Source organism: Embleya sp. NPDC020886 (assembly GCF_044333915.1).
GTDB lineage: Bacteria > Actinomycetota > Actinomycetes > Streptomycetales > Streptomycetaceae > Embleya.
Genome location: NZ_JBIRRX010000003.1, coordinates 864521 through 922035, shown reverse-complemented (window position 1 = coordinate 922035; position 57515 = coordinate 864521). Strand labels below are relative to the sequence as shown.

Sequence of the window (57515 nt, the reverse complement as noted above, 5' to 3'; positions counted from 1 at the left end):
ACCAGGAACGCGATCCGGTAGCCGTCGGTGAGCGCCACGATGTGCGTGGTGCCTCGGGCGGCCTCGGTCCGGGACGCGGCCAGCGTGCCCAGCACGGCCAGTCCCAGCGCACCGCCGATCTGGCGCGTGGTGTTGACCAGTCCGCCGGCCAGTCCGCCGTCCTTGGCCGGGACCCCGGCCACGGCGGCGCCGGTCAACTGCACGAACGCCGCGCCGAGGCCCAGGCCGACCACGACGGTCGGGCCGAGGATGTCGCCGGTGAAGCTGCCGTCGGCGGAGATCTGCGACAACCACAGCAGCCCGGCAGCGAGCAGGGTCATGCCGGCCGTGAGCGTGGGCGTCGCCCCGATCCGGCGGGCCAGCCTCGGGGCGATCGCCGCGCCGATCATGTTCGCGACGGCCAGCGGCAGTTGGGTGACCCCGGCGCGCAGCGGGCTGTCGCCGAGGACCTGTTGCTGGTAGAGCGGAAGGAAGAAGAACAGGCCGACCCAGACGCCGCCCAGCAGCGCCATCACCACATTGGCCGGGGCGACCGCGCCGACCCGGACCAGTCGGGGCGGCAACAGCGGTCGGGGGTGGCGCAGTTCCAGTACGGCGAAGAGCACGAGCAGGACGACGGCCACGGCGATCGACGCCAGGACCCATGTGTCGGTCCATCCGGAACGGCCCGCGGTGGTCAGGCCGTACACCAGGGCGACCAGCCCGAGGGTGACGGCCAGGGCGCCGCCGATGTCGAGGGAGCGCAGGCCGTCGCCCGTCGTGGCGGAGTCGGGCAGTACGCGCAGGCCGACCGCCAGGACGGCCGCGGCGGCGAGGGCGCTCGCGAAGAACACCGCGCGCCACCCGAGCCCTTCGGTGAGCACACCGCCGAGCAGGACGCCCGCGGCGCCGCCCGCGCCGGATACCGCGCCCCACACGCCGAGCGCCTTCCCCCGCGCGGGGCCGGGTGGGAAGACCTGCATGACCAGGGACAGCGCGGCCGGCGCGACGGCCGCGGCGCCGACGCCCTGTGCCGCGCGGGCGGCGATGAGCACACCGCCGCCTGTGGCGATCCCCGCGGCGGCCGAGGCCGCCGTGAAGATCACGAGTCCCGCGTTGAGCACCCGGCGGCGGCCGAGCAGGTCGGCCACCCGCCCGCCGAGCAGGAGCAGCGCGCCGAAGGCCAGGCCGTAGGCGTTGATGACCCAGGCCATCCCGGTGCCGGACAGCCCGACCCCGTCTCTGACCTGCGGCAATGCCACGTTGACGATCGAGGTGCTGAGCACGACGACGAATTGGGCACAGGCCAGTACGGCAAGGATCGGCCCGGATCGGGCGACGTGCGGAGCAGCCGCCGCGGCGGTGGGCGCGCCCGCGGGGCGGCGGCGGGGACCGGACATGGGAGCCTCCTGGACATTGTCGATTGTGAGTGATTGATCAATCATTCTTTGGGTCGAAAAAAGAGCCCTCCGCGGGCAGCGCGCGTTCAGTCGCACCGCCCCTCGGCGCGCGCCTTGAGGTTGTGGAGCCAGTGGTCCAGGGAGGCGTCCAGCGCGCCCTGCAGGAACTCCCGGTTCGCCTCGACCGGTTCGCCGGCCCAGGACTCCTCGGTGTGCACCACGACGCCGTTCTCGGTCTTGGCGAACGTCCACACGTGGACCGCGGTGATGCCCTGCGCGGGGCCGCCCCACACGATCCGCTCCTTGGGCTGCACCTGCTTGACGGTCGACGTGATGCCTTCCAGGCCCTCGGTCGACCAGACCCACGACGAGCCCGGACGCAGCGCTCCCGGCGTGCGCTTGACCACCGAGGAAACGCCCGGCTGCCAGGACGGCCGGCCCTCGACGTCGGTCTGGATGCGCCATACCCGGTCCAGTGGCGCGTGGATGACGATCTCGTCACGGGTGATGACCGGCGCCGACTCGTCGACGCCGATGGGTGCCATACCGGCGCCCATGGCCAACGGCCGGGCGGTGAGGCCGGCGGTGACGGCTGCGAACATGACGGTTCCTCCTGGGTTGCTTCGGTCGCCGATCCGATCGCCGACCATGACTGGTTGATCACTCACTCTTCGATCCGAAAGCAGCCGGGAGCGACACGACGCGGTGCATCGGGTCGCCCTCGGAACTTCCGGGGATGGCGCGGGATGCGCGGGAGTCCGCGACTCAGTGGTGCCGGATGCCCGTCGTGAGCGTCCGGGCCCACGGGCCGTCCGCCTCGTGCGCGCCGATGGCGGACACCAGGTGACACAACGCGCCCCGGGCGAAGAACTCCTGGACCTGCGCGTCGGTGCCGCCCGAGGCACCGCGCACATACTCGACGAGCCGTGCGTATCCGGTCCGCACCACATCGCGGATCACCACCTCGGACGCGGCGGCGGCCTGGGCGTGGATCTGCACCATCAGCAGGTCGTTGTCGCTGATCAGGCGGGCGTACTCGTCCCCCATCGCAGCCAGTACGACCTCCGCCGAACTGCTCTCGGCACCTGCGGCACCGCGCTCCAGACTCTCCCGAATCCGCGCGAAGCAGTGCTCGACCACCGCGGCGAACAGGCTTTCCTTGTTGGGGAAGAGCCGGAACACGTACGCCTGCGAAATGCCGGCGGCCTTGCCCACCTCTGCGGTCGTGGTGCCGAAGTAGCCCCGGGCCGCGAAGGCGCCGATCGCGGTGCGCAGCACCGTTCCTCGGCGTTCCTCCGCGGTGGAGAGCGTCCTTCGTTGTTCCGTCTTCATGTGAGTACTCAATCACTCACTCTTTCGAGGTGTCAAGCGGAGCCGGGCATCGAACAGGTGACCTGCGGTGCTTTTGCGAACGGTTTCGCAGGCGTCCGAGGATCGTTTTCCAGGGGGGTGGCTGAGCCTCGGTTCGTGTGGCGTCCCGTGCGGGGGTGCTCGTCGTGGCCGAGGACGGTGGTGCCATGTCCTCATGCCCTGCCCCTGAGCCCGGCCGCGTCCTGGGATGTCGATGCCGGCCGGTGCGTCCACCCGGACCGCCTGTCCGTCGCCCGGACTGATGCTTCACGCCTCGACGCAGGCAGCGCATACATGCCCACCTTTCGAGGCGCTCGACCCGAGCACGCGGTTCCTCACGTGTCGGGCGAATTTCGGCTTATTGGAGCCGATCACCATGACCGCAAGAGGGGAAAGCGCCCGGGATTCCGCCCCCCTGTGCCGCAACGGCAACAACGGCAACAACGGCTCAACCCGAGCCCACAACTCGTCCGAGACCAACCACAGCGGCGCCTTCCCCACACCCACCGCAACGCCCCGCCGAACCCGGCGACACGCCCCAAGCCGCCGAATCGGCCCTTTGTGGCAACTCCTCTAAATCTGCCGCGCCAAATTCAGCCGAAGCGCCAAAGATGCCCAGGGCATCGGCTGGTCTACTGATCGGAATACGAAACGCACGTGCCACGAGGGCGCACCTTCGAGGACGTGGACACGCCGGTCACCGGCGTGAGGGAGGCCCAGTATGTCGTGGAGATCCGCATCAGGTTGTCGCAGGTTTCACCCCCGAGTCTCTTTCGCGCGAGTCGCCACCGCGTCTCTGGCAGCGATAGCTCTAGCAGCGTTCCTTACCAGCATGTTTACCGCCTCCTCCGCCGTTTCCGGTCATCGATCAGGGACCGATTCGGTTGCATCCGGACCCAGCAGCGCGGGTTCGCGGGGCGCGGGCGGAAAGCTCACTATCGGGGCCGTTGGCGAGGTCGACACGCTTAATCCCTTGACATACATCCTGTCCAACTCGTACGCCCTGATACCGTACCTGTTCGAGGCACTGACCTCGCCCTCTCACGATTCCCTCGCCGAACAGGGACCGGGGCTCGCCGAATCGTGGAATGTCGCGGCCGACGGCCTTACCGTCACGTACCACATGCGGCCTGGTCTCAAATGGAGCGACGGGAAACCGCTCACCGCAGCCGACGCAGCATATACGCTCGGCCGCGTGCTCGAGGGTGGGCAGGGGAACAGTACATGGGGAAATTATCTCGACAACGTGAAAACCGTGAACGCCCCGGATGACATCACCGTCGAGCTGAGCCTTGGCGCGCCGAGCGCGACGCTGCCCAAAATGCCGATCCCTATACTCCCGAAACACATCCTTGAGCATTATCCCGACGAGAAGCTCGACCAGTATCCTCTCGGTCCGAAAAGCTTGGTGACATCCGGGCCCTACCGACTCCTCGAGGGAGGGGCGGGCAGCTCGTTGTACCGCTTCGAAGCGTGGCCCGGTAGCTGGCGTGGGCTCAGTCCGGTCGCGTACGTCGACTGGCGGTTCTTCAAAGCACAGGACACGATCATGCAGGCGATTCGAAAGGGGGAGATCGACTATACACCGAGCGTGAACGCGCTACAGGTTCGAAAGCTCAAGAGTCGGCAGCACATGTACGCCGGCCAATTCCCGCTCCTCGGCAACTTCGTCGAAGTGGGTTTCAATTCGGGCTCTTCCGACCTCAAGACAGGCCGGCCGCTCGGTGATCCGAACCCTGCGGTTCTCGATCCCAAGTTCCGTTTCGCGTTGTCCACCGCCTTCGATCCGGCGGAGCTTTCGCGCAAGGCGTTCAAAGGAGGTCTGTCACCTCTGAGGACGATCGTCCCCGACGGCTTCCCGGACTTCCAGTGGAAGCCGCCGGCAGACGGCACGACGTACGATCCGAAACTCGCCGCCCGGAGGCTCGACGAGGCCGGCTACAAGCTGGACGCCCACGGCAGGCGCACCCTTCCGACCGGCCGCTCGGTACCACGGCTCCGGATCGCGGTCGACGCGTCGGACCAGTCGTCCCTTCTCGCCACTCGACTCGTCCGCGAGTGGATGCAGAATCTCGGATTCGACATCACGATCGACGCGATGACGGCCGACAAGCTGACCGACGAAATCCTCAGCGGGAATTACGACATGTTCTGGTGGGGCTGGGGCTTCAGTGACGACCCGGACGCGATGCTCGTCTACCTGACCTGCGACCAACGCTCGCTTCAGAGTGACAGCTGGTACTGCTCCAAGGAATACGACGATCTGTACACCGAACAGAAAAACGAACTGGACCACGACAAGCGCGTCGAGATCGTCAAGAAGATGCAGCAGATTCTCTACCACGATGCTCCCTACATCGTGATGGGACAGCCGATGGCGCAGCAGGCATATCGCAGCGATCGGTGGACGGGATGGACCTCCGCGTTTCAGCCCGGTGGTGACGTCATGGCCGACGTCACCAGTCTCTACGACCTGAGGCCGACCGATGGTGCCGCTCAGGACGTGAGTGCGGACCGAACGGCGCGAAGAACGGCCACAGTCGTCTACCGCAGCCTCGCAGCGCTGATTCTGGTCTTGCTACTCGGGCGATTCGCAGTAGCGCGATGGCGCCGAGCGACAGCGGAGGAGCGAGAATGACGTCGCCATCGATCTCTACCGCCACCCATGTCGACGGGCTGGTCGGACCAGGCTTTCCTCATCGACGTTCACGGCTCGCCGGCCGCTTCAGCCGCAGGTTCGTGCTGACGCAGTTCGCCGGTTCGGCTTGCGCGCTGATGTTCGTCATCGTCGTGAACTTCTTCCTGTTCCGGGTGATCAACCCCCATCCCGAACGGACCCTCGGCCGAGGAAAGGCTCGTACCGCAGAGGACCTGGAAGAGATCCGGCGCCGACTGGGACTCGACGAATCGCTCTGGATGCAGTTCGGAAAGTACCTGAAGCAGGTCTTCACGGGAGACTTCGGCGTTTCCTTCCAGTACTCCAAACCGGTCCCCGACCTCATCGGGGAGCGCGTATGGCCGACCCTCCTCCTCGTCCTGCCGGCGACGGTTCTCTCGATCTGGCTGGGCAGCCGGCTAGGCAGCCGTCAGGCGTGGAAGCACGGCGGGCGGTTCGACCGCTCGACATCGGCCTTCGCGACCGTCCTGTACTCCATGCCGGAATGGTGGCTCGGTCTGTTGCTGTTCATGGTGTTCGCCGCCAATCCGATCTTCGGCGTCTTCCCCATCGGCGGGCTCCATTCGCCCGGAGTCGCACCGATGAGCGTCGAGGGCGTCGCGGACACCATCTGGCACCTCGTCCTGCCGACGACGACGCTGACGGTCACATATCTCGCCGAATACTCGATGATCATGCGGTCGTCCATGCTCGACGTCATGGGAGAGGACTACCTGCTCACCGGGCGCGCCAAGGGGCTCTCCGACCGGCAGGTCCTGCACAGGCATGCACTCCCGAACGCTCGGTTGCCCATGACCACGCTCATCGCACTCAACCTGGCGTTCACCGTGGGTGGTGCGATCACCATCGAGACCGTCTTCTCCATCCCGGGGCTCGGACTGCTCACGAGCGAAGCCATGAGGATCCCCGATCTGCCGCTTCTGCAGGGGCTGTTCCTCCTTTTCTCAGCCGCGGTCGTGGTCGCCAACATGGTGGCGAACTTCATCTACGCACTCCAAGATCCGAGGGTGAAAGCATGACCACAGCACCCGCTCCCCCTCGACGGTCCAGCGCGAGAGCGCTCCGTTGGAAGCTCCGTCGCGAAGCCTGGGGTCGTACGTGGGCGAAGTTCCGCGCGAACCGGGCGGGCATGGTCGGACTCGCCGTGCTCCTGGTCTTCGCGGTCATCGCGGTCTTCGCGCCGCTGCTGGCCGACTCCCATGAGTTGCGCGTGAGTGCCGCGTCGGGTCCGATCCTGGCGCCGCCGAGCCAAAAGTATCCGCTCGGAACCGATGACAACGGACGTTCGATACTCACCCTGCTCATATTCGGGGCCCGTGTGCCGCTTCTGGTCGGCCTGATGGCCACGGTCATCTCGATGGTGATCGGCACGATCGTCGGCATGGCCTCGGGGATATCGGACGGGTGGGCAGGCACCGTCCTCTTCCGGCTCACCGAATGGTTCATCGTCATTCCATTCCTGCCCCTCGCCCTCGTCCTGGCGACCTTGCTGGGCGGCTCCTTGTTCTCGATCATCGTGGTGATCGGCATCACCGGCTGGCCCGCGACCGCGCTGGTGATCCGGGCGCAGACATTCTCGGTGCGCGAACGGCCGTTCATGGAACGAGCGCGGGTGCTCGGCGCGGGGCCCTGGCACCTCATGTCGAAACATGTGTTCCCCAACGTGCTGCCGCTCGTGTTCGCGAACACGACACTCACGGTCGCCGGGTCGGTTCTTGCCGAGACCACGCTGTCCTTCCTCGGCTTCGGCGACCCGACAGCGGTTTCCTGGGGCACGATGCTCAACGCGGCGTTCGGCACCGGCGCCGTGTCGCTGGGGGCATGGTGGGCGCTGCTCCCGCCCGGTATCTGCGTCATCGTGGTGGTACTCGCGTTCACGATGGCCGGCCAAGCGCTCGAGGACATCGTCAATCCGCGCCTCAAGGAGGGCCGATGACCCAACTGCTGAGGATCGAAGATCTCCGGGTCACGTACCGATCCGGTCGAGGAGACATCGCCGCCGTGCGCGGCGTTTCTCTCTCACTCGACCAAGGCCGCTCCCTTGGCATCGCCGGCGAATCGGGTTCGGGAAAGTCCACGGTGGCGAGCGCCGTGCTGCGGCTCCACCCCCGCAGGGCAGGCGTGGAGGGGCGGGTCGAGGTCTGCGGCAAGGACGTCAACTCCCTCACCTGGGGCGCGCTGCGCCGCATGCGCTGGTCGGATGCCGCGATCGTCTTTCAGGGAGCGATGAACTCGCTCAACCCCGTGCGGACGGTGGGCGAGCAGATCGCCGAACCCATTCTCGTCCACCGACCCGAGACGACGCGGCGTGCATGCGATCTCCGCGTGGCCGAACTGCTCGACATGGTGGGCCTCGCGGCGGAGCACACGTACAGCTACCCCCATCAGCTTTCGGGCGGACAGAAGCAGCGCATCATGATCGCCATGGCGCTCGCCTGCGACCCCAAGCTGCTGATCGCCGACGAAGCGACCACCGCGCTCGACGTGAAAGTGCAGGCCCAGATCCTGCGCCTGCTTCGAAACCTGGCGGTCGAGCTCGAACTCGGCTTGATGATGATCAGCCACGACCTCGCAGTCCTGTCGAGCGTGTGCGACGAAGTGGTCGTCATGCACGGCGGCCGCATCGTAGAGCAGGCTCCCGGTCCGAGGGTGTTCGCGCAGGCGAAGCATCCCTATACGCGGGCTCTCGCAGGCGCGTTCCCCACGATCGGCGACCCGGCGTCGAGGTATCGGCCCCAGGGGCTCGCGGACGATCCGGTCACCGTCGTCGACGACGTGGCCGAGCGTGAATTCGCCGCGCAGTGCACGTCTCTCGACGGCGACTGCCTCGTCCACAAGCCGGAGTTCGCCAGGTACGCACACGGGCTGAAAACCGGCTGCCTGCGCGCCGAGGATCTGGGCATCGCCCGTACGGAATCGACGGTGGCCCGATGAACCGCATCGTGCTGAGCGCGACCGATCTCCATGTCACGTTCCCCTCACTCCACGGTCGCAGCGAGGTCCGTGCCGTTGACGGCGTGAACCTCGAGGTCCGGGACGGCGAGATCCTGGCTCTGGTCGGTGCGTCGGGCTCCGGAAAGACGACGCTGAGCAGAGCGCTTCTCGGCCTCGAACGTCCCACGAGCGGAGAGGTGACCGCTCTCGGCAAGCGGCTTCCCACCGGTGGCGCCGCGCTGCGCGGCTACCGCCGCCGGGTCCAGCTCGTCATGCAGGACCCGTCGGGTGCGCTCAACCCGAAGCACTCCGTGTACGAGTCGGTGGCCGAGGGCATTCGGCTGCACCGGCTCGTCGCCGAGCACAACGCCCGCGGCGATGACGTCACCGAGGTCGATCTCGTGGCACGAGCACTCTCGAATGCCGGCCTGCGCCCGCCGGAGCAGTTCTTCCTGAGCTACCCTCACGAGCTTTCCGGCGGTCAGCGTCAACGCGTCCTCATCGCCGGCGCGCTCGCCGTCGAACCCGAGACCATCATCGCCGACGAGCCCGTCGCAAGCCTCGACGCGTCGCTCCGCGGAGAGATCCTCAGCCTCTTCCTCCGGTTGCGCGAACAGATGCGCCTCAGCGTCATGGTCGTCACGCACGATCTCGGCCTGGCCTGGAACATCGCCGATCGTGTCGCGGTGATGCGATCCGGCCGGCTGGTCGAGGTCGGAACGACCGAAGAAGTGCTGCTGAATCCGCAACACACCTACACGCGTGAGCTGCTGGCCGCGCTGCCAAGCGAGCAGCACCGAGCCGGCCATGAAGGAACGTGAAGGATGAAACCGACCATCCACTACGACGGACGTCCTCGGGCCGGTGCAGACGACGAAGCACCGTACGCCGACGCATTGCTTCGTCATGCCGCCCGCAGGCCGGTGTCGTTCATGGTGCCCGGCCATGGTGCCACCGGCGACGGTTTCGCCGCAGGGCAGGCGGAGTTCGCCGGGGAACGGGCGCTGGCCATCGATGTCACACAGCTGCTCGACGGCATCGACCTCGGAAGAGACTCCCCGCGCGAGCGTGCCCATCAGCTGGCCGCCAGGGCATGGGGCGCCCGGCGGACCTGGTTCCTCACGAGTGGGTCCTCGCAGGGCAACCGGCTCGCGGCACTCGCGGTGAGTCAGCTGGGTGACGGGATCGTCATTCAGCGCAGCGCGCACTCGAGTGTCGTGGACGGCGTCATCCTCGCCGGGTTGCGTCCGGCCTACGCCCTGCCCGGCGTGGACGTACGCAACGGCATCGCCCACGGTGTCACGCCGGCGTCCATCGCGAAGGCGATCGCCGACCATCCCGGGCCGGTGACAGCGGTCTACATCGTGAGCCCGAGCTATTTCGGGGCGGTCGCCGACGTGCCGACCATCGCCCGGTTGGTCCACGACGCGGGCGCCGTGCTCATCGTCGACTGCGCCTGGGGAGCCCACTTCGGGTTCCACCCGGACCTGCCCCCCTCCCCCGTGCGGCAGGGGGCCGACATCGTCGTCATGAGTACGCACAAGATGACGTCGTCCCTGCACCAGAGCGCGATGCTGCACCTCGGCGACACCGATCTCGCCGACACTCTGGAGCCCGCTCTCGAACGGGCCTATCGAATGACGACCTCCACGAGTGAGAGTTCACTGCTGATCGGATCGATCGATGTCGCCCGTCGCGACCTTCAACGGGGCGGGCCGCACGTCGACGACGCGCTGCGTGCCCTGGGAGCGGCGCGTGACCGCATTCGGGCGGAGCAAGGAATCTCGTTGATCGAGGACACCTTTTTCTCCCACCCGGACATCGTCGACCATGATCCCCTGCGCATGCCGATCGACGTCAGCGGGATCTGCGCGGATGCGCACGCCCTGCGGCTCACGTTGGCGCGCGACTTCGGCGTATGGGTGGAGATGGCGACGCGCACGACGCTCGTCCCGCTCGTGGGGATCGGCAAGCGAACCTCGTTCGACCGACTCATCGACGCCGTCCTCGAAACCCGGGGAGACGCGGTGCCGAACGAGATCGGCGACCCGGCGGACCTGCCGTCGCCCGGGAGAACACAGGTCTCTCCGCGTGACGCGTTCTACGCGCCGTCCGAGGTCGTCCCGCACACGGAGGCGGTGGGCCGGACGAGCGCTGACGCCCTATCCGCGTATCCTCCGGGAATCCCCAATATTCTGCCCGGTGAGGAAATCACTCGACCCGCCGTCGACTTCCTACTGCAGGTTGCCCGTTCACCGGGCGGGTACGTTCGAGGCGCCGTGGTTCCCGACGTGAGTCGCTTTCGCGTGATCAGGAAGCCGTAGCGGACATCGATTCTCGGGAATCGGACCGCAACGCCTCTTCGGTCACGCCCCGCGTCAGGAGGCCCGGACTCCGGAATGCGTGCGCAGCTGCAACCAGACGCTCAAGCACGAATCGGCATCCTCCAGGTCCACTCCTGTCAGTTCGGAGAAGCGGCGAAGCCGATACCGCAGCGTGTTGGGGTGTACCTGGAGTTCCTGCGCCGCCCGGCTCACCTCGAACCGTGCCTCGAACCACGCCGCCACGCTGTTGGCGATCTCCCGATTGCGGGCCGAGGCGGTGAAGATCCGGGCGATCTCCGTATCACGCAGCCAGGGAGTTCTCGTCAGCTCGGCTGCGACGTGTCGCAGAATCACGTCCACCCGGACGTCGCGCAGGGTTGCGGTAGGCCGGTCCGAGCGGACGACGAGCGCCTCCAGCACGTCGTCCGCCTCGGCGCGCAGATCCGTGAGCGGCCGCGTCGCGTCATGGTCGACGGCCACCGCGCCGAACAGCCGTCGCCGCGCTCGGCTTCCCGGGATGCCGGTGATCGACTCGGCCAGGGAGGACGCGGCAGAGCTCACCTGATCGTCAGCGAGGAGGACGTAGACAACCCCTCCGGACACCGTGATCGGGGCGCTGGGGCGCAGAGCGCTGATCTGGCGTGCGACATTCTGTGTGGCGCCGGCCGTCGCCGAGGATTCGGACCGGTCCGCCCCTGTGCCCCCGAATCCGAACGCGAGCAGCGCGCGAGGCACATCGTCCCGCAAACGGAGCCGCGTACGGGCACCGTCCGCGTTCCCCGTTCCGTCGATGAGCGACCGCAGAGCGTCGCCGCGGAGTTCGTGCTGGAGCTCGAAGGGGCTGCGCGCACGCAGCATGTGCAACGCCGCCAACTGAGCGCCCTGCCGCAGAGCGGCTTCGTCACGAGGGCTCATGCCGTTTTCGCCCTCGATCGCCCAAATCGTGCCGAGCGGAAGGTCGCCGGCCTTGACGGCCATCGCCGCACGCGCGAGTTCGTCACCGTTGCGCTCGAACCTGACCACGCCGTCGGACCGCAGGATGCGCCCGTACCGTTCCCGATCTCCCGGATCGTGCGGAGCGCTCCGGTCGAGGATGCCTTCGCTGCGCACCGCGTCGATACGCTGGCCCGGAACGCTCGAGTAGGCGACGACGCGCTGAGAGAGATCCTCGATCGACACCGAGCCACCGATCGTCGCCGCGACCGCGTCGGCGATCACGTACAGCTCCTCGACACCGACGGCGGGTCCTCCATCGGACGGCGCCCAGTGCGATTCGATCACCGTGTCGAGCAGCGCGGCCAGCTCACGCCAGTTCAGCTCGCTGTCGAAAGACATCAGCGAAACCCCGGCCTCGGCTGCCGTGCGCAGGACCGTCGGCGTCGCCGACGCGCCCGATCGGAGGAACACCGCACCGAACCCACGCTCGGCGGCTTCCCTCACCGATGCCTCGATCTGCGGCACGTCGCCGTACCCCGCCAGCAGCAGGATGCCACCCGACACATCGGGTAGCCCCTCCCCCGGCCCCGCGATGACGGTGCTACGCACGAAAAGCGCGCCCGCGGCGGTCGACTCGACGAGAACGGTGACCTGCAGCGGGAGCACCCGCTGCAGCAGCTCCTCCAGGGAGCAGCCGGCAACTGGCCGATCAGACAAGTTCATTCGCGAATACTAGTCACATCGGCTACAGATTCGCCCCGGATGGAGTCCCTAGCCTGTTCGTAAATCAGAAGGCGGGAACCCATATGACGACGTCGACCCTCGACGCATCAGACACAAATCCGAACGACGACGCGCGCGCATTGATTGAATTGTTCCCCGAAGGAACATATGTTGATGCCGAGGACGAGTTGGTCGTGGGCGGCGTTCGGCTGACGGATATCGCGCAGCGGTTCGGCACCCCTGCCTACGTGCTCGACGAGACCGCGCTGATCCGCCAGGCGACATTGTTCCGCGAGGCGCTGGCCGCCAGATGGCCGAACTCACGCGTTGTCTTCGCATCGAAAGCGTTCCCGGCGACAGCTGTCTATCGGACGCTCGCGGAAGCGGGGCTCGGAGCGGATGTCGCGGGCGGTGGCGAGCTTGTTCTCGCGCTCGGTGCGGGGGTTGAACCCGACACCATCGTGATGCACGGCAACGCGAAATCGGTGGACGAACTCCAGGCCGCGGTCGACGCGGGAGTGGGGCTCATCGTCATCGACAACTTCGATGACATCGCGAAGCTGGAAGAGATCGTCACCGGCCGCCAGGACGTCCTGATCCGTGTGCTCCCCGATGTCGCCGCCGAGACGCACGAGGCGCTGGCGACAGGAAAGCAGGGATCGAAGTTCGGTCTGCAGCGGGCAGACGCCCAACGGGCGATCGCTCGCCTCCGTTCCAGTGAGCACCTCGATCTTCGCGGTCTGCACATGCACATCGGAAGCCAGATATGCGAGGTCGAGCCCTATGTTGCGGCCGTGCGAGCACTCGCCTCCTACGGCGAGTTCGACATCTACGATCTGGGCGGCGGTCTGGGCGTCCGCTACACATACGACGACGCTCCGCCGAGCGTCGAAGCCTGGCTCGACGGCCTCATCGGCGCCGCCACGAAGTATCTGCCGGCGCACGCGCAGTTGCTGATCGAGCCGGGCCGCAGCGTCGTGGCGCGAAGCGGGCTGACGCTGTACCGGGTCGTCTCGGTGAAGGAGGGACGACCGACGTTCGTCGCGGTCGACGGAGGCATGGGTGACAACCTCGAAGTGTCCCTGTACGGGCAAAGGTTCGAGGCGACCGTCGTGAACCGCGTCGGCGGCGGAGAGGCCGTGGACCTCGTCGGCAGGCACTGCGAATCCGGTGACCGGATCAGCACGGGTGTGGCGCTGCGCGAACCCCGGGTCGGCGATGTCGTGGCGGTGCCCGTGACGGGGGCGTACTGCCACACCATGTCGAACAACTACAACGGTGCCCGTCGGCCACCCGTGATCTTCGTCGGCGGGGGGCGGTCGCGTGCGGTGGTCCGCCGCGAGACCTACGAGGATCTGAGGCGCCGCGACCTCCTCGACCCCAAGGAAGGCGTGTGACATGTCCGAGATGACGAACGACCTCGTGATCCGCGGCGGTACCGTCGTCGACGGGACCGGAGCGCCGCGGAAGACCGCCGACATCGCCGTCTCGCGCGGTCGAATCGTTCACGTCGGGGACATCGAGCCGGACGGGCGATTCGAACTCGACGCGACCGGGCTCGTGGTCGCTCCGGGGTTCGTCAACATCCTGAGCCACGCGTACGAGTCGCTGCAGCAGGACGCCCGTGGATTGTCGGACCTGTATCAGGGCGTCACCACGGAAGTCTTCGGAGAGGGATACTCGCTCGGCCCGGTCGTCGACCGCGCCGTCGAAATCGTCGATCCCACGCCCCGGGAAGACGGAGTCCGCACCGCCTTTCCGCGGTTGAACGACTTCCTCGAGAGCCTCGAGGCCAACGGCGTCGGACCGAACGTCGCGAGTTTCGTCGGCGCCCACAATCTCCGTGCGATCCGCGCCGGCGCGGACGAACGGCAGCTCACCGACGACGAACTCCGATCGGTCTGCGGCATCCTCGACGAGGAGCTCGCCGCCGGCGCACTCGGCGTCGGCTCGTCACTCCTGTACGCCCCCGGCATCTATGCCTCCACCGAGGAGCTGGCGGCGTACGCGGGAGTGGCGAGCGCGCACGGCGCCCTCTACATCTCACACATCAGGGACGAGGCCGCGCATCTGGAGAAGTCCGTCCGTGAGGTGATCGACATCGCCCGGATGTCCGCCGGCCGGGTACATGTGTGGCACCTCAAAGCCTCCGGCCGTGACAACTGGCACCGGATGGCCGAAGCGATCCGCCTGATCGCGGACGCGCGCGAGGAAGGGATGGAGATCAGCGCCGATCTCTATCCCTACGAGGCAGGCGGTACGAGCCTGGCCGCGTGCATTCCACCGTGGTACTTCGACGGCGGCGAGAAGGCCCTGTTGAAACGTATCGCGGACCCGGTCGGCAGGGCGCAGATCATCGCGGACATCCGGGTGCCGGGCGGCACGTGGGAGAACATCTATCTCGATGCGGGCGGCGCCGAAGGTGTCCTGCTCCAGGGCGGACGCGGCGCGAACGCCGAGGCTGCCGGAAAGACGTTGGCGCAGTTCAGTGCCCTCCGTGGCTACGGCGATCCCCTCGAAGCGCTCCTGGATCTCGTGGCCGAGGACCCGCACACGGAGGCCCTCTACTTCTGCATGTCGGAGGAGAACATCCGCCTCGGTCTGGAACAGTCGTGGGTGAGTGTGTGCTCCGACGCCGAAGCGGCCTCGACGGAGCCGCCGTTCTCGGACTCCCCGACACACCCGCGAGCCTACGGCTCCTTTGCGCGCGTCCTCGGTCCATACGTGCGTGACGGCCTGCTGACGCTGGAGGAGGCCGTGCGTCGCATGACGAGCCTGCCGGCGGACACGCTGAGACTCGTCGGACGAGGGAGGGTCAAGGCCGGCGAGTGGGCCGACCTTGCGATCTTCGATCCGGACGCGGTCCAGGATCACGCTACGTACTCCGAACCCCACCGCTACGCCACAGGAATGCACCACGTGCTCGTCAACGGCCGCTTCGCACTGCGTGACGGGAACCCCACGGGCGCACTCGCGGGTCGGGCACTGAGGCGCGGCGTGCGTTGACGCACCCGAGGACGCCCCCGCAACATTCATCATCACTTCACGGAGAAGAACACCATGGCGATCACCAGGATCACCCTTGCTCCCGACTTCACCAAGGCCGTTCGCGGGGTGCTGGAGGACACCTCGTGGGCGGCCGGCCTCTCCCTGGCGATCACGGACCGGGACGGGGTTCTCGCACAGACGTCCGCCGGATTCGCCGACCTCGCCGCCGGGAGCCCCGTCCGTGACGACACGCTCTTCGAGATCGGTTCGATCTCCAAGGGATTCACAGCGGCACTGATCCTTCAGGCACGTGACAGCGGGCTGCTCGACCTGGACGCACCGGTGACCCGCTACCTGCCCTGGTTCACGGTGAAGTCGAAGTTCGCGCCGATCACCGTCCGGCATCTGCTGAACCACACGGCGGGAATCGTCGGCGGCGCGGAGTACACGGGCGAGTCCGCGTTCGAGGTCTGGGCGCTCCGCGACACGGAAGCGACGACCCCGCCCGGCACCTGGCACTACTACTCCAACACGGGTTACAAGGCGCTCGGCCTCGTTCTGCAGGCGGTCCACCGCCGGCCCTACGAGCAAGTACTCGCCGAGCGCCTGCTCGATCCGCTCGCCATGGCCGGATCGCACGCGGCGATCACGCACGACACACGCCGCCGTCTCGCCGTCGGCTACGGTCCCTTCTACGACGACCGGGCGCCTCGTCGCGCTGATGGACTGGCGCCCGCGAACTGGCTCGAGACGGCCACCGCCGACGGCAGCATCGCCTCCACGGCCTCGGAGATGACCGCCTGGATACGACTCCTGCTGGGGGACGGCAGCGGCCCAGGCGACGTCCGCCTTCTGCGGACCGCCAGCCTGCACGAGATGTTCACCGACTGCGTCGAGGCCGAGGAACCGCCCTACACCTACGGGCTCGGCATGTATGTGTACCAGCGTGCGGGCCGCGAGTACGTCGCGCACACCGGAGGAATGGTCGGCTACAACGCCGCTCTCGTCTGCGACCGCGAACGGGGTCTGGGCGCTGTCGTCCTCGCGAACGGCAGCGGAGCGTGGTCGGACGTCGCCCACTTCGCGATCGATTGGGTCGACGCCGCGCTGTCCGGTCGCCCGTCACCTGCGCTCGTGCTGCCCGAGTCCGCGCTGGAGGAAGCGCCGCAGGAGCCCAGCGTCATCGAGGAGCCGCCTGCGGAATGGAAGCCCGTCGTCGGCCATTACCGCGGCTACAACCCGTGGCTTTCCAACATCCGGGTGCAGTGCAGCGGAGGCCGTCTCTGGGTCTGGCAAGGCGACTTCGCGAGCGACCTCGGCGAGCCGCTGGTTCCGCTGCCCGACGGCAGCTTCCGCATCGGTGAGGACGAGCGTTCACCGGAGCGGCTGGCTTTCGACGTCGTCCTCGACGGCAAGGCGACCCGGGCGACGTTGTCGGGCTACCCGCTGTACCGGACGTTCACTCCGTGACGTGCGTTGCGCAACACCGCCGGGGCGAGCGGCTCGTCATCGGCCCATGTCCTCGGTGCTTCGCCTTCCGCGCTCGCCAGGCACCGGAACGACGTCAGAACCAGAGAAAGGTGCGGCTCGGATGATTCCGGTCATCGACGGACACAATGACCTCGCGTGGGCGCGGCGCGCACACCACGGTTACGCCTCGGCAGGACTTGACGAGCACGTGCCCGGGCTGCACACCGATCTCCCACGGCTGACGGCCGGCGGCGTCGGCGGACAGTTCTGGTCGGTATGGGTCGATCCGGAACTTGTGGGCGCGGACCAGGTGACGGCGACGCTCGAGCAGATCGACTTCGTCCACCGTCTCGTCGACGCCTACCCCACTCGGCTACGGTTCGCCCGGACCGCGGCCGATGTACGCGCTGCCTTCGACGAGGGACGAATCGCCTCCCTGATCGGGGTCGAAGGCGGGGCGCAACTGGGTGGCTCGCTCGCCGTGTTGCGTCAGTACGCCCGGCTCGGAGCGCGCTATCTCACCCTCACCTGGTCACGGACCACGCACTGGGCAGACTCGGCGACGGACGACGCACGGCATGGAGGCCTCACCGACTTCGGCCGGGATGTCGTCAAAGAGATGAACCGGATCGGCGTCCTGGTCGATCTCGCCCACGTCTCCCCGGCGACGATGCGAGACGCGCTGGCCGTGAGCACGCGGCCCATGATCGTGAGCCACTCGGGCGCCCGCCGGATCTGCGACCACCCCCGTAACGTCCCCGACGATGTTCTGGCCGCTGTCGGCGCCGCCGAGGGCGTCGTCATGGTCGCCTTCGTGCCGTCGTTCCTCACAGCCGAGTGCCACGCGTGGGAACGTGCCGGTGAGCAGGGGGAGATGCCCCCGGTGGGCATCTCCGATGTAGCCGATCACATCGAGCACGTGCGCGAGGTCGCGGGCGTCCATGCGGTGGGCATCGGCGCCGACTACGACGGAACCGACCGGATGCCGGCGGGTCTCGAAGACGTCTCGCGCTACCAGGAGCTTCTGCACGAGCTTCGCCGCCGCGGCTGGAGCGAACCCGACCTGGAGCGCCTCGCCCACGGCAACATCCTGCGCGTGCTGGAGGTCTCCGACGCGGATCACCTCTCCTTCCTCCGGGGCACCTCCGACGGCAGCGGGACGTGGACCGCGTGAACGACAGACACAGCGCATCGATGCGGCCGGCCGTCTCCGAGACGGACGCGGAGACCATCGCGCGGGACTGCTACGGCATCGAGGCGGTGGCGCGCGAGCTGGGCAGCAACCAGGACCGCAATTTCCTCCTGCGGGAACCCGACGGAACGCGCAGCGTGCTGCGGATCGACAACCCGACCTTCGGGGACGACGCCCGTGATGCCCAGCACGTCGCACTGGACGCCTATCGCGCCGCGGGCATCCCCGTTCCTGTTGTCCTGGCCGGTCCGAACGGGGAGCTGACACAGCGCAGCGGCGGCGGATATGCCGTTCGGCGCAGTGAGTTCGCAGACGGCGAACCGATGCTCGACGCGGGTTACCTCGCCCCCGTGGTGCTGCAGGAGTTCGGCGCTCTCGCGGCCTCGTCCGTGAACGCGCTCGCAACTCTCGCGCATCCGGGACTCGACCGCGAGCACATGTGGGTCATGGCGGTCGCGCATCAGGAAGTCGGGAGGTGTGCGCCCGCGATCCGCGATCGCGCGCTCCGTCATCGCGTGACCGCCGCCGCCGACGAGGCCCGATCCGTCCTTGACGAAGTCGCGAGCGGCCTGCCGATCCAAGCGATCCACGGTGATCTCACCGACGACAACGTCATGGGGGTACGCGGGGAGGACGGCCGTCTGCACCCGCGCGTCGTGCTCGATCTCGGTGACCTCGCCTATGGCTGGCGCGTCGCAGAGCTCGCGATCACGGCGTCGTCGCTGCTGCATCACGAACCGGAGCGTCCGCTGCGCGTGTTCGACGCGGTCGAGGCGTTCCATTCCCGTGCGCCGCTGTCGGACGCCGAGGCGCGAGCCCTGTGGCCGCTCATCGTCCTGCGCGGCGCCATCCTCGTCGCGAGCGGATGGCGGCAACTGGAGATCGACGGCGACAACGCGTACGCACGCGACCGAATCCGCGTCGAGCAGGCGATCTTCGATGCGGCGACGTCTGTGCCGCTTGCCGAGGCCGTCGAGTACGCGACCGTGCGTCTTCGCTCCGCCGACCCTCTCGCGGTGCCGGATCGCCTCGGCGCGGATGCCCCGGAGCCTCACCCGAAACGCGCCCGGTCCTTGCCTGTCCGTTCTCTGCTGCCCGAGATCGCCGGCGACGTTGTCGTGGTGGACGCCGGTGTGGAGAGCCCGTGGCTGGAGGCCGGGCGGTGGCTCGACGCCGACGCGGAGGACCTCCTCGTGGCGCGAGCCTTCGCCGGTGGCTCCGCGGTCGCGGTGCTTCCCTTCGGCGTCTACCGCCTCACCCGCACGACGATCGACTGCCCGGACGCCGCGGCGACCTGGCCCATCGGCACGGAACTGCATGTTGCCCCGGGGCCCCGGCTCGTGGTGACGACTCCCGTCGAAGCCACCGTGTTCGCCGCGGGCGAGCACGGCGTCAGGCTCCGCCTCGGCGACGGTTGGTATCTCGACATCGACGGTTTTTCCGTCGATGTCGAAGTGAACAGCGTCCTTTCGCCGGGAACGCGCCTGGGCCTGCTCCCCTCCGCGTCGGAATCGCGCCGCATCTGCGTCACCCTCATTCGCGCCGACGCGGTCGAAGGCGCGTCGCCGCCCGTCGACGCGGTCAAGGAACCGGACACCGGGCGTTCGGGACTGGTCACGCCGGAGCGGGTACCGGCATGGTCGGCTCTCGCCCGCGACCCGGCCGGTCTGCTCGGCCTCCCTTCGCAGGCCGAGCGGGACCAGTCGGCCGACGAACAGCGACGCCGCGAGCAGATCCTCGCCGGTGCCCAGGAGCGCTATTACGAGCATCCGATGCAGATCGAACGCGGTTGGCGTCACCACCTCGTCGACACCACGGGCCGCGCCTACGTCGATCTCGTCAACAACGTGGCCGGCCTCGGGCACGGGCACCCTGGTGTCGCCGACGCTGTCGACCGGCAGATTCGCATCCTCAACACGAACTCGCGCTTTCTCTACCGCGAGCTGGCCGAATACAGTGAGCGACTTCTCGCGCTGCTTCCTCCACATTCGCCGCTCGACACCGTCGTGCTCGTGAACTCCGGATCCGAGGCCGTCGATCTCGCCCTGCGGCTCGTGCAAGCGGCGACCGGCCGCAAGACCGTCGTCGCACTTCGGGAGGCCTATCACGGGTGGACAATGGCCAGTGACGCGGTCACCACCAGCGCCTACGACAACCCGTACGCTCTCGATACACGTCCCGAGTGGATTCATGTCGCGGACGTTCCCAACCGCTTCCGCGGTACATACCGAGGCGCGGCGGAGGACCGGTCGGTCGGCGCTCGCTACGCCGCGGATCTCGGAGCCGATCTCGACGGGCTCGCACGCCGTGGCCGCCCGGCGGCCGGATTCATCTGCGAATCGGTGCTCGGCAACGCCGGCGGAGTCCTGCTGCCGGAGGGATACCTCGCCGATGTCTACGCGCGGGTGCGCGCGGCGGGCGGCTTGTGCATCGCCGACGAGGTCCAGGTCGGCTTCGGGCGCACGGGGACGGGCTTCTGGGGATTCGAGCGGTCCGCAGTCATGCCGGATGTCATCGCCATCGCGAAGCCGATGGGCAACGGTTTCCCCATCGGGGGAGTCATCACCTCGCGGGCCGCGGCCGACGCCCTCACCTCCCAGGGGCAGTTCTTCTCCTCGACCGGCGGAAATCCGCTCTCCTGCCGCGTCGGGCTCGCGGTGCTCGACGCCATGGAGGCCGAGGGCACTCAACGGAACGCCCGGGAGATCGGTCGTCACCTTGCGGCCGGTTTCCGGGCGCTCGCGGAACGGCACGGCATCATCGGGCCGATCCACGGCGAGGGCCTCTATCTCGGCGTGGAACTGGTCCGCGACCGGGACACCCTCGAACCGGCGGCGCAGGAAGCCGCGGCGATCTGCGAACGCCTGAGGGAACTGGGCGTGATCGTCCTCACCACGTCCGAACGATCGAACGTTCTGAAGGTCAAACCGCCCCTGTGCATCACGGCCGAGAGCGCCGACTACGCGGTCGCCGCTCTCGATCGTGTCCTCACCGAGGGATGGTGACGACACGTGCGAGGCGCAGCATCCGCACGCAAATCGCTCACCACGCGACCACTTCGGAGAACACGATGACATGGCGCATGCCGTCCGAGACCGCCCCCCATGCACGCACATGGATGGCCTTCCCCCGTGAAGGCCGCAACCTGGGGGAAGGCGACACGTTCAAGCAGACGGGTTACGACTCCTGGACCACCGTCGCGCACGCGATCGCCGACTTCGAACCGGTGACCATGGTCGTCGATCCGACCGAGCGGGACCGCGCGAGGCGCATGCTGGGCGGACACATCGACCTCGTCGAGGCTCCTCTCGACGAGTTCTGGATGCGGGACTTCGGCCCGACGTTCGTCGTCGACGACGAACAGCCGGGCGTCCTCGGCGCCGTCGAATGGATCTTCAACGGCTGGGGCGACCCGGAGTGGTCCGAGTGGCGCCTGTCCGCCGACATCGCCCGCCGGGTGACCGATCTGGTCGGCGCCGAAGCTGTGCGATCCCTGCTGGTGAACGAGGGCGGCGGCATCCACGTCGACGGCGAGGGCACGGTACTGGCGACGAAGACGGTCCAGCTCGATCCCCGACGCAACCCGTTCGCACGCCGGGACCACGTCGAGGCGGAGTTCATGCGCACGCTCGGTGCGACCAAGGTCGTATGGCTGGCCCGGGGACTGACGCGCGACTACGAGCTGTTCGGAACGAAGGGCCACGTCGACATGGTCGCGACGATCCCCTCCCCCGGGGTGCTGCTGCTGCACACGCAGACCGATCCCGATCACCCCGACTTCGCCGTGACCCGCGACCTGCGCGCTCGGCTCGCGGATGAGACGGACGCCGCCGGCCGCCGGTTCCGGATCATCGAAGTCCCGGCTCCCACGGCCATCCGCGACAAGGACGGATTCGTGGACTACTCCTACGTCAACCACCTCGTAGTCAACGGAGGAATCATTTCGTGCGGATTCGGAGACGACCGAGCGGACCGCGCCGCTCGTGACATCCTCGAATCGGCCTATCCCGGACGGCGTGCCGTCACCGTCGATTCCCGGGCGATCTTCGCCCGCGGCGGGGGTATTCACTGCATCACCCAGCAGCAGCCCGCTCTCACCCCGGAGGAGGTCGCCCGATGACATTCGAGGTCTACGAGGCATCCATCGCAGAGCTGCGCCACGCCCTCGAATCCGGTACCGCGCGGTCCGTGGACCTCGTGAACGCGTACCTCGCACGCATCGCGGCGTACGACCGGCCGGAGAGCGCGACGGCTCTCAACGCCATGGTCGTCATCAATCCCGAAGCCCTCGACGAGGCCCGTGCGTCCGACGAGCGCCGGGCGCGACGTGAAGTCCGGGGGCCGCTGGACGGAATTCCCTACACGGCGAAGGACAGCTTCCTCGTCCGCGGTCTGACCGCAGCCTGCGGCAGCCCGGCCTTCGCCGACCTTGTCGCGCAACGTGACGCGTACACGATCGAACGGCTGCGAGCCGGCGGAGCAATCTGTCTCGGCCTGACGAACATGCCACCGATGGCCAACGGCGGCATGCAGCGAGGTGTTTACGGCCGCGCGGAAAGTCCCTACAACGCCGACTGGTTGACGAGCGGATTCGGCTCGGGGTCGTCCAACGGGTCGGGAACCGCCACGGCCGCCTCGTTCGCGGCATTCGGCCTGGCCGAAGAAACATGGTCGTCAGGCCGGACTCCCGCTTCGAACAACGCGTTGTGCGCGTACACGCCGTCTCGCGGTGTGATCTCGGTACGCGGCAACTGGCCGCTCGTGCCCACGATGGATGTCGTGGTCCCGCACACGCGCACCATGGCCGACATGCTCGAAGTGCTGGATGTGGTCGTCGGCGACGACGAGGACGGTCGCGGCGACTTCTGGCGATGCCAGCCCTGGATATCGCTTCCCGCCGCTTCCGATGTACGCCCGAAGGTCTATCCGTCGCTCGCGCCCGCAAATGCGGTGGCCGCGAACCGCACGCTTTCCGGAATCCGCCTCGGCGTCCCGGCGATGTACATCAATGCCGACCCCGAGGCCGGCACGAACCCCGAGGGAGGAATCGGAGGTCCCACGGGGCAGCGCATCCATACCCGCGCGTCGGTTGTCGAGCTGTGGAACGCGGCTCGCCGCGATCTCGAAGCGGCCGGAGCAGACGTGCTCGAGGTCGATTTCCCGGTCGTCTCGAACTACGAAGGCGACCGGCCCAGCGCTCCCACGGTGAAGACCCGAGGACTCGTCGGTCCCGCGTTCCTCATCCGGGAGATCGTCGATCTCTCGGCGTGGGCATGGGAAGACTTCCTCCGCGCCAATGGTGATCCTGCACTGTCGACCCTCGCAGGCGTCGACGGCGCGACGATCTTTCCCCACCCGGTCGGCGCCCTGCCGGACCGCTACACCGGCTTCGATGACGACATCGCCGAATATCCCCAGTGGGTGCGCGAGCACGCGTACGCCGCGTTGACGGACATTCCCGAACTGGAAGCGGGTCTGCGGGGGCTGGAGGAAACCAGGCGCGTCGACCTCGAAGAGTGGATGGACGAGCGGGAACTCGACGGGGTCGTGTTTCCGGCCGTCGCGGATGTCGGCCCCGCGAACATGGACGTCGACCCGGCATCGGCCGATCTGGGCTGGCGAAACGGGGTGTGGGTGGCCAACGGCAACCTCGTCCCACGCCACCTCGGCATCCCCACGATCACCGTACCCATGGGGACGATGCACGACATCGGAATGCCGGTCGGACTCACGTTCGCCGGACGGGCCTACGACGACACCAGGCTCCTCGCGATCGCCGCCGCATTCGAGGCGACGGGGGAAAGGCGCACATCGCCGCCGCGCACGCCCCCGCTCGACCGAGGCTGAGCCCACGTCCTGCCCGGTCAGCCGAGTCACCAGCCTCGCCCAGGCCCCCTGCCCTGCATCCGACCAGGTCGGGTCGGCCTGGCCGACCAACCGCTTCGACTCCGGGTCGTAGTCGATTTTCAGGGCGTAGTGCATGGCGTCGTATCCACCATTGCCCAGGGCTGCGCCGGCTCACCGCGGGCAACCCGACCCCAGCCGTGTCCGACGGCGGCGTCTCGGCCGCTCTCCCGGCCCGCACCGCCGAGCGCGTCCGCATCATGTATCGCGGACGTCTCGTCGAATCCGGTGCGGTGGACCGGATCCTCGACCATCCGACCGATCCGTACACATCGAGCTGTTGCCGTCGATCCCTCGGTCGGGTGCCGTCTGGGTCGACGCACCCGTCTCGACGGAGGTCCGACTCCGGTGGCGTGTCGTCGTCGGGCCTACTCGGCGGCTTTCGCGGCCAGTTCGTAGCAGCGGATGCGTGCGTCGGCATCGTGGACGGAGGCGTACAGCATCAGTTCGTCCGCGCCGGTCTGCTCCACGATCTCCGCGAACCGCCGCCGTACGGTCGTGACCGTGCCGCGTGCCTGCGCCGCACCGGTGGCCTCCACGTGGGCGCGGGTCTCCTCCGGGATCTCGTGGACGGCCGCCTCCTCCGGGGACGGCAGCGCCGACGAGGTCTGCCTGGATCGCGCCACGTCGGTCGGTCGGGCCAGACGTGCGGCCTCCGCCTCGGTGTCCGCCACGACCGTCTCGACCGCGACCATCACATGCGGCCGGTCCGCCCACCGTGACGGGGTGAACAGTTCCCTGTAACGCACTGCCGTGGCGATGGTGCGGTCCGGCCGGATGTGGTGCGCCAGCGCGATCGGCAATCCCAGTCGCGCCGCCAGTTCCGCACTGGCCGTGCTGGACGCGAGCAGCCACGGGCGGGCGCCGCCCCCGTCCGATTGCCGGCCCGCGATCAGCCGCACGCCGCTTTCGCCGGAGAGGTGACGCAGCACGGCGGCCACGTCCTCGCCGTACTCCGTCTCCGTGCCCGGTTCGCCGCCCCGGCGCAACGCCCGCACGATCGACTCGTCGAAGGTACCCGGTCCCCGGCCCATGCCCATGTCGATGCGATCCGGATGCAGCGTCGCCAGTGTGGCGAACTGTTCCGCGAGCGCCAGCGGCGCGTGGTTGGGCACCAGGACACCGCCGGACCCGAGTCGGATCCTGCTGGTCCGTGCCGCGAAATGCGCGATCAGAACCGCCGGCACCACGCTCGCGGAAAGGTCGGTCCCGTGATGCTCGGCGAACCAGACACGCCGGTATCCGAGGTCGTCCAGACGACTCACGGTTCGGCTGGTCGCCGCGAGCGACTCGGCGGCGGTGCGTCCCTGCTCCGCGATCACGAGATCCAACGCGGACAGTGGGATCGGCATGAAGTGAGTCCTCATTTCCTGGTGATCGGCTCGGGGTGTTGTCGGATTGGGTCCGGTGCCGGTGCCCGTGCCGGCCCCGAAACCCGACGGGTCCGGAAACCACACCCGCGAACCCGTGAGCCGGAACGGCCCCGTTTGTCGGGGGACTCGGACTTGTGGCGCGTGCCGGTCCTGGTCGCCCGGCGTCGTGGCGCCGGAATCGGCGGCCCGGCCGAACCCGTCGTCCCGGTGTGGGCGTCGTGGATGCCGACGCCGTCGTCACTGTGGCGATTGTCGGCGCGCCGCCCGGGTTTCGGTGGTGCGTCGGCGGAGTTCCGGCCGCGCGAGCGCGGGTGGGACGTAGGCGACGTCGACGGGTCCGACGTCGGTTCCCGGTCGCACGATCTCGTCGATGCCGTCGAGCAGGTCGTCGTCGAGGACCGTGTCCGCTCCCGCGAGGAGGGCGTCGAGCTGTTCGGGTGTGCGTGGGCCGATGATCGCCGAGGTGACCGCGGGGTGGGCGGTCACGAATGCCAGTGCGAGGTGGGGCAGCGACAGTCCGGCCTGCTCGGCGATCCGGGCGAGTGCTTCGACGGCGTCGAGCTTGCGTTCGTCGGTCATGTGCTGCCGTGCCCAGTGCAGGCGCCCGGCCGAGGCAGTTTCCCCGCTGCCCTTGCGGAGGCGACCGGCGAGCAGGCCCATCGCCAGCGGGCTCCACACCAGGACACCCAGCCCGTAGCGCTCGCAGACCGGCAGGATCTCGCGTTCGATCCCGCGGTTGAGGATCGAGTAGTGCGGCTGTTCGGAGCGGAAGCGGGCGAGCCCGCGCTGTTCGGCCACCCACTGGGCTTCGACGATGTCCGAGGCGGGCAGGTTGGAGTGGCCGATCGCACGGATCTTGCCCGCACCCAGCAGGTCGGTCAGCGCGCCGAGGGTTTCCTCGATGTCGGTGCCGGGCTCGGGGTGGTGGGCCTGGTAGAGGTCGATGTGGTCGACACCCAGGCGGCGCAGCGACCCTTCGACCGCGGAAACGATCCACCGGCGGGAGCTGCCGCGATGGTTGGGGTCGGATCCCATCGGGCCGTTGAATTTCGTGGCCAGGACGACGTCGTCGCGGCGGCCGCGCAGGGCCTTGCCGACGATCTTCTCGGCTTCCCCATCGCCACCGTAGACGTCGGCGGTGTCGATGACGTTGATGCCGCCATCGAGGGCGCGGTGGACGATGCGGACGCACTCGTCGGGGTCGGGGTTGCCGTACGGGCCGAACATCATGGTGCCCAGGGTGTAGGCACTGACCTGGATGCCGGTCCGGCCGAGCGGACGGGTTCGCATGGGTTTCTCCTGGGGTGGAGGTGTGCGGCCCGGACCGGCCGCACACCTCAGGAAACGGTCAGGCCTGGGTGTACTCGCGAGGCGTGCGGCCGGACCGGCCGCACACCTCACGGAACGGTCAGGCCGGGGTGTACTCGGCCGCGACGTCGACGATCCAGGTGACGCCGAAGCGGTCGGCCAGCATCCCGAAGGCGGGCGCCCACTGGGCGGGACCGAACGCCTCGATCACGGTCGCGCCCTTGGCGAGGCCCTCCCACACGGGGGTGACCTCGTCGACGCTGTCGCCGCGGACGGACAGGAAGAACGGCTCCCGGGTGATCGTGGTGCCGTTTTCCCGACGCGTGGTAGGCGCGCCGTGGGCGGCCGGCGAGTGCTCGCCGGGCACGTCGTAGGCCATGACCCGGAAGCCGTTGTCGGCGACGACCTGGCCGAACACGACGTTCGTCGCGCCGGGCAGTTCGGCGGGCATTCCGAAGTCGGCGTAGGTGGCGACGGTGAGCCGGCCGCCGAAGACCGACTGGTAGAACTCCAGGGCTTCGCGGGCCTGGCCGTGGAAGTTCAGGTGGGCGACAGCGTTGAGCGACATCGTGTTCCGGTCCTTCAAGAGTGATTTCCGGTGCCGGAGGTTTCCGGCGACGAGACCGACGATGTCGGCAGTACAGGTCGGAGAACGTCCGCTACCGGTGGCATGGTGAAAACATGCCGATCGCCTCCTCGACGACGACCTCCAGCCGGCTGCTGGCGCTGCTGTCCATGCTGCAGGCTCGCCGCGACTGGCCGGGCGGCCTGCTCGCCGAGCGGCTGGGCGTCAGCGCGCGAACCGTGCGACGCGACGTCGACCGGCTGCGCGAGCTGGGTTACCCCGTGCAGGCGTTCAAGGGCCCCGACGGCGGCTACCGGCTCGAAGCGGGCAGCCGGGTGCCGCCACTGCTGTTCGACGAGGAGCAGGCGGTCGCGCTGGCCGTGGCGCTGCGGATCGCCGTCGGGACGGGCGCGGGCATCGAGGAGGCTGCCGCGCGAGCGCTGGCCACCGTGCGGCAGGTGTTGCCGTCGCGGTTGCGGCAGCGGGTCGACGCCCTCGAGATCGGCGCGGCCGGGCACGGCGCCGATCCGCAGGTCGATCCCGGGATCCTGCTGACGCTGAGTGCCGCGGTCCGCGCCGGGGAGGAGCTGCGGTTCGACTACCGCTCACCGGGGCGCACCGAGGATGCCGAGCCGCGCCCGCCTCGCCGGGTGCAGCCGCATCACCTGGTGGTGCGGGCCGGGCGCTGGTACGTCGTCGGCTGGGACCCCGACTGCGGCGACTGGCGGACCTTCCGTGTCGACCGGATGACACCGCGGATCCCGACCGGGCCGCGGTTCGCTCCCCGTGAAGTGCCGGGCGGGGACGTGACCGCCTTCCTGGCGGCCCGGTTCAAGGGTTCCGGGAGCACGGACGCCTGGCCCTGCCGTGGCGAGGTGATCCTCGGCCTGCCGGTGGCGGAGGTGGCCCCGTTCGTCGGCGACGGTGGCGTCGAGGAGCTCGGCGCCGACCGGACCAGGCTGACGACGGGATCCTGGTCCTGGGCCGCCCTCGCGGCGGCGTTGGCCCGCTTCGACACCGAGATCGAAGTGGTCACCCCGCCCGAGTTGCGCGAGGCGTTCGCGGAGCTGTCCCGCCGCGCCGGCCGCGCCGCGGGGACCGGATAGGGCGGCAGGCCACCTGCCGGCGAACTCCACGGCCGCGAGGACCTGCGGGTGATTCCGCGGCCCGATCCGCTTATTCCGCACTTTCTTGTCCCGCTTTCCCTTTCCCATATCCACCCAACGAGCCCGGGAGGGCCGGCGGCGCCGAGCGAACGGATGCAGCGGCGGGCCCGTCGACCGGACACAGCCATCCCGGCGCGGCGGCGACCCCTGGGCACCACGACCTGGACACAGAACACCGTCGAACACTCCCTGCGCGACGCCGGGGCGCACGTGCGCGCCGGGCGCCGAGCCGGCCGGCGCCGTCTCCGCCCGGCTCGATGCCGGACGAGTTCAGTCGTCATCGCGTTGCGGCCGTGCCCGGCAGAAGCCGGGTCTGGCCGAACGCGCCTCGAATTCACACACGTTGACCGCCGTCCGGCTCGACGCGGGGGCGGAAGCGTTCGGGACCGGGGGTCTTGTCAAGGGGTGGTCGGGTCGGGAGGATCGCGGGATGGCTCGGGTCTACGACGATGCGCGGTTGGCGGGGGTCTATCAGGCCGGGAACGAGATGCCCGAGGCGGCGCTTCGGGCCTGGGCACAGGTGATCGGGGCGTATGCGCCGCGGCCGGCGCCGACGGTCGTGGAGATCGGGGCGGGCACCGGGATGTTCTGTGCGGCGCTGGCCGAGTGGGAGCGGGCCTCGCTCGTGGTCGGGGTCGACCCCTCGGTGGTCATGCTCGGCGAGGCCGCGCGGCACAACGGGCATCCCCGGGTGCGCTACGTCGGCGGCTGCGCGGACGCGGTGCCCACACGCGGGGGGCTGTTCGACCTCGCGCTCCTCTCACGCGTGGTACACCACCTGCCGGATCGTCGCGCCTGCGCCCGCGAGTTGGCGCGCATCCTGCGGCCCGACGGTGTCGTGGTGATCCGCACGACTTTTCGGGAGCGCCTGGACGCGCTCGTCTACCACTACTGGCCCCGCCTGCGAGACAGTGACGAACGGCGGTTCCCCGGACGGGAGGAGATCGTCGCCGACTTCGCCGCGTGCGGCTTCACGGTCCGGGAGATCACCTCCTTCGAACAGCCGGTCACCGCGAGCCTGCGCGAATTCCACACCCGGATGACCACGCGTCCGCAGTCGAAGTTCACATGCCTGACCGACGCCGACTACGACGAGGGCCTGCGCCGACTGGCGCTCGACGCCGCCGCCGAATCCGAGACCACGCCGCGACCGGTGCGCGAACGCTACGACATCGCGGTGTTCGCCCGCGCGTGAGCGAATTCGACACGTACGCGGAGAACGCGCGTCTCCGGAAGTGACACCGTCGACTCCCGACGAACGCCTCCGTTCACGTGTTTGGGCAGGGGCGTTCGTCGGGGCGGGCCGGGCATCAGGTCCGGGTCGGGTCCGGGATCGGCTATCGACGTCCGGTGTCGGGGTCGCCCGCCCACACGTACTGGTCGGTGGGCGTGACGGTCATCCCGTAGTCGTACAACCGGATTCGCCCGTCGTCGATCCATCGGTCCCAGGCTGCGAGGAGTTCGTCGGCGAGACGTCGGGGTCCGCCTTCGCGGACGAGGTTGTGGTCGTCGTCGCTCGTGGTGGTCAGGGTTGCCCAGGACGCGGCGCCGTCGTGCACGCGCACCGTCGTGCCGTCCCGCCCGGGCGGGGTGAGGGTGTAGTGGACGTCGGGCAGGGTCACGCGCAGCGCCCACAGCAGGTTGTTCGTGCGCAGCGGGGCCAAGTCGCGGGTGATCTCGTGTTCGTGGTCGACGGTGGGGTGGCGGGTGTGGATGTCGTCGAAGGTGGGTGTGGGGGTGGTGTCGCGGGCGCCCATGAATCGGGCGAGGCCCTGGCACCAGCCGGTGGCGGTGGTGCCGGTGGCGTCGAGGGTGAGGGTGAAGTGGCCGAGTCGGCCCCAGGGGAGGACGAGGTCGCCGTCGGGTTCGAGTTGTTCGATCCACGCGTTCGGGACGCGGTCGACGGCGTGGGTGGCGATGATCCGCTGGTAGGGGGCGTTGTCGGGGCATCCCTTGGTGCCGTCGCCGACGCGCACGTCCACGTCGATTCCCGCGCCGTTCAGGGTGGTTGTGGCGCGGGCGGCGAGCGCGGGGTCGACCTCGACGCTGGTGACCGAGCCCGTGGGGCCGACGTGGTGGGCGATCAGGGCGGCGTTCCAGCCGGTGCCGGTGCCCAGTTCCAGGACGCGGTGTCCGGGGGCGAGGTCGAGGGAGTCGAGCATGTCGGCCACCACCGAGGTGCAGGACAGGCTCGAGGTGGGGCGGCCGTCGGTGATCTCGGTGATCGCCGCGTCGTAGGGCCCGGCGTACACCAGGCGCGCCCAGCGGTCCGGGTCGGCGGCACGGTCGACGGGGGCGTACGCGTGGCCGTCCCAGTTCCACAGGCGATCGGGGGCGAAGGCGTGCCGGGGCAGGTCTTCGAAGGCTTCCCGGAGCCACGGGGTGTCGGTGGGCCACGCCCGGTGGGCGTCCATCGCCTCCGCCGACGCCCGCCTGTGGTCGGCGAGTTCGGTCACGGCTTCGGCTTCTTGTGCTTGCCGTCCGGGTCCGGCTCCGGCGGCACCCGACCATCGGAACTGTCCGGCGGGGCCTGGCCCTTCGACGGGTCCGGACTCGGCCTACCGTGATCGCCCATACCGGCCTCCGAAGTCACGTGCGGTCACTCCCGGGGACCATCATGGCCCGCTCCGACCGGATCCGGGAGACCCGACATCGAGGCCCATGCCCGGGGCGACCGGCCACGGGAAGAGGAATGCGACGTCCGTCATGCACGACGACATCGACCGGGCGCGGCAAGCGGACGGCCCGCGCTCCGAGGCCCCGGCCGGGTGGGCGCCGATACGCTGGTGCGATGACCGGCTTCGACGACGCCGACCGAAGGCAACTCACCGTCCTGCTGCACGAGTACGCCCAACACGCCCTCGACGAGACGACCATGCTGCGGGCCCGGACGACGTACGGGCACGTGTACCTCGAGATGTTCCGCGCGTTCCCCCCGGACACCACCGACGGCTACTTCCGCTCGATCGACCACCTGCTGCCCCCGCTGGGCGCGCGGGAGAACCGGTTCACCCCGGCCCACGAGATCCGACTCGCCGCCCTGGTCCACGCGTACGCCGAACACGAACTCGACCAGTGGACCGCGCTGCGGACCCGAACCACACGCGGACCCGTATACATCGGCATCCTCGGCACGCCCGCCCCCGGCACGACCCACGACGACTACCGATCCCTCGACCACCACCTCCCCGCCCAGGGAATCGAGAACCGAACCGACACCCACTGAGCCTGCGGGGACAACCGGCGGATCCCTTCGGCCCACACGTGTCGGGGACGGCGTCGTCGGCGGGCACCGCCGCCCCGGTCCTCGTCGGAAAAAGGACATCCGCCGTACCCGGACGGCGGCTCCAAACGGGATCCGCAGTGTTCGCCGCGTTTCCGGCGAACCGGCCCACCAGGCCCGGTTGGTGCGAAGGGGCGGATGCACCGCGCCGGGATACTGCCCACCCCGGGGCGGGGCGCGGCCGCTCCGGTACCCGCATCGCCCGGCCGAGGTAACGCGACGCCGGTGTCGGCGGCGGTGCGCGGTCGCGACACAGGCGACACACGCGGGCCGATTCGGGTCGTGTGGCTCGCGGTCACCGTCCTCACGGTGTGGTCGTTGCGGGGTCGGCGGGGCGGGTGAGGTGATCGGACAACCGGTCCAGGCGTGTGACGTCCAGGGGTCGGGGGACATCGTGCAGGAGCGCGATGTACGGTCCGTCGGGCCGACGGTGATCGCGCTGCCGCGGAGCAGCGGGCTGGGCCGCGCCGAGGCCCGACACCTACCCTCCCTCGTGGACGGGCTGTTGCACTGGGACGAGGTGCTGCGGGCGCATCGGGAGAGCCCGTTCACACCTGTGGTGGCCGCGGCGCTCGCCGGTACCGGAGGCTGTCCGCCGGAGGCGGTGGTCGAGTTCGACGCCATCCCCGACCACGCCAACCGCCCCGCTCGAACGGGCGCTGCTGGAACGGGTGTTGCCGCCCGAGCGGTTCATGGCCGAAGGCCGGCCCGCGTGGGACGTGCTGCGCTCGGTCGACGGCTTCTGCCCGCGCCGGGCGCAGGCGGGCGCGTTCGCGCCGGGGTGACGGGGCTGCGTGCGCTGCTGCCGGGCGACGTGGACGGGTGGTTGCGGCCGGCCCCAGGTGGGCCGGCGTATCCGGGGACGGTGCACGAATTGCTGCGCCACGTCGGCGAGTCGGCGCCGCCCCCCGGGTCGGCCCGGCGTCGCGCCGGCCGATCTGCTCCGCGACGCCCCCGGTCCGCCGTCGCTGCTGCTGTCACGGGCCGATCCGGAGTTGGCGGCGCGGGTGGTGGCCGCGTTGGATCCCGAGGACCTGCTCGCGTTCGGCGCCGGTCGGCACACCCTGGCCCCTCCGGTCGCGCTCGCGCCGGCCCGCCGCGCGCCCGGGGAGTTCCCGTACCGGTTGGCCCGACGGATCACCGCGCGGCGACGCGGTGTGGGCACTGGAGGCGGTGGACGACGAACTCGCGCCCCTTGTCCGCGAGATGCTCGCGGACGCCGACGAGGGCATCCGGTACTTCAATCCCGACCACGACCGCACCCACCACCGCGTCGAGGGCCGCGCGTCGACGGCGGACCCGACCACGTGGCCGGCGCCGGAACCGCTGCGCGCGCTGCCCCCGCGCGCGCCGCCCGCGCTGCGGGCCCGGCCGGCCGAGGAGCCGGGGTCGACCCCCGCGCCGACGCGCGACCCGGCGGCCCGGCGGCCCAGCGGCCCAGCGGCCCAGCGGCCCAGCGGCCCAGCGGTCGCGGCGTACCACCCGGACTGTCCCGAGGCGCTGATCCCGGCCCTGGTCCGGCGCCAACCGGGCTATTTCTCGCACGGGTCGATCCGTTCGCCCGCCGTCGCCCGCGCGCTGATCGCCGACCCTCCCGTACGCGACCTGCCGATCCGGGGACTCGGCGACCCGCTCTACGAGGGCCTGCTCACCCGGAGTGAGATTCCGACCGGGGCCCGGGCGGCCGGCCACGTGCTGATCGTCTGCCACGGGTACGCCCGCGACCTGGTCCGAACCCACCTGCGCGACGACGCCGACGCGCGGACGGTGGCCTCGAACCCGCTGCGCGACTTCACCGGGACGCCGACGGAACTGCCGACCACGGCGGCGACGGTGACCTCCTGACGCGGCCCGCCGACGTCGCCGGGCACGCGGTCGGTGCGGTCAGGCGGCGGACCTGCGGCGCACGGTGCGTTCGAGGATGCCGAGGGTGGCCTTGAGGGCGGATTCGGGGATCAGCGGGAAGGTGATGCGCTGCCGCCACGCGTCCGGGACCTGCGACCAGTCGAAGTAGGACGTGACGAGGGTGCCGCCCTCGGCCGGCTCCAGTCGGTAGCCGTAGACGTGCCGGACGTGCGGCCGGATCCGGCCCTCGACGGTCCAGGCGATCTCCGCGTCCGGGGTGAGCGTGGTGATGACCACCTCGACGTCGTACCGGCCCAGGGGCACGTCGCCGAGGGCTTCCCGGTCCATGTGCACGAGGAATCGGTCGCCGGGTCGCTCGACGGGTGCGCCTTCGGCGTCCAGGAGCATTCCCGAGGCGTCGATGTCCACGTGGCCCTCGGGGTCGGTCAGGACGGCGAAGATGGCGTCGGCGGGGGCCGGGACGAGCCGGGAGACCTCGATGCGTTCGGCGTCCCCGCCCGGGCGCGGTATGTCGCCCGGGCCCGGCGTTTCGGCGGTGGCGGTCAGGACCGCGCGGCCGAGGATGTGTGGGGCCATCATGAAGCCGAGCATCGCCGGGGTGGCATCGGCCGGTACGTCGATGGACTCGACGTCGAGGGCGTGGACGACGACGAAGTAGCGGTGCGGGCCGTGTCCGGCGGGCGGGGCGGCGCCGACGAAGCGGGCCATGCGGGCGTCGTTGGGCAGTTGGAAGGCTCCCTCGGGCAGGCCCGAACCGGTGTCGTCGCCGGCGCCCTCGGGCAGGTCGGTGACGTCGGCGGGGATGCCGGCGACCGCCCAGTGCCAGAACCCGGACCCGGTCGGGGCGTCGGGGTCGTGGACGGTGACGGCGTAGCTCCTGGTGCCTTCCGGGGCGCCACGCCAGGACAACTGCGGGGAGAGGTCCTTTCCTTGGGGGACGCCGAAGATGCCGGAGTACTGCTCGGGCGGCCAGGCGCCGGCGTCGGCGACGGTGGTGCTGGTGACGGTGAACGAGGCTGCCTCGGGAAGGCGGGCGAAGGGGTTGTTACCGCTCATCGTGTCGTTCCTTTCGGGGTATACCGGTCCGGTCCGAACCGACTGAATCGATGATAGCAAAGATAATCGATTATTTATTGGATCGTCTACGATGGGCGCATGACTCAGGCGGTCCATACCCCGTCCCCACCGGGGAAGCAGATGCTCTCCGAGCAGGTCTACACACACCTGCGGGACGCGATCATGCGCGGGGACTATGCCCCCGGTGACGCGCTCAAGCCGCAGGACCTTGCCAGAGAACAGGGTGTGAGCCTCGCCGTCGTGCGCGAGGCGCTCGTACGCGTCGTCGGCGACGGCCTCGCCGACCGGCTCGCCAACCGCGGGTTCGCCGTCCCGGCCTACTCGGATCGCCGTTGGCAGGAGATCGCGGAAGCGCGCCGGACCGTCGAACCGGTCCTGCTGCGCATGTCCATCGAGCGCGGCGACCTCGACTGGGAGGCCCGGGTGCGAGCCGCCCACCACCGGCTGGCCCGCACGCCGCCGTACGTGCCGGAGGAGGGCGAGTACTACACCGCCGCCTGGGCCGAGGCGCACCGGGTCTTCCACCGCACCCTGCTGGACGGGTGCGGCAACCGCGTCCTCCTCGAGACCTTCGACCGCATGTGGACCGCGAGCGAACTGGCGCGCCGCTGGTCGGCGCACCGCAACCCGGGCCGGGACGGTATCGACGAACACCGCGACCTGGAGGAGGCGGCGCTGGCCCGCGACGCGAACACCGCCGCCGAGGTACTGACCCGCCACCTCACCCTGACCGCAGCCGGCCTCACCGGCTGAGGCGGGGGCCGGATCGCCCGACCGCCCGGGGCGCCGGGGCCGAAGCCTGGGCAACCGCCGGGCGGTCCGGGGGTGTTCAGGAGGTGGTCGGGGTTCGGTGGGCGGTTTGTCGGATGGCGATGGCGGTCGGCACGAGCGGGGCGCCGAGGATCCGCAGGCCGGCCATCGGCTCGGACCTGCGGCGCGCAGCGTTCCGGGAAGTGGGCACGGTGGGCTGCACGGGCCGATGTCCACGATCCGGCCGTCTGCGACGTAGCGGCGCAGGCGGGGGTGGTGGTCCGTGTGGTGCGGGTCCGGGTCGGGGCGCGGTGGGATTGTGGAGTGCCGGGACGGTGATGGGTGTTGTCGGAGCGGGACCGGGTCGCGGTTGGGGCGCGGGCCTGTTCGACGTGGTGTGCGTGTGGGCAGGCGCCCGCGTCTCCCGGTGGCAGCGGTGCGCTCTCGAGGGTCTCCGCCTGCGGGGTCGTCGTCCAGGCGCACACCGTCGCGCGCGAACGCCTCCGGCAGATCCGCCCGTGAGTCCGCGGTGATCCCGTCGCCGTCGCGGCGGTCGTCGCGATCGACCCGGCGCAGCAGGGTCTCGAACACCCACAGTGCGCGGGCGACGTGGTCGGTGGCTATCGCGACCGCTACGACGCCGGCGCGGCGTCCGCCGGCCAACCGGCAATGAAGACGACGCACAGGCGGAGCGCGTGAGCCCGTCAGCTGAACCGGGCGGGTGGGGGCGGGAACGTCAACCGGGTCAGGCCAGGTCGTACGCGGTGTCGTGGTGTGGTTGGTACAGCCCGAGTGTGCCCGCGCCCGGGACGGCCAGGGTGGTGACCAGGCCCCAGCCCTGTTCGGTGACGCCCGTGGTGAATTCGACGCCCTTGGCCTTCAGTTCGGTGACCGTGGCGGCGAGGTCGTCGCACATCAGGAACAGTTCGGCGACACCGGCGGCCTGCGGGTCGGCCGGGTGTACGGCCAGTTCGCTCGGCGGGGACTTGAAGATGAGCCAGCCGCCTCCGGCGTCGACGTGCCCGAACCCAAGCACGTCGCGGAAGAACGCGCGTGCAGCCTCGGCGTCGGTCGCGTAGATGATCGTGTGTGCACCGGTGATCATCCGCGCAAGCTATCAGCCCGTCGAGTCGACCCGGCGATACACGCCGAAGACACCACGAACATACCCATTCCGCATCCAGGTTGTGCACGGCGCGGTGAACAACAGTCGGCACCGGATGGACCGGACGGGAAAACCGAACGGCGGACGGGACGGCGCACCGCGCAGGCGCCTTCGACGCCTACACCGAGCGGGCCGAGACCCTGGCCGGTCCCACCGTGACGGCGGCCCGCGAATGGACCCGGCGGCTCGGTGCGCACGTACACCCAGTGCTGTGACCGGGATGGTCCACGGTGATCGGAAGGCGGCTCGCGGGACGAGCGCACGCGCAACGGCTGGTATTACTGGGGCATGCAGGAAGAGACGGCACGCTCCGCGATCGACACATTCATGTCCGCGTTCAACGCCTCGGACGACAGCTATGTGACTGCCCTGCTCTCCCAGGCCCTGACCTCGGACGTGGTCTTCTGGGGGCCGTTGGGTCGCAGCGAAGGAATCGCGGCGGTCGAGCGGTTCGTGCTGGACATCCGGCGCCACCCGGCGGGGACCGGCACGATGGTGCGCTGCTCGGCGGTGGACATGCCTGACGAGTGGGCCCGGTACCAGTGGGTCTTCACCACGCCGGATGGAGGCCCCCGCCTGGCGGGAACGGACGTCGTCCATCTGCGGCGGAGCCTCATCGACCAGGTCATCGTCTTCGCGGGGGAGATCGGTCCGCCCGCCTCCTGAGTCGTCCTTCTGTCGCCGTCCTTCTCGTGAACTTGTCCCTTTCGGCACTCCGGGGCTGCGGTTCACGGTCGGTCGGGCTGCGGCGTCGAGGGACGTCCGCCCCGGCGGATGCCCTTCTCGCCGCGCATGCGGGCGCGTTCCTTGCGTTGGGCGGCAAGCACGTCGGGGTGGCGGGTGTTGGCGGTGCGCCGGCGCAGGTGGCGGTGCAGTGCCCGGGTTTGCGTGGGGTGGCCGCAGTGGCGGGAGTTGGCCGGGGTGAACTGCCGCAGCGGGCCGAAGCGGGCCTCGATCGGGTTGGCCCGGGATGCGTAGGTCGGGGTGAAGCACGGCTCGACCTTGTTCTCTTCGCCCGGCGGCGGATGTCGGCGCCGGTGTGGGCGGAGAGGTTGTCCGGGACGATGTGGATCGGGGCGCCGTCGGGTCGGGCGGCGCGGATCGACTTCGGCGCGGCCCGGCGTCGGCGGTGCCCTTGCAGCGGCCGTTGACGCCCCACAGGCGGTCCCGTGCTCGCCGACCGCCGTTGGCCGCCGCTCCCCGCCGGGCACGACTCCCCGCCCGGCGGATGACGCAAATCACCGTCGAAATGCAGGAGTTCGTCCAGGAGGGATTCGGGCCGCGCTCGGGTTACGTCCAGCCGATCTCGGTGTACAGGTGGCCCGCCTGGATGGCTTCGATCGCGGCGCGTGCGTAGGGGACGATCGGGTCGGGCAGGTGGTGGGGGTGCCACCAGCCCCAGCCGACGCACTTGTCCGGTTCGAGGATCGTCGGCGTACCCGTCCACCGCCGTGCTCGGAAGATCAGCTGCATCCGTGGTCGAGTCCCCGGCGGATCCACGAGGTGCACGGCGTGCGCGAACTCGACATCGTCGGCGTCGATCACCAGTCCGGCCTCCTCCCGAGCCTCGCGCACCAGGCACGCGACGGCGGACTCCTGCTCGCAGTGACCGGCCAGGAAGTGATGGGTCGAGGGCGCGTAGACGGAATCGGGATGCCGCAGTCCGAGCAGGATCCGGCCCCGGGCGTCCTCCGCGTACAGATGGGCGCCCACGATGTTCAACACACCCTGCTGCGCACCCACCCGAGAGTGCGGTACCGGCACCCCCGCACCCACGACGTCTTGCGCGTCGCTCATCGCGACGCCCCCACCCGGCGGCGAACGCCGGTTCGGGTCGGTGGTGTTGCCACCGCGCGATCGGAGCGGAGCAGAGAGGGGAGAGCCGGGTGGGGAAGCGGAAGGGCCGGACTGGGTGTCATTACGCACAGTGTAGAGACCCCCACCGACAGGGACCGAGGGCCTGCCCGCAGAGCGTAACGCGGCCGGCGGGCCGACCAGTCTGCGGTCTGCGGTCTGCGGTCTGCGGTCTGCGGTCTGCGGTCTGCGGTCTGCGGTCTGCGCCACCGTCGACTCTTCTCCCGCAGAGTGGAGATGTCGCAAGTCTTGTCGGCATGGAGTTCGCGAAGTCGGCCAGTGTCGGCTGCGGACCACGAACTGGTCCTGGCGTTGGCCGGGTTGACGGTGCGGGCCCGCTCGATCCGATTTCCTCCGCATCAGGGTGAACACCCGGCGCGAACAGTCGCCCGGAAAGCGCGGGCCGGTATGCGGGGGCTGCGCCGGCACCGTGCCGGCTCTGCCTCGAAGGAGAAGCCTTCATACGTCGCTTCATTGCCGGGCCGGCATCCTGGCCGTCTCCGGGCCCTGGTCCTGGGGATGACCGCTCCGACCCACACCGCCCGCACCCGACTCGGAGACGCTGTCACCCGGCAGATCGGCAACCCCGGCGGCTGCGCCATCGTGCCGGTCACATCCGAAGCCTCGCCCCGGTTCCACGTGCAGAACATGACCAACGAGTTTGCGATTGTGTACCGGACGACCGACCGTACGGGTCACGTCCTCCAGGTGATCGCGCCCAACGAGGACTCCTCCGGCGCTTATGTCGCCGCCCTCGGTCGTTCCGTCTCGGTCAACTGACGAATCACATCACGGAACGCGCGGTCTCGAGGTCCTGCCGTGGGCCGGATCGAAAGTATGCGGCCCGACTCGGAGCAGGGCCGTCCGCGCGACGATGACTGTCCGCCGGGGCGGGTCGGCCGTACGGTGTATGCGGCGGCGACTTCATGCGTTTCCGGCAGGAGGGTTACATGCGTGCGACGCGCATCATGGCCAATCTTCGAGTGGCCGACGTCGAGGTGTCGAAGGGGTTCTACGTCGACTACCTCGGACTGAGCACCGAGGAGTTCAATCTGGGGTGGGTGGCCCGCTACACCTCGCCCGACACCGCGGCGAACGTGCAGCTCGTCACGCGGGACGCGACCGCGCCGGAGGACTCGGTCGTATCCGTTCTCACGGACGACGTCGAGGGTGCGTACGCGGAGGCCCGGCGACTGGGCTACGAGATCGTGCACCCGTTGACCACGGAGGCATGGGGGCATCGCCGGTTCCTGGTCCGGGCACCGGACGGCAATGTGATCAATATCGGGCAGCACCGGGACTGAACCGAGCGCGCCGCGCAATCGATCGGCGCTCGGGAGCGACCCAGGGGTGCGTGCGAGGCCCCGGTGCCGGCGGCGGCGTCGTCATGGCCGGCATCGGCCGGCCGTACCGACAGGTCCCCGCCTTCGACCGGCAGGAAGCCGGCTGCGTGATGGAGGGTTCCCGGAGGTGGGCCGTTCGGGTGGTTCGCGGGTCGTGGGGGCGCTCGGACCCGCAGGCGGATGCCGAGGGCGGGTGAGGATGGCGGGGTTCGGTTACCGAATCCCCCGTGTGCGAGGTCCCCTCGACGCGTTCGACGGGGAAAGCGTTGGTGTCGGAGCTGTCCGTTCGGATCCGCGCCCGCCCCGTCCCCATCCCCGTGGCCGGACCGGTGCGGGAACCAATGTAGGAGGAAGAGCGCATGACCGTGAACCGTGCCCATGTGATCGTCGGAGCGGGGCTGGGCGGGGCGAAGGCCGCGCAGACACTCCGGGAACAGGGCTTCGATGGCCCGCTGGTGCTGATCGGCGACGAGCGGGAGCGCCCGTACGAGCGCCCGCCCCTGTCCAAGGGCTACCTGCTCGGGAAGGAGGAGCGCGCGAAAGCGTACGTCCACTCGGAGGGATGGTACGCCGACCACGGGATCGACCTGCGCCTGGACACGACGGCCACCGCCCTCGATCCCGCCGCGCACCGGCTGACCCTCGGCGACGGCAGCCGGCTCGACTACGCCGCGCTGCTCCTGACCACCGGCGCCTCGCCGCGGCGGCTGCGGGTTCCCGGCGCGGAGCTGGACGGGGTGCTGTACCTGCGGAGGTTGGAGGACAGCGACCGGCTCAAGGCCGTGTTCCGGCCCGGAGCCGGGATCGTCGTCATCGGGGCCGGCTGGATCGGCCTGGAGGCGGCTGCCGCCGCGCGCGCGGCGGGCGCCGAAGTGGCGGTGCTCGAAAGCGCGGAACTACCGCTGCTACGGGCCCTCGGCCCGGAAGCGGCACGGGTCTTCGCCGAGCTGCACCGCGATCACGGTGTGGACCTTCGGCTCGGCGTCGAGGTCGCCGAGATCAGCGGCGGCTCCGGCACGGCGAACGCCGTCCTGCTCACGGACGGCACCCGGATCGAGGCGGACGCGGTCGTCGTCGGGATCGGCGTCACCCCCGACACCCGCCTGGCCGATGCGGCGGGGCTCGCGGTCGACAACGGCATCGTCACCGACGAACACCTGCGTACCTCCGCCCCCGACGTCTATGCCGCCGGCGACGTCGCCAACGCCCACCATCCGCTGTTGGGACGGCACATCCGAGTCGAGCACTGGGCCAACGCGCTGAACCAGCCGCAGACTGCGGCCCGGGCGATGCTCGGCCAGGACGCGGTCTACGACCGACTGCCGTACTTCTTCACCGACCAGTACGACCTGGGCATGGAGTACACCGGATACGTCGAACCCGACGGCTACGACCGGGTCGTCTTCCGCGGCGACCCCGCCGCGCGCGAGTTCGTCGCCTTCTGGCTGTCCGGCGACCGGGTCCTGGCGGGCATGAACGTCAACGTCTGGGACGTGGTCGAACCCGTCCAGGCCCTCATCCGCTCCGGCGCGACCGTCGACCCGACCCGCTTGGCCGATACCCGGGTGCCCTTGGAGTCCCTCCTCCCGAACTGACCGAACACCCGGTCGCAAGCGGCCTCTTCGCGGGATGTGCGACGCCTTCGCGGCACGTTGCGTCCCGGCCCGGGGGAGCGCCGGCGGCCTGCGCGGTCGCCCATGCGACGGCGCAGCGGGCCGGTTCGTCGGGGGTGGGGATCGCCTCGCCTGCGGTGAAGGTGCGTATCCGGGCCGTGGTGGACCAGTTCGCGCCGGGACCCCTCCGCCGGGCGCCGCACCACAACACGATCCCTTGAGGCAACGCGGCCCGGACCACCGGCGCCGTGTGTGTCGGGGGCACGACGTCACCGGGCTGCGTACCCGTCCGGGAACATCCTTCTCAGTCGTGACCGGGGTTGAGTCTCCGGCAGGGGGAGACCCGAAGGTGGGGGTATGAACGGCCACACGCTCTACTCGATCGGCGAATTGGCCCGGCGCACCGGTGCCACGGTCAAAACCGTCCGGTTCTACTCGGACTGCGGACTGCTGCCTCCCGTCGACCGCAGCCCGGCCGGCTACCGCCGGTACGACGACGGTGCCGTCGCACGCCTGGACCTGGTGCGGACCCTGCGCGATCTGGGGCTGGATCTCGCGGCCATCCGCAAGGTCGTGGACCGGGAACTCGCGCTGTCGGAGGTCGCCGCGGCACATGCCGAGGCGCTGGAGGTGCAGATCCGGATCCTGCGGCTGCGGCGCGCGGTGCTGAGTGCTGTGGCCACACGCGGAGCCACCCTTGAGGAGACACATCTGATGCACCGTCTGGCCACCCTGTCCGAAGCCGAACGCCGGCGACTGATCGACGAGTTCCTTCACGCCGCCTTCGCCGATGTGCGCAATGCACCGATGTTCGCGGGGATCATGCGCTCGATGACTCCGGAACTGCCCGACAACCCCGAGGTGGAGCAGGTCCGGGCGTGGGTCGAACTGGCCGAACTCTCCCAGGACCCGGACTTCCGGGTCCGGATGCAACGGATGGTCCAGGACGAGGCGGCCACGCACACCGAGGGGGCTCCGCCCACGCCACACAACACCTTGGCCGCGATCGTCCGCGACCGGATTGCCCCGGTCGTGGCGGGCGGCGTCGAACCCACCTCGCCACAGGCCGATGAGATCGTCTCGACCCTTGTGACCCGCTGCGCACATCTCCTCGACGCCCGGGACGACGCCGAGTCCCGACGGCGACTCCTGTCCCGCTTGGAACACATCGACGACCCCCGCAGGGAGCGATACCTCGCGCTGCTGGCAACGATCAACGGCTGGCCCGCCCCACAAAGCCTGCACCCGGTACTCGACTGGTCCATCCGCGCCCTACGCGCCCGGACCGGCAGCGACGAGACGGGAGCCGAACTCGGCCTTCGATGACGCGATCCCCCGTCGGGCGCGCGGCTGCGGGAGGTGCGTGGGCCGCGCGCCGGACCGGTTTCAGGTGGTCGGTACCCATGCCGTGGAAAACGAGCGGTACTCGGGCGGCGCGGTGCACCCGGGCAACGGGGTTCGCCGGTGCAGTCCCGTGCGGGCGGGACGACGAGGTCGGTGCCCTTGCGGCCGTGATCGTTCATGCAGCCAGGATGTAGCCGTCGTCCTCAGCCGAGCGTGCGTGCGCGGGTGTCGCCGAGCCGAGGTCGACGCGTGGCTCGGGCGGGACGAATACCCGCTCGCTCGCGTCGGCACCACGCGGGGGTCGGTGCACCTGTGTCTGTGTCGTACCGCGTAGCAGGTCGTGCTTGACGAGCGCGTTGGCCCCCCGAACACCGGTTTCGCTCACGGCCGGCCCGTAGGCGCGGTACGACTCGACGGACGCCGCGGTGTAGCTGTAGCAGTGCCGCCTCCCGGTGTACGCCCTGTCGATCCGGGGGAATTCCTGCGGGCGATCGTCGACGCGGTCGGTCCGTACAACGACGCGCACGGGGTCGTCGTAGGCGTCGAGCGTGTGCGAGAAGCAGAGCCGCGGGATATCGAACCACGTGGTCGCACCGCCGGATCGGGGCAACAGGCCGACGCGAGCCGGATGTCGGTCGGTCCGGGAGTAGGGCGCCGGCCCGGGCGGCCCGGAATCAAAGGTGATGGTACGCGACCAGACCCAACAGGCCCACCGCGATCAAGCTGCCGACAACCTGAACAGCGACGTCGCGGCCGAAGTGCGCCCAGGGCTCCGAGCGTTCCAGACGCGTCGTGCTTCGGTTGCCGCCTCGACCAGGCGGTGCATCGGCGGGCCCGATCCGGCACCGCCGTACAACCTTCCGACCGCGCCGCCGGTCTACCAGGGAACACACACTCTGGGGGCACAGTGCAGCGCATCACCCGACACGCCGCCGCAGCAACCCTGGCGGCGGCGGTCCTGTTCGCCACCGGCTGCAGCGGCAACGGAGACGACGACAAGACCAACAAGGTCAAAGCCGCGGGACCCGCCACGGTCACCCCGGACACGCCCAAGGCAAGCAGCCCTGCTGCGCCGACCACGAAGGCCGAAGCCGGTACAACCGCAGCCGCGGCACCCGGTGCAGCAGTTGCCGTCCCCAAGCCCGACGCAGCCACCCAAGCCAAGTACGTGGCCGACCTTGACGCCATCGACCCGGCCATCGTCAACGGCAAGGCAGACCGCGCCGTCAGCCGCGGGCGCGACCAATGCACCTCGATCAAGCAGTGGCCCGGCGACGACCCGAAGCTGATCGCACTCGTCGACCAGCGGTTCACCACGCCGAACGGACCGATGGGCGCTGCGAAAGCCAAGCTCGTGTTGGCCGTCGTCCGCAAGCACATCTGTCCTGGATTCTGACCGGGCTGCAAACATGGTGCCGGGCGAAGCCGCTGTCTTGATGTCGACCGGCTGCGGCAGGGCGCGGGGTTGAGCCATGCGCCTCCACGTGTGGGACGTGGGCGGCGTCCTGACCCAGGGCGGCTCGGGCAGCAACGAGGTGGCGATGATGCTCGCGCGCGAGCACGCCGCACCCGCACCATGCGCGAGGGCGTCCGCGACCCGGGTCGATTCAAGCTCGTCGTCCCCGCCGGGATCGGCCACTACAGCGTCAAGGGCGCCCTGGGATGGCTCGGCTGCGGCGACGCCCTGCTCGAAGTCCCGGTGACCGACTACCGGTACGACCTGGCCGCGCTTCGCCGCGCCCTGCGCGCGTACGACGGCCGTGTGATGGCGGTGGTCGCGTACGCCGGCGACAGCCGGACGCAGACGATCGACGACCTGTCCGCCGCGCACGACGTGGTCCGCAGCGAGGTCCCGGGGATCCGGCTGCGGAGCGCTCCCGCTGCTCACACTCGACGAGTTCTTCGTCGGCAACGACGCGCAGGACTCCCTCGCCCCCAACCGATGGGAGGCGGACCGGCCCGCCGATGGGCGCCCCGAACTGGCGGAGATCCACCGACGGTTGCGCGTTCTCCAGGAGGCGCCCGACGTCGCGTGGATCCGTGTGGAACCGCACGACGACCTCGTCTGTCGCGACGACATCATGGCCGAGGCCGTCGCCCTCTGCACGAGCGCCGAGACGTGGGAGATCGAACGCCGCGTGGATCACGAATCCTTGTGCGCCGACGGGGTGATCGAAGGATTCGTCCACCGGCTCGACCGGTTCACGGATCTTCCCGACAACCCCGAAGGCCACCGAGTCGTGTCCCTGGTCTGGGACTGACGCCGAAGACACGATCGCGGACATCCGGGCCGCGGCTGTCGGCCGTCGGGGCCCATGGTCTCGTACGAATCCCGCCCGGGTTGCTCGGAGTTCGGGACGACTCCACGTCCCCCCACGCCCCCGGGGACGCCGGTGTCTCGACGGGAACGTGCTCCGGGACCCGACGGATGTCGAGGCGCGCCCGGAGTAGGGGTGTGCCGATTCTTGCCGGCCGTACCGGGTGTCCTGCGGGAGCCACGCGCCCGGTGCGAGCCTGGTCTCGGCTCGGGCACGCTTCCGATGCCCACCTCCGGCCGGAATCGTGATCGAGGTACGTCTTCCACTTCGAGGAGCCTCGATGAACCGCAGAACGCAGACGATCGCGACCGTCACGGCAGCGGTCGCCGCCCTGGTGGTCTCGATGACCACACCAACCGCCGCCGCGTCGGCGCCGGCGGCCGGGACCTCGCCACCGGACATCAACGTCGCCCAAGTCCAGTCGCACCTGGCCCGACTCCAGGCGATAGCCGCCCAGTACGGCAACAATCGCGTGACCGGAACCAACGGATACAACGCGTCGCGCGACTACATCCAGAGCAGGCTGCAGAGCGCGGGCATCAGTGTCCGACAGCGGATCTGCGTCCCCTGCGTTCGCTCCGCCACGTACCTGACCGCCGAATGGCCGGCCCCGCCGCCGGACGCCCCGGAGGACCGTCGGGTCGTCGTGTTCGGCGCCCATCTCGACAACGACTTCGGCGGACCCGGCATCAACGACAACGGCTCCGGTGCCGCCGTCCTCCTGGAGAACGCGCTCGCCCTGGCCCAGGCCGACCCGGCCATGGCCGCGAGTGTGCGGTTCATCTGGTGGCCGGGTACCGAACAGGGCCTCGATGGATCCAAGTCGTACGTGCAATCGCTCACCGCGTCCCAGCGTGCCGCGATCACCGCCTACTACAACATCGACGCCGTCGGGTCGACCAACGCCGGCTACTTCGTCGACGGCGTCTCGTCGCCCACGGCCGCGCCCCTGAGGCAGTACTGGAACGCCCTGAACCTGTACCCCGAGGAGAACATCGAGGGATTCGGGCGTTCCGACAACGTGCCCTTCCGGGAGGCCGGCATACCCACGTCCGGGTATACGACGGGCACCCGCGGCATCAAGTCGTCGGCGCAGGCGGCCAAGTGGGGCGGAACCGCGAACCGCCCCTTCGACGCGTGTCACCACTCGTCCTGCGACACGACCACCAACATCAACCCGACGGCCCTCGACCGCGCCGCGGACGGGATCTTCTACACGATCTGGAAGACCGCCGTGGCCTGGTGACACCTGTTCGCCCGGGAGCGTCGGCCGAACCGAACCGATCCGATCCCATCCACCGGAAACGACCTAACGGTTCCTCGCCGCTCGCGCCCGATGCGCCGCGACCGTGGTCCGGCTCGCGCACGCGTTGGCGCAGAAGCGGCGCGTCCGATTGCGCAACCGGTCCACGAAGCGGTCTGCCGCTGTGCGAGGACCCGGCGCCGGGCGACAACGGGCCACCCGTGATCCGACTCAGGCGCGGACCACCCGGCCGGTATGCGCTGCCGCACCGCCCGCCCCGGTCACGCGAGGGGCGAACTCGTCACCGGCGACCGGACTCGGGCGCAGGGGGTCGGGAGACGGGAGACGGAGCTTCGCCCGGTGAGCGGTAGGCGGCGAGGAAGGTGCGGATTCCGGCGGCGGCGTAGCGGTCGAGGTCGGCCTCGGTGTTGCGGGTGTTGCCGCGGAACATGGCCTGGTTCACCGGGATCCACAGCAGCAGGCCGGCGAAGTGGTGGGCGGCCAGCATCGGGTCGTCGGTCTTGAGGAGTCCTTGGTCGGTGAGGCGTCGGAAGGTGGCTGCCAGTGTGACCAGGACGCGCTCGAAGCCTTGTTCGTACCAGGTGGCGCCCAGTTCGGGGAAGGTGTCCGCGTTGGCGATGATCAGGCGGCGCAGTTGGATCACCGGGGGTTGGGTGAGGGTCGTCAGGAGTCGGTGGGCGAGGCGGGTCAGGTTCTCTTCCAGGTCGTCGGCGTCGGCTGGGACGTCGGCCACCGAGTCGACCAGGTTGTCGATGCGGTCGGTGGTGGCCAGAACGATCTCGGCGAAGAGCTTCTCCTTGTCGGAGAAGTGTTTGTAGACGGTCTGCTTGGACACCGCAGCCAGTTTCGCGATGTCGTCCATGCTCGTCCCCGAGTACCCCTTGTCCAGGAAAACGCTGGTCGCTGCCTCCAGGATCGCCTCGTGTTTGCGCACGGAACGACTGTCCATCGTCCACTCCCTCTCATCCGTCTCGGCTCTCCTGGAGAGTACTGGACCGACCAGTACTCGTTTGGGTACTGTACCGTCCAGTTCCGAGCACTCGGGGGCTTTCGACCCCGCGTACCGCGTAGAAATCTGGAGTGGTTCCTCATGGACAAGGTGTTCTCCGCCGACGGCACGGCCATCGCGTACGAGCAGCAGGGCTCGGGCCCCACCGTCGTTCTCGTCGGCGGTGCGTTCATGACGCGCGGTGCTTTTGCCGGACTCGCCGCTGTGCTGGCCGAGCACTTCACGGTGATCACGTACGACCGCCGGGGCCGCGGCGACAGCGGGGACGGCCCGGAGTACGACGTGCAGCGCGAGGTCGAGGACCTGGACGCGCTGATCGAGCGCGTGGGCGGCGAGGCGATGGTCTTCGGCATGTCCTCCGGTGCCGTACTGGCACTGGAGGCCGCGGCCCGAGGCAGTGCCGTCTCCCGCCTGGCCCTGTACGAACCGCCCTTCATCACCGACGACAGCCGCCCGCCGCTGCCCGCCGACTACGTCGCCCACCTGACGAAACTCGTCAAGCAGGGCGCGTACGGAGATGCCGTGGCCTACTTCATGACCGCGGCCGTCGGCATGCCCGCCGAAGCCGTCGCCGGAATGCGGCAGGCCCCCTTCTGGGCCGGCATGGAGGCCACCGCCCGCACCCTGCCCTACGACGGCCAGGTCATGGGCGACACCATGTCCGGCCGGCCACTGCCCGCCGACCGCTGGCAGTCGGTGACCGTGCCCGTCCTCGTCGGCAGCGGGGACGCGGGCGCACCCCAGATGCTGGCCGGGGCACGGGAACTCGCCGCACTGGCCGACAACTTCACCCTCCACGTCTTCCCCGGCCAGGAACACGACATCCACCCGGAACCCCTCGCCCCCGTCCTGACCGACTTCTTCACCACCGGACAGCAGGCATGAGAAAAATCCTCGGCCCCCGTCGACGGTGATCATCATCGGTGGCCGCACGCCCTCACCGGCCGCCTCGGCCACCCGGGGAAAAGCCCGGCACCTCGATCCGGGATGTCACCGGAGAGGTACCGGATTCGTGTTACCCGCGCAGGTCACCGCACGGCCCGGGCGTCACCACACAGCCGATCGGACACGCGAAACGGCACCGCGCACCGCCTTGACCCGCGCGGACCCGGCCGTCGGGCAACGTGGTCGCCACCGCCCACGATCCGGCGCCGTCGCGAACCCACACGTCACACCGTCCTCGTCGGTGTCCGTGGCGTTACGACGTCGGGCAGCGAGACGCGCAACGCCCACAACAGGTCGCGGTCGGTGTGCAACGGTGCCACGTCGCGGGCGAGAAAGCGTTCGTCGTCTGCGGCGCGGCCGGCGCAGACCTCGTCGAACTCCGGGACGGGGCGGTGCCGCAGGCCGGCATGAACTGTGCCAGGCCCTGTAGCCACCCGGTCACCGAGCGGCCGTCAGCACCGACGGTCACGGCGAAATGCCCCAACCGGCCCCAGGGGAAACCCAGATCGCCACCCGGGCGCAGCCGTTCGACCCACGTCCAGGGGACGTGGTCGACGGCGTAGGTGGCGATCACGCGGTCGTATGGGGCGCTGTCGCGGTGGCCCTGGGCGCCGTCACCGACGACGACCGTGACCGCCTTGTCGAGGCCGCACGAGCACCGGCTGCCAGGTCGGGGGCGGCCTCCACGCTGGTGACGTGGCCGGCGGGGCCGACGCGGTGCGCGATCAGGGCGGCGTTCCAGCAGGTCCCCGCACCCAACTCCAGCACCCGGTGGCCGGGTTCCACGTCGAGCGCGTCGAAGCCGTGTCGCAGCCAACTGCCGTTCGAGGTGAATCCATGGTCGGTTCCGCGTCGATCCGCGAGAACACGGAGCATGGGCCGGTCCTACATTCGAACGGCCGGCCCACCGAGGCCGTAGACGTATTTCAGGATGGTGATCCACAGACCGGCCGCCCAGACGGACGAGTTCGGGATCGTCGTGTGCAGGCTCTCGCCGAGGTTGTAGACGGCACGGTCGCGCCGCAGGTCACCGACCTGCTCGCGGACAGCGCTGCCGCGCGGCTGGGCCTGGTCGATCCGGCGTTCGCGCCGGGCGCGTTGACGGACGTGGCGGTGGACGACGGCGCGATGGTGCCGGCGCGCAGGACGCCGACGCTGAGGGTGACCGGTTCGAAGGCGTCGGTGGTGCGGGTGACCACGACCTGCAGGGCGGTGACGATCTCGGCGGCGGCCGGGACCGGGTCGGCGGCCCGGTGGAGTGCGGAGCCGTGTCCGCTGCGGCCGTGGACGGGGATGCGAAACCCGGTGCCTGCCACGGTCACGGGGCCGGGGCACGAGGTGATCGCACCGGTGCGCTCTGGAGCCGACATGGCTGGCGTACCCGGCGACGACCGGGGTGCCGGCGACGTCGAGGCCCGTCCAGCGATGGGAATATGGGTGCAGCGGGATCGACCACGTGACCGGGAAGGCCGCAAGTGACCAGCACCAACGAGACGCAGACCGCCCGACCTGGCCCCGAACAGGCGGGCGACCGCATCGCGGTGGTCATCGGCAGCACCCGTCCCGCACGCATCTGCCCCGACATCGCCACCTGGATCCGCGACGTCGCGCAGGAGACCAGCCCGCTGCACTACGAGCTGCTCGACCTGGCCCAGGTCGGCCTGCCCCTGCTGGACGAGCCCCTCAAGGCCGCCCTCCAGCAGTACGCACACGAACACACCCGGGCATGGAGCCGCACCGTCAGCTCCTACAGCGGCTTCGTGTTCGTCTTCCCCCAGTACAACTGGGGCTACCCCGCAGCCCTGAAGAACGCCCTCGACTTCCTGTACCACGAATGGCACGACAAGCCCGCCACCGTCGCCACGTACGGCACCCGCGGCGGCAACAAGGGTGCCGCGCAACTCCTGACCGTTCTGCAGGGCCTGCACATGCGCCCGCTCGAAGACCACCTCGAACTCGTCACCACCGACGACGACGTCGACGAGAACTGGCAATTGAAGGACGTCAACGCCACCCTCCACTCCTACCGCGACCACGTCCGCAAGCTCGACGAGCAGATGACCGCGGCCCTCAAGGACGACCAGTAATCGACCTCGTTCCGCCCCCGCGACGACGCTCATACGGTGGACCCGAAGCGCGCGACAAGGGCCCGGGTGTCGCAAGCCGCACGAAGTGGGAGGAAGACGTACAGGGTCGTGTCGTCGTCCACCACGAGGATGTCGTCCCCGGGATCGACCGGTTCGGGTTCGGCGGCCGGCGCGGCGCACGGGTCGAGGCGGGCAATCGTGTCGGCGACATCGCCCGCCGCAACCGACGCCACTCGGGGCTCATCCTCGCGCGCCGCGCACGGATCGCGGGGTACTCGTCGCACGGCGCATCGACGTATGCCGGAACGCTTTCCCAACGGGCCGTGCTCCTGCGCCCCTCGCGGATACCGACTACACCACCGGGGACTGTCCACTACGCCTCGTCGTCGACGGGGACGGGCGCAATGCGAGTGGGCCGTTCACGATGGCCACCACGTTCATGAAGCCCCGGCGGCAACGCCCCGATCGCCGGCACTGCGGCGCCGCGTCGCTCCCCTGCGATTGGGCCGGGGCCGCCCTCGCGTCCACGACCGCGCTCGGCCGGCACGACGTGGTCGCCGGGCCGTTCGACCCGTCGGGTTCGTCCCGGGGCTCCTCGTACCCGACTGCCTGGCCCAAAGCGTCCCGGACGGACACGGCGGCGGGACGCCGTGCCTGCACGCCGCAGGCACCGACCACGGACGCTCGACCGCCGTCGCCGGATTCGCCCCGGGCATACCCCCGACACTCTGCAAAAGCGCGCACGGGGGTTTTCCGCCGTCGACTGCCTGGCGGCAGACGTGCTACGGGGCGTTGGAGGGTCTTTATTTCGGACTGTTCGCCGCCTGTTGTGCGGTGGCTGTGCTGCGGAGGTTCGGGCCGTCCCCGGGCGGGATCGAATGGCGGGTCTTCGGAACCGCCCTGGCCGTCTAGTGGCCGACGGCGCCGGCCGACGGGGTGGTCCGACGGGCGGCGTGGCGAGGTGGCCGCTGGTGGCCAGGGCGGCCAAGGCGACGGTCATGCGTGAAGGTCGGGCGGGGAGGGGGCCGGTGGACGTTTCACTGAACGAGGGCTCGCCAAGGGTGAGTTCGAAGGGACCTTTACGATGCACCTTCGTGTGGCGTGAGGGCAGAGCGGCCTCCGGGAAAGCCTGCTTCCGACGGCGCGCCTCCCTCGACACCGAACGGGGCCTCCGCGCGCCTTCCTCGGCCGCGAAGGCACGGAAGGGCCACCCGAATCGGCGCGCGGCGTCAGGTTTCGGCAAGATTGCGCCATGACATCACCATCCTTGAGTCAAGGCGCCAACCTGCGCGTCGATTCCATCCGGGTTCGTGTGCAGTTGTCGTGGTCCACGAGGAGCGGCGTTCCCGACATCGACGCGTCGGCGCTGCTGCTCACCGACGCCGGTACCGTGCGTGGGGACGCCGACTTCGTCTTCTACAACCACCCGCGCCACCCGTCCGGCGCGTTGGCGCATCTGGGCCGGACCAAGACGGCGGACGGCATCACCGACACGCTCGCCGTGGAACTCGCTCTCGTGGAGGAGGCGATACACCGGATCCTGCTCTGCGCGTCGTCGGACGGTGGCACGTTCGGCGAGGTGCCGGACCTGCGCCTTCGGTTGCTGGACGCCGCGACGGCGGCCGAGATCGCCCGCTTCGACATGACGGCCGGGATCGAGACCGCCTTCGTCGGCGGCGAGTTGTATCGCCACCAAGGGCAGTGGAAGTTCCGCGCGGTCGGACAGGGGTACGCTTCCGGACTCGCCGGTCTGGCCACGGATTTCGGCATCTCGGTGCACGACGATCCGTCGGCGGACTCCGCCGCCGCGCAGCCGGGGCCGACGCAGCCGGTCGACTCCCCGCCGCCCCTGGCGGTATCCGTCGTCGCGCCGGCCGGAACCGGCGAGGAAGCGCTGCCCGCGGAGATGCGCAATCGCCTTTCGCTGCGCAAGGAACAGGTCAAGGTGAGCCTCCGCAAGCAGGGCGCGGAGGGGATCACCGCGCGGGTGATCCTGGTCATGGACGCCTCCGGCTCCATGAATTGGCTTTACTCCGACGGAGTCGTGGCCGACGTGGTGGAGCGCATGGCGGCCGTGTCCGCGCAATTGGAGGACGACGGCGTGATGCAGGCGTGGACGTTCGCCGACGATCCGGCACGTCTGCCGGATCTGCGCGTGGGCGAACTCCCGGAATGGTTGCGGCTGCACGTCCGTCCGGGAGGCGACGAGCCCGAGCAGGAGCTGCTGCCGGGTCAGGTCGACATGGTGGCGGTCGGCTTCGGCAACGAAGAGCACAAGGTGATCGCCGAAGTGCGCTCGTACGTCCGGGAAAATCCGTCCGCGGCCCCCACGTTGGTGCTGTTCTTCTCCGACGGCGGCATCTACTGCGACAGCGAGATCAAGCGAGAACTCAAGGGCGCGTCCAAGGAACCGGTGTTCTGGCAGTTCGTGGGCCTCGGCAACGCGAACTACGGCATCCTGAGACGCCTCGACACGATGCGTGGCCGCCACGTGGACAATGTCGGCTTCTTCGCCGTCGACGACATCAGTGAGGTTCCCGACCAGGACCTGTACGACCGGCTGCTCTCCGAGTTCCCGAAGTGGATCACCGCAGCGCGGCGCATGAACGTGCTCTGAGCACGTATCTCCTTGCCTCCGTTGTCAGCCGAGGGGCTCCCCGCGACGCCGGCGTGTCACCGCGCGGCGGACACGCGGCGGTCGCCGCGCTTGTAGCCGTCCCAGTCCGGAGGTGCGTTGGCCTTGGGGATCTGCCCGTCCGGCACGGTCGCCAAGTGTCCGCTTGGGGCGGGCCACAACTGAACGCCTCATGCTCGGTGGCGGGCGTGGCCGGCGTCGGTGTCGGCGTCGGCGAGGTCTGCCCGGGGCACGCGCGCGACGGCGAGCCGGCCTCGGCGGACCTCCGGCTCAGGATGTTCGGGTCGGTGGGGCCACGCCCTCGACTCCAAGCCGTGGTGTCGGCCCAGCTGAGCGTGTGACAGTCCCCGTTGGCAGAATGCCGGGCGTGGCTGAACAATATGTGTCCGCTTTCGCGATCGATGACGCTGCGGTCTTCGGCTTGGTCGGGTCGGACGACGATGTCCCCGTACGCATGGCCCTGGCGAAGATCCGGGACCTGAGCACCGCAGACCGGTTGCTTCGTGCCACCGACCCCGGCGAGGTCGAAACCGCGCTGCGCGAGATTGTGACCGGCCCTCTCGACCCCGGGCGCTCGAGCGGCTACGGGTGGCTTCTGGAACTCATCGGGCCGACCCTCGGATCGCCGCTGGGACACGTGGTCCTGCCGGGACGCGGCTGGGATCGGCTCGAAGGCGCATTCCGCAGCTGGGACCTGGCCGCGTCGGCCGACTTGTGGGCGCGCCCTTGGCCGTTCCCCTGGAGTCCCGCAGGCCCACACCCGGACCCGGACCCGTGGCCGTTCCCCATGTTCGCGTCCCCGGACGAGTTGGACCGGATCCATGACGAACTCGCGGCCTTCGACACGGACCGAATCCACACCGACGCCGACGACCTCTTCCCGGACGAGGACGACGCCGAGGAGGTCGAGTGGCTGCTCGCCGACAACCTCCCCGGGTGGGTGTCCGGCGCCCGCGCCCAGGGCCTGGGAATGCTCCTCATCCGCGACGGCGGCAGGTAGCCGCAGCCCGGTGGCGCGCCGCCGCCCATCCCCGCGCCGGACCGAGCACCCATAGGCCGGTCCGGTGCCGCGTACGACACCGGGTTGGACGATTGCGGCGCTTTCGGTGCGGGATGCCCCGGTTCCGGAGCGCATGCCGTCATCGCCATGTAGAGCCGCACCGGCCCGGGAACGTCCGTGTTGTGACGGGCCGTTCGAACGACGGGCCGCCGGCGGACCGACGGCTCCCTCGGCCGCTGTGGTGGACTCTTGATCGCGCTGGTCGATGAGGGCGAGGAACAGGGCTTCCCGGGACTCGAAGTAGCGCAGCACGCCCGTGTCGGTCAGTGCGACGCGTTCGCCGATCTCCCGGAGCGAGGCGTTCCGGTCGCCTCGGTCGCGAACACCTCGGGAGCGGTCCGCCGGATCCGCGCACGGCGGGCCACGCCTTTGGGATACGGCCGCTGCGCTGTCCGACCGCCGGGGGCCGGTTTGCCACTGGTCACCCCACGAAGTATCCGGTCAGCGGATTTCGCCGGCCGCCGCACCGCGATCAGACGTCACCATCGTGACGATCACCGGCCGAGCCGTCGTCCGGCGAATGGTCTCATCGGCGGCCGCCCTGCCACCTTGTTCAGGAGCCGAAGCCGAGTCGGTCGAACAGCACGACGCCGTCGTTGTACGCCTGGACACCGGTGACGCGGGGGGCGAAGGCGACCGCGTTGGCGGCTTCCTGGTAGACCCAGAACGGCAGGTCCTTGTTCAGTTGGAGTTGGACGTGGGTGTACGCCTCGCGGCGGACACCGGGCGCGGTGGCCAGACGGGCCCGCGTCATGGCGTCGACGACCTCGGGATTGGAGTAGCCGCTCACGTTGGTCGGGCTGCCCGGGCGAAGGAAGTCGTACAGCACAGGTTCGGGGTCGTTCATCCACAGCCCGGAGACGGCCATGTCGAAGTCTCCGGCGACGAGTCTGCGGATCAGGGTGGCGGTGTCCACCGGATCGATCTTCATGTGGACGTTGGGGTGCTGCTGGACACGCCCCTGGACGTACAGCGCAGTCCGGTTGGCGCTTCCCGGCGCACCGGCGACCATGTGGGTGAAGGTGAAGGGCCGGGTTCCGCCGGCGGTGAGCTTGAGGAAGGCGGCCCGAGCCTGTTCGGGTTGGTTCTCGGCGGCGGACAGTTGGATGTTGGCGAGTTCGGTGGTCGCGTCGAACACGCCACGTGCGGGTGTGCCGGCGTTGTCGTAGAGCAGACGGTTCATCTCCTGAGAGTCGAGACTGTTGACCACCGCCCGGCGCGCGGCGGGGTCGTCGAACGGCGGTCTGCGGGTGTTGAAGACGATCATGAGACCGCCGTTCAGGTTCAGTCGCACGAGTCCCAGGTGTTCGTCCTGGGCCACCTTGCCCGAGAGGGGGTCGCTGATGGCTGCCAAGTCCAGTCTGTCGGCGGCGATGGCGTCGGCGACGTTGGTTGCCCGAGGCGTCACACGTACGTCGATCTCGTCGAGATAGGGGCGTCCCGGCTGCCAGTAGCGCGGGTTCTTGCGCAGGGTGAGGCTTTTGCCCGCGCTCCGCTCGGCCAACACGAAGGGGCCGGCCCCGACCGGGCGCGTGCGCAACGAACTCGGATCTCCCAGCGTGCGTGGGGACGCGACGTAGGCAAGGCTGTTCGCGACCGTCTGATCGAAGTTGGCATTGGGTGAGGGAAGTTCCACGGTCAGAAGCAGTGGCGACTTGACGGTGAGCTTGAGGTTCGTCGCGCCGACCGTGTATCCGGAACCGCTGGAAGGGTCCGCGTGTATCTGCCAGTTCGCCTTCACCGCCGCGGCGTCGAACGGCGTGCCGTCGGAGAAGAGTACGCCCGGTCGCAACACCAGTGACCACACCCGCGCGGCGTTGTCGGGAGTGAACGACTGCGCGAGGTGCGGTTTCACCGTGCCGGTCACCGGATCCGTCCACAGGAGCGGGTCGTAGATCGCCGAGAGCAGGTTTCCGTAGGCGACGGCATAGTTCGAGGCGGAGAAGGGATCGAGCGATACCGGGTCGTCGAGGACCGCCAGCCGCAGGGTGCCTCCGGGTTTCGGTGTTCCGGCGGGATCCGCCGTGTGACGCCCGCTGGGGCCACAACCGGTCGACGCCAGGGTCAGCAGGACCGCGACGAGCACTGTCCTGGTCCGGCGGCGGCGAGGTCTCGGGCAACGCAAGGTGTGGTGCACTGTTTGCCTATCAAAAGTCGGTCTGGCGCGGCGGCGATGGGGCGCCTTGACGCGTTTGGTCTGATGCGCGCTGCGGGTCCGCGACCGGGCGTGGGCGAGAGCGCGCGAGCGAGCGGGAGCGGGAGCGGGAGTCGAATGCGCCGCGCAAGGCGGCGACGGCCGGCGCTACTCGACGGACACGACGGCGCAGCCGTTGCGGTTGGCGATCTCCCGGCAGATGCCCGCGTGGGTCTCGATGCCGCAGATCGACCATCCGCCGCCGTGGGCGGACACCGGGACGGGAAGACTCCCCGCGGGCCGTGGGTGGCAGATCCGCACCGGGGTGTCCCCGTTCGGGCCCGGCAGCAGCCGGTCGGCGACCGCGTACACGTCGGGACGGGGTCGACGCGCCGCGGCCTCGACGACGCGTTCGCGAATCGTGGCCGCGGTCTGTGGCGTGACGAAGGGAAGCGGGGGGAATGCGGCCATGAGCGTGGCCGGTTCCGGGGTCGGGACGAATGGTTGCGGGCGGGCGTTCACCTTCACGGCCTCCAGGGGCGGGCGTCGGCCGGCGACCGGCGTCGAGGCGCGGTCGGGCATTCCCAATGAGTGCGGGGATCATATATTCACTGGACAAATCGTCCATTGACTGGCTTATTCGTCGCCTATGCGACCCGACGGTCGACGGGGCGGGCAAGCCCGTGGCGGGGCCGGTGGTGCGGCTTCCGCGGGGGCGGAGGGGGTGCGCGAAAACCTGCATCATCTGTCGGTCGCGGCACCCGGGTCCTCGGGGCGGTACACCCCGGAGACGCGGATCCGGCCGTTCGGCGCGAGGTCGTCCTTCGCGGCGATCGCGATGTCCTCGACAACGCTCTCAGGAGCCGTGCTCGTGGCCAGGCGGATCCCGAAGTGGCAGGAATACTACGGGTGTTCGGTCATGTCGTCGACCCTCGCGGTGGCGCCTCGGCGAGGGTCCCGCCGTCTCCGGGCCGCGTCCGCAGTTCGTTCTCGAAGGGCCACTGTCGGGGTGACCTCGCAGGCGTGGAGCACGTTGTGCGTGAGGCCGCCCTCCCGGGGCTCGACGGGGGCGGTGAACCGGTGGCCGCCCCCGTCGGCCACGCGGCACCCGCGCAGTTCCGGAAAACACGAGTCGCGAGCGCGCGTTCGCCGGGGCGGTACACGAGTTCGACATGGGTGATGCGACGCGGGACGGGTGCGTCGTTCGGGGCCTGGGACATGGGGCTCCTCGCGAGGAGGCGCGCTCCGAGCCGCGCGGCACGGGACGCCATCTGATTTAGCGTTGAGCATATATTAATAGAGGGTCGCGGGGGAATGATCCTGGCGCACGGCCGGTCCGGCCGACGCCGCGCGCACGGGTGCGCTCGTCACCGGGCCGGGTCGGGCACACCGTCACTGCGGCGGCGGCCCTCGGCGGCGGGTCCGTGTGGTCGGGCGGCGTGCGGCGGCCAGGGCGGGTGGTCGGTCCCGAAGTGGTCG

At 69.7% G+C, this 57515-nt stretch carries 49 protein-coding genes and 4 pseudogenes (2 of these 53 running past the window's edge); 30 read left to right on the top strand and 23 right to left on the bottom strand.

The window, feature by feature from the left end; genetic code table 11:
• The 3 genes from ACH4U8_RS14835 to ACH4U8_RS14825 form a co-directional block, all read right to left on the bottom strand.
• On the bottom strand, positions 1–1379 hold the 5' portion of the coding sequence (locus ACH4U8_RS14835; protein ID WP_395778129.1) for an MFS transporter. Its footprint begins 100 nt before the window's first position; the window shows 1379 of its 1479 coding nt (coding positions 1–1379); it begins with the start codon at positions 1377–1379; the stop codon falls past the left edge of the window.
• 86 nt (positions 1380–1465) lie between these two features.
• Positions 1466–1981 (bottom strand): SRPBCC family protein, encoded by a 516-nt coding sequence (locus tag ACH4U8_RS14830; protein ID WP_395778127.1) that lies wholly within the window; start codon positions 1979–1981, stop codon positions 1466–1468.
• A 163-nt stretch (positions 1982–2144) separates the two neighbouring features.
• Positions 2145–2711, bottom strand: a complete 567-nt coding sequence (locus ACH4U8_RS14825; protein WP_360314047.1) for a TetR/AcrR family transcriptional regulator — start codon at positions 2709–2711, stop codon at positions 2145–2147.
• Between the two features lie 991 nt (positions 2712–3702).
• On the opposite strand from ACH4U8_RS14825, the gene ACH4U8_RS14820 reads away from it, so the two are divergent.
• Genes ACH4U8_RS14820 through ACH4U8_RS14795 form a run of 6 tightly spaced genes read left to right on the top strand, consistent with a single transcriptional unit; the run spans position 3703 to position 10664 of the window.
• Complete coding sequence (locus ACH4U8_RS14820; RefSeq protein ID WP_395778125.1) at positions 3703–5367, top strand: ABC transporter substrate-binding protein; 1665 nt, start codon at positions 3703–3705, stop codon at positions 5365–5367.
• Entirely contained in the window at positions 5364–6425 is a 1062-nt protein-coding gene (locus ACH4U8_RS14815; protein ID WP_395778123.1) for an ABC transporter permease, read from the top strand. Before ACH4U8_RS14820 ends, ACH4U8_RS14815 begins: the two co-directional genes overlap by 4 nt.
• Positions 6422–7342, top strand: a complete 921-nt coding sequence (locus ACH4U8_RS14810) for an ABC transporter permease (RefSeq protein WP_395778121.1) — start codon at positions 6422–6424, stop codon at positions 7340–7342. The genes ACH4U8_RS14815 and ACH4U8_RS14810 overlap by 4 nt, the downstream gene beginning before the upstream one ends.
• Positions 7339–8340: an ABC transporter ATP-binding protein gene (locus ACH4U8_RS14805; RefSeq protein ID WP_395778119.1), complete on the top strand. Its 1002-nt coding sequence runs from the start codon at positions 7339–7341 to the stop codon at positions 8338–8340. The genes ACH4U8_RS14810 and ACH4U8_RS14805 overlap by 4 nt, the downstream gene beginning before the upstream one ends.
• Entirely contained in the window at positions 8337–9161 is an 825-nt protein-coding gene (locus ACH4U8_RS14800) for an ABC transporter ATP-binding protein (protein WP_395778117.1), read from the top strand. The genes ACH4U8_RS14805 and ACH4U8_RS14800 overlap by 4 nt, the downstream gene beginning before the upstream one ends.
• A gap of 3 nt (positions 9162–9164) precedes the next feature.
• On the top strand, positions 9165–10664 hold the full coding sequence (locus tag ACH4U8_RS14795) for an aminotransferase class V-fold PLP-dependent enzyme (protein ID WP_360314037.1): 1500 nt from the start codon (positions 9165–9167) through the stop codon (positions 10662–10664).
• A gap of 54 nt (positions 10665–10718) precedes the next feature.
• Here ACH4U8_RS14795 and ACH4U8_RS14790 read toward each other — a convergent pair whose 3' ends face one another.
• Entirely contained in the window at positions 10719–12323 is a 1605-nt protein-coding gene (locus ACH4U8_RS14790) for a PucR family transcriptional regulator (RefSeq protein WP_395778115.1), read from the bottom strand.
• 83 nt (positions 12324–12406) lie between these two features.
• Between ACH4U8_RS14790 and lysA the strand changes: the two genes are divergently transcribed.
• From lysA to ACH4U8_RS14755, 7 genes are all read left to right on the top strand, one after another.
• Positions 12407–13720 carry a diaminopimelate decarboxylase gene (lysA, locus tag ACH4U8_RS14785; protein ID WP_360314033.1) on the top strand — a complete coding sequence of 438 codons (1314 nt, stop codon included), beginning with the start codon at positions 12407–12409 and terminating at the stop codon, positions 13718–13720.
• Between the two features lies 1 nt (position 13721).
• Entirely contained in the window at positions 13722–15329 is a 1608-nt protein-coding gene (locus ACH4U8_RS14780) for an amidohydrolase family protein (RefSeq protein ID WP_395778113.1), read from the top strand.
• A 108-nt stretch (positions 15330–15437) separates the two neighbouring features.
• A complete protein-coding gene (locus tag ACH4U8_RS14775; protein WP_395778111.1) occupies positions 15438–16781 on the top strand; it encodes a serine hydrolase domain-containing protein in 1344 nt (447 codons plus the stop codon).
• 121 nt (positions 16782–16902) lie between these two features.
• A complete protein-coding gene (locus ACH4U8_RS14770; protein WP_395778110.1) occupies positions 16903–17955 on the top strand; it encodes a dipeptidase in 1053 nt (350 codons plus the stop codon).
• Positions 17952–20978, top strand: coding sequence for an aminotransferase (locus tag ACH4U8_RS14765; protein ID WP_395778108.1), 3027 nt, complete (start codon positions 17952–17954; stop codon positions 20976–20978). Before ACH4U8_RS14770 ends, ACH4U8_RS14765 begins: the two co-directional genes overlap by 4 nt.
• Before the next feature lie 65 nt (positions 20979–21043).
• A complete protein-coding gene (locus ACH4U8_RS14760) occupies positions 21044–22093 on the top strand; it encodes an agmatine/peptidylarginine deiminase (RefSeq protein ID WP_379989537.1) in 1050 nt (349 codons plus the stop codon).
• Positions 22090–23820 carry an amidase gene (locus tag ACH4U8_RS14755; RefSeq protein WP_395778107.1) on the top strand — a complete coding sequence of 577 codons (1731 nt, stop codon included), beginning with the start codon at positions 22090–22092 and terminating at the stop codon, positions 23818–23820. Before ACH4U8_RS14760 ends, ACH4U8_RS14755 begins: the two co-directional genes overlap by 4 nt.
• 425 nt (positions 23821–24245) lie before the next feature.
• On the opposite strand, the gene ACH4U8_RS14750 is transcribed toward ACH4U8_RS14755, so the two are convergent.
• From ACH4U8_RS14750 to ACH4U8_RS14740, 3 genes are all read right to left on the bottom strand, one after another.
• On the bottom strand, positions 24246–25229 hold the full coding sequence (locus ACH4U8_RS14750; RefSeq protein ID WP_395778105.1) for an MsnO8 family LLM class oxidoreductase: 984 nt from the start codon (positions 25227–25229) through the stop codon (positions 24246–24248).
• Positions 25230–25487: 258 nt separating this feature from the next.
• Positions 25488–26540, bottom strand: a complete 1053-nt coding sequence (locus ACH4U8_RS14745) for an aldo/keto reductase (RefSeq protein ID WP_395778104.1) — start codon at positions 26538–26540, stop codon at positions 25488–25490.
• A gap of 118 nt (positions 26541–26658) precedes the next feature.
• Entirely contained in the window at positions 26659–27126 is a 468-nt protein-coding gene (locus ACH4U8_RS14740) for a VOC family protein (RefSeq protein ID WP_360314015.1), read from the bottom strand.
• A 113-nt stretch (positions 27127–27239) separates the two neighbouring features.
• Here ACH4U8_RS14740 and ACH4U8_RS14735 point away from each other — a divergent pair, with 113 nt between their 5' ends.
• Positions 27240–28229, top strand: a complete 990-nt coding sequence (locus ACH4U8_RS14735) for a helix-turn-helix transcriptional regulator (protein ID WP_395778102.1) — start codon at positions 27240–27242, stop codon at positions 28227–28229.
• A 490-nt stretch (positions 28230–28719) separates the two neighbouring features.
• Entirely contained in the window at positions 28720–29484 is a 765-nt protein-coding gene (locus tag ACH4U8_RS14730) for a class I SAM-dependent methyltransferase (RefSeq protein WP_395778101.1), read from the top strand.
• A gap of 142 nt (positions 29485–29626) precedes the next feature.
• On the opposite strand, the gene ACH4U8_RS14725 is transcribed toward ACH4U8_RS14730, so the two are convergent.
• A complete protein-coding gene (locus ACH4U8_RS14725; RefSeq protein ID WP_395778099.1) occupies positions 29627–30745 on the bottom strand; it encodes a methyltransferase domain-containing protein in 1119 nt (372 codons plus the stop codon).
• A 335-nt stretch (positions 30746–31080) separates the two neighbouring features.
• Between ACH4U8_RS14725 and ACH4U8_RS14720 the strand changes: the two genes are divergently transcribed.
• Entirely contained in the window at positions 31081–31515 is a 435-nt protein-coding gene (locus ACH4U8_RS14720) for a hypothetical protein (protein ID WP_395778097.1), read from the top strand.
• Between the two features lie 1212 nt (positions 31516–32727).
• Positions 32728–33417 (top strand): hypothetical protein, encoded by a 690-nt coding sequence (locus ACH4U8_RS14715; RefSeq protein ID WP_395778095.1) that lies wholly within the window; start codon positions 32728–32730, stop codon positions 33415–33417.
• Between the two features lie 39 nt (positions 33418–33456).
• Here the strand turns inward: ACH4U8_RS14715 and ACH4U8_RS14710 are convergent.
• Together ACH4U8_RS14710 and ACH4U8_RS14705 are read right to left on the bottom strand one after the other, a co-directional pair.
• A pseudogene (locus ACH4U8_RS14710) lies at positions 33457–33909 on the bottom strand (SRPBCC family protein); the annotation flags it as partial.
• A gap of 51 nt (positions 33910–33960) precedes the next feature.
• Positions 33961–34494: pseudogene (locus ACH4U8_RS14705) on the bottom strand (YbhB/YbcL family Raf kinase inhibitor-like protein); the annotation flags it as partial.
• Positions 34495–34593: 99 nt separating this feature from the next.
• On the opposite strand from ACH4U8_RS14705, the gene ACH4U8_RS14700 reads away from it, so the two are divergent.
• Positions 34594–35268, top strand: coding sequence for a GntR family transcriptional regulator (locus tag ACH4U8_RS14700; protein ID WP_360314003.1), 675 nt, complete (start codon positions 34594–34596; stop codon positions 35266–35268).
• Positions 35269–36010: 742 nt separating this feature from the next.
• On the opposite strand, the gene ACH4U8_RS14695 is transcribed toward ACH4U8_RS14700, so the two are convergent.
• On the bottom strand, positions 36011–36370 hold the full coding sequence (locus ACH4U8_RS14695) for a VOC family protein (RefSeq protein WP_395778093.1): 360 nt from the start codon (positions 36368–36370) through the stop codon (positions 36011–36013).
• A 348-nt stretch (positions 36371–36718) separates the two neighbouring features.
• Between ACH4U8_RS14695 and ACH4U8_RS14690 the strand changes: the two genes are divergently transcribed.
• Entirely contained in the window at positions 36719–37096 is a 378-nt protein-coding gene (locus ACH4U8_RS14690) for a nuclear transport factor 2 family protein (RefSeq protein WP_379989903.1), read from the top strand.
• A gap of 62 nt (positions 37097–37158) precedes the next feature.
• On the opposite strand, the pseudogene ACH4U8_RS14685 reads toward ACH4U8_RS14690, so the two are convergent.
• Together ACH4U8_RS14685 and ACH4U8_RS14680 are read right to left on the bottom strand one after the other, a co-directional pair.
• Positions 37159–37597, bottom strand: a pseudogene (locus ACH4U8_RS14685) (transposase); the annotation flags it as partial.
• Positions 37598–37720: 123 nt separating this feature from the next.
• Positions 37721–38227, bottom strand: a complete 507-nt coding sequence (locus ACH4U8_RS14680; protein WP_395778091.1) for an NUDIX domain-containing protein — start codon at positions 38225–38227, stop codon at positions 37721–37723.
• Positions 38228–38803: 576 nt separating this feature from the next.
• Between ACH4U8_RS14680 and ACH4U8_RS14675 the strand changes: the two genes are divergently transcribed.
• The 4 genes from ACH4U8_RS14675 to ACH4U8_RS14660 all read left to right on the top strand — a co-directional run bounded on the left by ACH4U8_RS14675 (position 38804) and on the right by ACH4U8_RS14660 (position 42566).
• The gene (locus ACH4U8_RS14675) at positions 38804–39064 is read left to right on the top strand and encodes a hypothetical protein (protein WP_395778089.1); all 261 of its coding nucleotides are present in this window, start codon (positions 38804–38806) and stop codon (positions 39062–39064) included.
• A 170-nt stretch (positions 39065–39234) separates the two neighbouring features.
• Positions 39235–39588 carry a VOC family protein gene (locus ACH4U8_RS14670; protein ID WP_395778087.1) on the top strand — a complete coding sequence of 118 codons (354 nt, stop codon included), beginning with the start codon at positions 39235–39237 and terminating at the stop codon, positions 39586–39588.
• Positions 39589–39986: 398 nt separating this feature from the next.
• A complete protein-coding gene (locus tag ACH4U8_RS14665; RefSeq protein WP_395778085.1) occupies positions 39987–41222 on the top strand; it encodes an NAD(P)/FAD-dependent oxidoreductase in 1236 nt (411 codons plus the stop codon).
• Between the two features lie 375 nt (positions 41223–41597).
• Entirely contained in the window at positions 41598–42566 is a 969-nt protein-coding gene (locus tag ACH4U8_RS14660) for a MerR family transcriptional regulator (RefSeq protein WP_360313991.1), read from the top strand.
• A 193-nt stretch (positions 42567–42759) separates the two neighbouring features.
• On the opposite strand, the gene ACH4U8_RS14655 is transcribed toward ACH4U8_RS14660, so the two are convergent.
• Positions 42760–43110 (bottom strand): carotenoid oxygenase family protein, encoded by a 351-nt coding sequence (locus ACH4U8_RS14655; protein WP_395778083.1) that lies wholly within the window; start codon positions 43108–43110, stop codon positions 42760–42762.
• A gap of 381 nt (positions 43111–43491) precedes the next feature.
• On the opposite strand from ACH4U8_RS14655, the gene ACH4U8_RS14650 reads away from it, so the two are divergent.
• From ACH4U8_RS14650 to ACH4U8_RS14640, 3 genes are all read left to right on the top strand, one after another.
• A complete protein-coding gene (locus ACH4U8_RS14650) occupies positions 43492–43980 on the top strand; it encodes a hypothetical protein (protein WP_395778082.1) in 489 nt (162 codons plus the stop codon).
• A gap of 604 nt (positions 43981–44584) precedes the next feature.
• Positions 44585–44845, top strand: a complete 261-nt coding sequence (locus ACH4U8_RS14645; protein ID WP_360313983.1) for a hypothetical protein — start codon at positions 44585–44587, stop codon at positions 44843–44845.
• Positions 44846–45182: 337 nt separating this feature from the next.
• Positions 45183–46148, top strand: a complete 966-nt coding sequence (locus ACH4U8_RS14640; RefSeq protein WP_395778080.1) for a M28 family peptidase — start codon at positions 45183–45185, stop codon at positions 46146–46148.
• 63 nt (positions 46149–46211) lie between these two features.
• Here ACH4U8_RS14640 and ACH4U8_RS14635 read toward each other — a convergent pair whose 3' ends face one another.
• Both ACH4U8_RS14635 and ACH4U8_RS14630 read right to left on the bottom strand, forming a co-directional pair.
• On the bottom strand, positions 46212–46313 hold the full coding sequence (locus tag ACH4U8_RS14635) for a CGNR zinc finger domain-containing protein (protein WP_395778078.1): 102 nt from the start codon (positions 46311–46313) through the stop codon (positions 46212–46214).
• A 133-nt stretch (positions 46314–46446) separates the two neighbouring features.
• The gene (locus ACH4U8_RS14630; protein WP_395778076.1) at positions 46447–47115 is read right to left on the bottom strand and encodes a TetR/AcrR family transcriptional regulator; all 669 of its coding nucleotides are present in this window, start codon (positions 47113–47115) and stop codon (positions 46447–46449) included.
• A 141-nt stretch (positions 47116–47256) separates the two neighbouring features.
• On the opposite strand from ACH4U8_RS14630, the gene ACH4U8_RS14625 reads away from it, so the two are divergent.
• Positions 47257–48060, top strand: coding sequence for an alpha/beta fold hydrolase (locus tag ACH4U8_RS14625; protein WP_395778075.1), 804 nt, complete (start codon positions 47257–47259; stop codon positions 48058–48060).
• A gap of 313 nt (positions 48061–48373) precedes the next feature.
• Here the strand turns inward: ACH4U8_RS14625 and ACH4U8_RS14620 are convergent, their stop codons facing one another.
• The 3 genes and pseudogenes from ACH4U8_RS14620 to ACH4U8_RS14610 all read right to left on the bottom strand — a co-directional run bounded on the left by ACH4U8_RS14620 (position 48374) and on the right by ACH4U8_RS14610 (position 49490).
• A complete protein-coding gene (locus ACH4U8_RS14620) occupies positions 48374–48862 on the bottom strand; it encodes a hypothetical protein (protein ID WP_395778213.1) in 489 nt (162 codons plus the stop codon).
• Positions 48820–48996: pseudogene (locus ACH4U8_RS14615) on the bottom strand (hypothetical protein); the annotation flags it as partial. The gene ACH4U8_RS14620 and the pseudogene ACH4U8_RS14615, both read right to left, overlap by 43 nt.
• Positions 48997–49046: 50 nt before the next feature.
• The gene (locus tag ACH4U8_RS14610) at positions 49047–49490 is read right to left on the bottom strand and encodes a peptidase dimerization domain-containing protein (protein ID WP_395778073.1); all 444 of its coding nucleotides are present in this window, start codon (positions 49488–49490) and stop codon (positions 49047–49049) included.
• Positions 49491–49595: 105 nt separating this feature from the next.
• Here ACH4U8_RS14610 and ACH4U8_RS14605 point away from each other — a divergent pair, with 105 nt between their 5' ends.
• Positions 49596–50207 carry an NADPH-dependent FMN reductase gene (locus tag ACH4U8_RS14605; protein ID WP_395778071.1) on the top strand — a complete coding sequence of 204 codons (612 nt, stop codon included), beginning with the start codon at positions 49596–49598 and terminating at the stop codon, positions 50205–50207.
• A 29-nt stretch (positions 50208–50236) separates the two neighbouring features.
• On the opposite strand, the gene ACH4U8_RS14600 is transcribed toward ACH4U8_RS14605, so the two are convergent.
• The gene (locus ACH4U8_RS14600) at positions 50237–50440 is read right to left on the bottom strand and encodes a hypothetical protein (RefSeq protein WP_395778069.1); all 204 of its coding nucleotides are present in this window, start codon (positions 50438–50440) and stop codon (positions 50237–50239) included.
• A gap of 1019 nt (positions 50441–51459) precedes the next feature.
• Here ACH4U8_RS14600 and ACH4U8_RS14595 point away from each other — a divergent pair.
• Positions 51460–52824 (top strand): VWA domain-containing protein, encoded by a 1365-nt coding sequence (locus tag ACH4U8_RS14595; protein WP_395778067.1) that lies wholly within the window; start codon positions 51460–51462, stop codon positions 52822–52824.
• Positions 52825–53209: 385 nt separating this feature from the next.
• The gene (locus tag ACH4U8_RS14590) at positions 53210–53842 is read left to right on the top strand and encodes a hypothetical protein (RefSeq protein WP_395778065.1); all 633 of its coding nucleotides are present in this window, start codon (positions 53210–53212) and stop codon (positions 53840–53842) included.
• 613 nt (positions 53843–54455) lie between these two features.
• Here ACH4U8_RS14590 and ACH4U8_RS14585 read toward each other — a convergent pair.
• The 3 genes from ACH4U8_RS14585 to ACH4U8_RS14575 all read right to left on the bottom strand — a co-directional run.
• Positions 54456–55988, bottom strand: a complete 1533-nt coding sequence (locus tag ACH4U8_RS14585) for an ABC transporter substrate-binding protein (RefSeq protein WP_395778063.1) — start codon at positions 55986–55988, stop codon at positions 54456–54458.
• Between the two features lie 216 nt (positions 55989–56204).
• Entirely contained in the window at positions 56205–56507 is a 303-nt protein-coding gene (locus ACH4U8_RS14580) for an alpha/beta hydrolase fold domain-containing protein (protein ID WP_379991272.1), read from the bottom strand.
• 896 nt (positions 56508–57403) lie between these two features.
• Positions 57404–57515: the 3' portion of a hypothetical protein gene (locus ACH4U8_RS14575; RefSeq protein ID WP_395778061.1), read on the bottom strand. Its footprint extends 53 nt past the window's final position; 112 of the gene's 165 nt are visible here — the last part of the coding sequence; its start codon lies off the right edge, out of view; it ends in the stop codon at positions 57404–57406.

Coding starts and splice junctions, on each gene's coding strand:
- ACH4U8_RS14830 (WP_395778127.1), bottom strand. CDS start 1,981: ATGTTCGCAGCCGTCACCGCCGGCCTCACCGCCCGGCCGTTGGCCATG.
- ACH4U8_RS14825 (WP_360314047.1), bottom strand. CDS start 2,711: ATGAAGACGGAACAACGAAGGACGCTCTCCACCGCGGAGGAACGCCGA.
- ACH4U8_RS14815 (WP_395778123.1), top strand. CDS start 5,364: ATGACGTCGCCATCGATCTCTACCGCCACCCATGTCGACGGGCTGGTC.
- ACH4U8_RS14810 (WP_395778121.1), top strand. CDS start 6,422: ATGACCACAGCACCCGCTCCCCCTCGACGGTCCAGCGCGAGAGCGCTC.
- ACH4U8_RS14805 (WP_395778119.1), top strand. CDS start 7,339: ATGACCCAACTGCTGAGGATCGAAGATCTCCGGGTCACGTACCGATCC.
- ACH4U8_RS14800 (WP_395778117.1), top strand. CDS start 8,337: ATGAACCGCATCGTGCTGAGCGCGACCGATCTCCATGTCACGTTCCCC.
- ACH4U8_RS14795 (WP_360314037.1), top strand. CDS start 9,165: ATGAAACCGACCATCCACTACGACGGACGTCCTCGGGCCGGTGCAGAC.
- ACH4U8_RS14790 (WP_395778115.1), bottom strand. CDS start 12,323: ATGAACTTGTCTGATCGGCCAGTTGCCGGCTGCTCCCTGGAGGAGCTG.
- lysA (WP_360314033.1), top strand. CDS start 12,407: ATGACGACGTCGACCCTCGACGCATCAGACACAAATCCGAACGACGAC.
- ACH4U8_RS14780 (WP_395778113.1), top strand. CDS start 13,722: ATGTCCGAGATGACGAACGACCTCGTGATCCGCGGCGGTACCGTCGTC.
- ACH4U8_RS14770 (WP_395778110.1), top strand. CDS start 16,903: ATGATTCCGGTCATCGACGGACACAATGACCTCGCGTGGGCGCGGCGC.
- ACH4U8_RS14760 (WP_379989537.1), top strand. CDS start 21,044: ATGACATGGCGCATGCCGTCCGAGACCGCCCCCCATGCACGCACATGG.
- ACH4U8_RS14755 (WP_395778107.1), top strand. CDS start 22,090: ATGACATTCGAGGTCTACGAGGCATCCATCGCAGAGCTGCGCCACGCC.
- ACH4U8_RS14750 (WP_395778105.1), bottom strand. CDS start 25,229: ATGCCGATCCCACTGTCCGCGTTGGATCTCGTGATCGCGGAGCAGGGA.
- ACH4U8_RS14745 (WP_395778104.1), bottom strand. CDS start 26,540: ATGCGAACCCGTCCGCTCGGCCGGACCGGCATCCAGGTCAGTGCCTAC.
- ACH4U8_RS14740 (WP_360314015.1), bottom strand. CDS start 27,126: ATGTCGCTCAACGCTGTCGCCCACCTGAACTTCCACGGCCAGGCCCGC.
- ACH4U8_RS14735 (WP_395778102.1), top strand. CDS start 27,240: ATGCCGATCGCCTCCTCGACGACGACCTCCAGCCGGCTGCTGGCGCTG.
- ACH4U8_RS14730 (WP_395778101.1), top strand. CDS start 28,720: ATGGCTCGGGTCTACGACGATGCGCGGTTGGCGGGGGTCTATCAGGCC.
- ACH4U8_RS14720 (WP_395778097.1), top strand. CDS start 31,081: ATGACCGGCTTCGACGACGCCGACCGAAGGCAACTCACCGTCCTGCTG.
- ACH4U8_RS14700 (WP_360314003.1), top strand. CDS start 34,594: ATGACTCAGGCGGTCCATACCCCGTCCCCACCGGGGAAGCAGATGCTC.
- ACH4U8_RS14695 (WP_395778093.1), bottom strand. CDS start 36,370: ATGATCACCGGTGCACACACGATCATCTACGCGACCGACGCCGAGGCT.
- ACH4U8_RS14690 (WP_379989903.1), top strand. CDS start 36,719: ATGCAGGAAGAGACGGCACGCTCCGCGATCGACACATTCATGTCCGCG.
- ACH4U8_RS14680 (WP_395778091.1), bottom strand. CDS start 38,227: ATGAGCGACGCGCAAGACGTCGTGGGTGCGGGGGTGCCGGTACCGCAC.
- ACH4U8_RS14675 (WP_395778089.1), top strand. CDS start 38,804: ATGACCGCTCCGACCCACACCGCCCGCACCCGACTCGGAGACGCTGTC.
- ACH4U8_RS14670 (WP_395778087.1), top strand. CDS start 39,235: ATGCGTGCGACGCGCATCATGGCCAATCTTCGAGTGGCCGACGTCGAG.
- ACH4U8_RS14665 (WP_395778085.1), top strand. CDS start 39,987: ATGACCGTGAACCGTGCCCATGTGATCGTCGGAGCGGGGCTGGGCGGG.
- ACH4U8_RS14660 (WP_360313991.1), top strand. CDS start 41,598: ATGAACGGCCACACGCTCTACTCGATCGGCGAATTGGCCCGGCGCACC.
- ACH4U8_RS14640 (WP_395778080.1), top strand. CDS start 45,183: ATGAACCGCAGAACGCAGACGATCGCGACCGTCACGGCAGCGGTCGCC.
- ACH4U8_RS14630 (WP_395778076.1), bottom strand. CDS start 47,115: ATGGACAGTCGTTCCGTGCGCAAACACGAGGCGATCCTGGAGGCAGCG.
- ACH4U8_RS14625 (WP_395778075.1), top strand. CDS start 47,257: ATGGACAAGGTGTTCTCCGCCGACGGCACGGCCATCGCGTACGAGCAG.
- ACH4U8_RS14610 (WP_395778073.1), bottom strand. CDS start 49,490: ATGTCGGCTCCAGAGCGCACCGGTGCGATCACCTCGTGCCCCGGCCCC.
- ACH4U8_RS14595 (WP_395778067.1), top strand. CDS start 51,460: ATGACATCACCATCCTTGAGTCAAGGCGCCAACCTGCGCGTCGATTCC.
- ACH4U8_RS14580 (WP_379991272.1), bottom strand. CDS start 56,507: ATGGCCGCATTCCCCCCGCTTCCCTTCGTCACGCCACAGACCGCGGCC.